The sequence below is a fragment of the Pseudocitrobacter sp. RIT415 genome, assembly GCF_003057695.2.
In the GTDB taxonomy this organism is placed as follows: domain Bacteria; phylum Pseudomonadota; class Gammaproteobacteria; order Enterobacterales; family Enterobacteriaceae; genus Pseudocitrobacter; species Pseudocitrobacter faecalis.
In genome coordinates this window covers 1-57671 of sequence record NZ_QBJC02000018.1, presented here as the reverse complement: position 1 = coordinate 57671, position 57671 = coordinate 1, and the positions used below count along the sequence as shown (strand labels likewise).

The following is a 57671-nucleotide window of genomic DNA, read 5'->3' as shown; positions in this document are numbered from 1 at the left end:
ATTAGTATACTCTGTAAATTCTGTTTATCGGAGTAATGCTAAATGGCCCAAATCATATTAAACCGGGCGAACTTCATTCATGAAATGACCGCCGGGAAGTTCGATCAGTACGTTATCAGTGTTAATGGAAAAGAGCATTGCATCATCGCCCGCTGCGTCGATGGTACAGAGCTGATCCTGGGAACAATCGGCAGCAAGCCCCGGATCTGGTCCAACATCGTTCCTCCTGTTGAGTTTCTGAAGGAATTCGGAGTGCCCAGCTTTACCGTTGAATACAGTAAGGCGTCCTCATAATGTTCAAAGAATTCCGTAATTTCGCCGTCTATCGTCTATCTCGTGATATGGACATCGATGCTGAGACCCTTGCGCCAGCTCTGCCCGAATTCAAGTTCTCTCCATGTGGCAGCCAGGATATGGCGGGAACCGGTTTTGTCAGCCCTCTCGGTACCGACATGCTGTATTTCGAGGCTAGCGGGTTCATATCCCTCACTTTCCAGCGCGAGAAGAAGCTGCTTCCCGGACACGTTCTGAAGAAAGCTTTAAACGAAAAAATCTCGAAACTGGAATCGGACCAGGGGCGCAAGCTCAAAAAAACCGAGAAGGATGCCCTCAGAGATGAAGTGTTGCATGCCCTTCTCCCGCGCGCATTCACAGCAACTGAAAAAACCCAGATTATCTACTCCACAAAATCCCAGCTGCTGTTCATCAATACCGGTGCTCGTAAATCAGAAGATGCGCTGGCCCTGCTGCGTAAGGCACTCGGATCGCTGCCAGTTGTCCCGCTAACCATAGAATCACCTATCGAGCTAACACTCACTGAATGGGTTCGTAACGATGCTCCACCAGCAGGTTACACGCTTGGCGAGAAGGCTGATTTGAAAGCAATCCTGGAAGATGGCGGTTGCGCAAAGCTGAGTAAGCAGGACCTTTCCAGCGATGAGGTTAAGACAATGATCGCCGCCGGTAAGCTGATAACAAAGCTCGCGCTTTGTACGGACCGGGTGAATTTCTCAATCGACGATTCCGCCATGTTCAGCGGTGTTAAATTCGCTGATGAGCTGGTGGACCAAAATTCCGATATCGAGTCAGAAGATGTGCTTCAGCGGCAGTCTGCCGACATTATCCTTTTGGCCGGTGAACTTGATAGCATCGTTTCTAACATTGTCGATGCCCTCGGAGGCGAGGCTAAACGATGAGTAGTCGTGAGGACCTTAAAAGCCGCCCTCCAGGACCAAATCGAATAATTAATTCCGTTTTGAAATGGGCTGGTGGTAAGCAGCGTCAGCTGCAACAAATTTTGCCCCTTATTCCGGAGGGCCTGCGCCTAATTGAGCCGTTTGTGGGCGGTGGTTCGGTCTTTACCAACTCAGATAAACACGGTTCGTTCCTACTGGCTGACGTCAATCCGGACCTCATCGCGATGTATCAAATGCTGTCCGTTGTTCCGGATATCGTTATCAGGAGGGCGCGCAGATATTTTGAAAATAACAACACCCCAAGCGGTTATTCAAATGTCCGTAAGGAGTTCAATCTCCAAATGCTTAACGGGCCTGAGCGCGCTGCAGCGTTTCTATTTCTGAACCGGCATAGTTACAACGGCCTGATGCGATACAACCTTTCTGGTGGATTCAACACCAGCTTTGGACACTACAAAGCGCCCTACTTCCCGGAAGATGAAATCATAGCTTTCGCGCAGAACGCCCACAATTTCGTGTTCATGCATAGCGATTTCCGCAAGACCATCAGCCTCGCCGGTGAGGGCGACGTGGTTTACTGCGATCCCCCTTATGAACCACTGCCCGGACAACCAATGTTCGGAGAGTACACTCCCGGCGGATTCAACTGGCAGGATCAGACAGACCTCGTAAACGCATGCACCACCGCCCACCGGCGTGGAGCGAAAATTGTCATATCCAATTCCTGCGCCCCCGCCATCGATGAGCTTTATCGCCACGCAGGCTTCACTATTCATCACATACCGCGCCGCCAGTCGATTTCGTGTAACGGCGGCTCACGCGAAACCACAACTGATATTTTGGGGGTACTTCAATAATGGGCAGAACGACCCCGCCTAATTTAGAGCGGGCTCTTAGCCGGGTGAAAGCATACGTATTACGCTATCCCAACGGTGTGGAAGAGTCCGATCTGTATAAGGTGGATGCATACACGGTTTTAAGCAAAAAAGAGCGTAAGCAGCTGGTAGAGATTATCGAATCTACCAACGCGCTGAAGGTCAAGCGAACTGGCAAGCCGGGAAAAGAAAAAATCTGGTTTCAGCACATGAAGTTTGTCGATTCCGTTGAAGTTGAATTGGATGAGGTTGTGCGTTCGTGGAGTAAAGCCGCCCCTACAGAGCACCAATGCATGTCATGCGGCATAAGCAAACCTCTTTCTGAATTTCCTGATAACTACGGCAAGCCGCTGGAAACTTGCCGCAAATGCCTTAATCGTCTTAGAGAAGAAACCATGATTTCAAAACAACTTAATCAATCACATTCATCCGATCCACTGGCCGGATTCAGCCCAGAGCAGCTGATGAAAATTTCCGAGATGGCCAGCACTCGCGCCAAAGAAGTAAAAGAATCGCTGACAGCTCGTGACGCTATCACTAAGCAGCTGGAACCTATACGCCGCGAAGTGCTTCAGGCGTATCAGAAAGTGACAAAAGCTTTCGACTCGATGGTTGATGGGATGTCAGATCTGGATAAGGCCATGGCGAAACTCCGCGAGTTTAAAGCGGAAGTATGAGGCCTTTAAAAAGGGTTGAGTTTAATTCTGAATCAAATAAAGCCCGTAAGGGCTTTATTTCAATGTGGTTTGTTCTACGTTAGCTTGATGCTCCTTCGAAGAATGCTTTTTAGCCATAATGTCACGGTATTTATCTATAACAGGAAGGTTACCATTGACCATATCTTTTGCTTCTTCAGCACCAGCTTCAAGTATAGCGTCTCGCTTTTCTTTTCCCGCGAACAATGATGCCAGCCCGACACATAAGACAATGACGACTACCGAAGCAGCAACGCCAGCTACTGCATCCCAGAGTTTAGTTTTTGCCCATTGCCAAGTTGATTCCTTGGAAACCTGATTAACTTGTATCTTTTCTACAAATTCGCTTATAGCTTTGGCTCTCACACTTTGGGTATATTCAGCATGAAGCTTCTTTGCACTTTCATGAAATAAAAGTTGGACGTCAGAGTCCTGTGCAATGGTCTGATGGTAAGCCTTTAAATTGGCATCAATTTCCAGCTGAGTTCTACCTTCCTTGTGCCATTTGTGCGCCATGCCATTTTTGGCTGCACAGTAAAGCGCATAGGAGAGTAACTGGAGAGCGTCGTTTTTGTTCCTAACCAGTTTGTCGAACACATACTTAGGTTCTGTATCGGTACTTGCCATAAACAATCCAAAGAAAAAATGGCATCCAAGCCACTTAATTATTTAAACAGCCCACTTTTTTTAAGAGCGACATTAACCGAGTCCATGGAGTTGGCCAGTGCTGCGTTAAGTGATTTATGGTAATAATCATTGTTATCTTTTTTAGGTGAGAACCAATTTATAATGGTCTCCCAAACCGACTTAGCCGGAGTTACGTACTCATTGATATGAGCTCGTAGTAATTCCGTTTCATAGCGGGTTTCCTGAAGCAAGACTTCGATATTGTTTCTTGCATTTAGCAAAGAGCGAGCGTTGTCCATATCGGCTTTAGACAACGGTCCTACCGCTAAATCTTCGACCTTAGAGTGCGCCATTAAATTCGATATAACTATGTTTATGGCGTTAACGTCCGGCAGAGGGCCAGTTGATGACAATCCGCTCGCAGCCTTCGCTGCAGCCATAATCTGCTGTATAGAGGGATGTTTTGTCATTTTCACAACGTTCATCTCTTGGGCAGCTTTGATCGCCTCAATGGCCTTAATTGATTCACAGGGAAGGTTAGCTAGCTTAGCTGCAGCAATGGCCTGGGTGTACACCGACTGCGGTACACGTGGCATATTGAATTTTTGAATAGACTCAATTTTCATTTCTTGAGACATAATCCCCCCTCTCTTAATAATGTAATAATATCATGTATTAACCAAAACACATGTTTAATTTTTCATCTGACTTTCTCTACTACATCTAGTGTTTTAGTGCATAACACAAGCACTTTATATTGATACACACCCATTTTTTACCTACTAACCTCAATTGTTACTTCGAAGCATCCCCTTTAAATGTAACTATCCATACACTGCCCACAGTCTCAACAACTGTGGGCTTTTTTATGTCGAACATCGCTGTAAAAACCTCAATTTGTTCCGGGCACGGAGGTTTCCCCTCCAGGCCGCCAGCTGAGGCCGTTGAATTCGTAAAGGTAAACGGTATTGGCGTGCTGGTGGAGGGCAACGCCTACCCCGAACACTCTGACGGCAACTCTTCTCATCCGGGTAACGCCTTATCAACCCGCCCCTGGTTCACTATCGGCGGGAAAGCCGTGGTGTGCGAAGGCGACCCGGTATCTTGCGGCTCGACCGTTACCAGCGGCGATCCCCTCGTTAAGGTTGGATAATCATGCTCTCAACAACAAATCAGCTAAACGCGTACAAAGAGCTCGTATCCGCCGGTGGCATGATTACACCGCCAGCCGTAAACATCTGTACGGAAGCAGCCACCAGCTCGGCGGCAACCAGCACGCTGCTGAAAGGGCTTATCCTTTCAACGGTCCAATACCCGGCGACGATCAGCGCCAACACCACGCAGATAACAACTTGGTCTGCCAGTCTGTCCGACTTGTCCAAGTCTGCAGACAACCACGCGCAACTGCTTCGTGGTTACACATCACCGTCAGCATTGATCCAGCTTTCCATCGGTTGGGATGTCTACTGTCGAGCGAACGAGCAGGAAGCAACCGAGTTGCCGGTGTCAAAAGCAATCACTGACGATACACATCCTGGGGCGCTGCGAGATGCGCTGGCCACCCTCGATGCATCAGCCCTTAAAGCTGCAATGGACGCCATAAACACATCTCTGGCCGTCGGTGCTGGCGTATCACTCACAGACGCGCAGATAAAAGCGCTGGCAGATGCCGTAGCCGGATTCAAAACTGCAATGACTGCTGTCACCGCTGCCGGTGACTCACTGAATACCATCTATCAAGATGCGGTCACCAGCTGCAACTCTGCTCAAACCGCCTATAGCAACGCGATATCAGTGGCATTGGTTAACTCGTCAGTGAATGACAGCACGGTAGGCAGTGCCATTACCGCCATTACACCTGCAGCGGTACTTAGCGCCCTGAAGGGGGACGAATAATGTTTGATCTGATTAAAGGATGGTTATCGCTACCGAACCTGAAAACCATCTCGCTGGTGGCGCTTATCACGATAGTTGGCATTGCTGGCTACCTGGGGTGGTGCTGGCTGGATGGCGTGCTTACGACGGTAGATACGCAGGCTACGGCAATCAATACGCTCAACAAAACTATTGGCAGTAAAGACCAGCAGATCACCACGCTGGATATCGCCAAGCGGGTAGCAGAAGAAAAATCCGGGTTCTATGCGGCAAAAGCAGAGCAGCTAAACAAAGAGAGTCAGACCAATGAAAAACACGCTCAAGAATATCAGAAAAAAAGTAACGAGCTGCAGAGCAAGCTCCGAACTCTACAGGGTGAGAAAGGGTGCGCTGTTGCTCCTGTTGCCGATAGTGTTATCAGCATGCAGCGGGAGTCAATTGACTCCTTCAACGCCAAGTATTCGCGTTGAGGCTGCACCGGCTGGCGTTAGTGCCTGGATGTGTCCGATGCCCGCTTATGATGTAAAAGTTTACGGCGATTATCCCGCGTACATAGAGGCTACACGTGTCGGGCTGGCGGTGGTTAACGATCACAACATCACAGTGAACCGCATAAATGGAGCCGTAGGGATAGACAAACAGTAAATACTAATTTATGTTAGTTAAGCATGAGTTTTTCATGTCGTTTACTTTTAGAAAGTTATTTCAAGGCGTCTTTTTGACGCCTTTATCTTGACAGTCCTTTTGCAAATCGGTACATGGAAATCCCAAAGGCGCGCAAGCGCCTTTTTCTTACCTAAAGTACTAATCAAAAATAAATCGAGATGTAACTTTCAGCATAATCAAGCCGTCTGAAAACCAAAAAGGCTTGATTATGTCCGACAACAACAAAGAGTTTCGTAAACGCATTGCCGAAATTTCGAACAGTGCGCGTCTCGTGACCCGCTACTGCTCCGATGCGCAGTTCGATCAGAATGGCTTCATCCAGGACCCTGAGCTGCGCGTTGCATCGATGATGGAAGCGGCGAAGCAAGATCCTATCTTCGAAGGCGTTTCCCCCGACGTTCAGCGTTCGGTTCTGTCTGCCTGGGGTGCTGCAATCGCGGATTACTCCAACACGCATAAACGCGCTCCGCGTCCGGAAGTACTGGCAGCAGCCCACCAAACCCTCGAAAACTGTCTCATTCTGGAAAATAACCAGGCTGGCGGCAAAAAATCGACCACCGATTTCATGCTGGAATCCATCAACACTGAAGTGATGTCCAGCCAGGACGGTATCATCCGTCAGCCGATCTTCCTGGCGATGATCCTGCCGGTTGCGCTGGGTGCGCAAACTGGTGATGCGTGTACCTTCATCCCGGTACCGCGTGACAAGTCCAAAATCTACGAAATCATCAACGTAGCCGGTACCACCTTCGGCGATTTTACCCAGGGCGATCAGCTGGACATGCAGTCCGTTGGCCAATACGCTCAAATGCGCCGCAACTACGTGCTGGCGGCTAAAGGCGATGGCGCGACCACCTCTTTCAGCTTCAAAACCTCCGACTTTGAACACGGTAAAGAAATTCCGATCCGTAAAGGCCGCTCGGTCCTTTACATCAACAATGAAGCGACAGATGTTGATACGTCCACCAGCGGTAATACCGGCAAAATCATTTATGACTTTGCTAATGCCGATGGGCAGCAGAACGTTCTTACCGGTGTCATTGACTATGCGAAAGGTCAGATCGACCTCACCTTCTCGCAGCCGCTGGACTCTGGCGTTGAGCTGGAAGCTGAAGTTGAGATCAACATCGAGCAGGCTCCTGAATACATCCCGGTTATTAACCAGGAAATGCGTGAATGGACTGTGTACCCATCACAGTATGCTCTGGCCGCAGAACATAGCGTAATGGCAGCCTACGATGCGCAGCGCGAATTCGGTATCGATCTGGATTCCCTGCAGTACCGTACCCTGAAAGATTACCTGTCTCATGAGCAGGACATGCTGCGTCTGCGCACCATGATCCGCCGCTGTAAATACACCGATACCTACGATGTGGCTATCCCGCAGGATACCAATCTGGATGTCTGGACCATGATGTTCAAAGGTAAGGTGCAGCAGGTATTCCGCGACATCGCAGAGCGTACCCGTACCACCGGCTCTGTCGGTATGTTCGCGGGCGCTGACGCGGCTGGTTTCATCAAGATGTTGCCGCCGAACCTGTTCACCGCAGCAGAGAACTACACTCAGGTTCCATACGTTCACTTCATCGGTACGCTGTTCAACGGCATCAAAGTGTTCGAGATCCCTTCTGGCGTTTGCACTGCATTCACCAATAGCGGCATCGAGTTCCACTCCTACGACATCCTGTGCTATTGCCGCGATGAAAACCCTGGCAAAGCAGGCTTCATCACCGGTGATGCTGTTCCGGTTATTCCGTTCAAACACCCGACCACTCCGGCGCTGGTGGACCGCACCACTCTGTGGGGTTCCTCCATTAACCGTATTCACCCACGAAACGGCCAGGACTACTTCACGCTGTTCACCCTCACCAACCTCAAAGTTGGCGGCCTGAACTTCCGCACCGGCGGCGTGATCGAGAGCTCCTCCAGCAACTAATCAAACGATTTCAACCAAACGCGCCCCGCTGGGGCGCTAAACAGGACAGTTCTGAATGAGTTCTAATTTCAGTATCCCTTTTACGTTGACTAACGTTTCCGCAGTTGCGGTTGCCGCCATTGATGCAAGCAAAACAGCGACCGTGGGTTCTAACCTTAATCAGTCCCTGTGGGCTGGCGTAGGTGTGTTCGCACGTGGGAAACCGTTTAAGGCGTTAAAGATCACCAAATCCAATTATATGGATGTCCTCGGCGACCCAATTCGCCCGCAGGAAGGTAGTCATTTTGAACCAATGCGCCACGTCTTCGAAGCCGTTCAACAGACCGACGGTTATGTAGTGCGTGTTGTTCCGGAAGATGCAAAGTTCCCGACTATCAGCTTCAGCAAAGAATCCGCGTCTACCGGCGACGTTAACGCGGTAACTGCGACCGATGCGCTGGCATATGGGCAGAGTGTAGAGCTGAAGGACAAGCAGTTCCTGACTATCTACCCTATCGATGGTGACCCGTCGACTAACCGTAGCATCTCTTTCACCCCGGACAAGCTCAACGCCAATCGCTTTACCCTGACGCTGAAGGAAACCAGCAAACTCGGTACCGTCACCGTTCTGGAAAGCACCGTTGTATCTCTTGATTCCGAAGAGACCGATGCGATGGGCCGCCCTTGCTTCATTACTACGGCGCTTGAATCTCGTTCTGCTTATCTGGGCGCGACCTGCGACCTTACCGCAGCTGCCGGTGTAAACCTTGGCAACATTACCGATGTCACGTTTGTTGGCGGCACCAACGGCGATCAGTCCAATATCTCCGATGAGCAGTATAAAAAGGCTATTGAGATCCTCAGTAACGCCAATGTGAATTACACCGCTGTTCTGGGGCTTGGCTGCTACAGCACGCCGTCCTATACCCTGTTGGGTGATATCTGCCAGGACCGTCGTATCGATGGCTACTTTGACCTCAAACCGACGCTGACCTATGCAGAGGCGATAACGGAACAGGAATCTACCGGGCTGGTGGGCGTCGATTACGTTTCCTGCTCGATGTATCACTTCCCGTTCACCTGCAAAGACAAATGGACGCAGGCCCGCGTGGCATTTGGTCTGTCCGGTGCTGCCTACGCGGCGAAAGCTCGTGGTATTGCTCTTAACACCGATGTTGGTGGCTGGCACTACTCACCGGCGGGCGAAACTCGTGCACTCATCAACCGCGCTCAGCTCGAACCGATCGACGGTATTGGTACGCCAGATTTCGACGAAATGTACACGGCGCGCATCAACAAAGTGGCCACCAGCTCTTCTGGCCAGATGATTATTGATGATGCGCTAACTACCTACAGCGAAGAGAACTACCTGCGCTTCCAGCACGTGTCCTCCACTTTTGACGCAATCAGCCGCTTCTTCTTCCAGCTGGGCCGCACGCTGAAACACCAGCCGGACGGCGTGACTGAAGAAAGCCTGACGCGCGAAATGACGAAAGTATTAGAGCGCTTCCACGCAGCTGGTGCTTTGGTCACTCCGCGTGATCCTGATTCCGACGGCACTGAACCTTTCATCCTCGTAGTTAAGCAGGTTGAGATCGATTACTGGGCTGTCACCTGGTGGGCCTGCCCTACCGGCTCGGCTCGTCGTCTGCTCGGCAAACCTGTTGTTATTCGATAAGGCAAATTATGGCTAAATTCTTTCAAAACGGCGGTAGCCAGACTGATGAGCTGGCAACCATCGCGATGGGTGGCAAAACCCATACTTCTTTCATGATGGAGAGTCGCGGTAATAAAGACCCTGGCGATCCTGACAAGGACGGTAAAAAGCCTGACGTCGAAATCACTCCGGATAAAGCTCACCAGATGATTCTGGAAGCCGTATCCGCACAGATGGCCAGCGCAAGCCTCGGCGATTCTGCTGATGCGGTCTTTGACTGGGCCAGCAGCGACGACACGTCTTACGACAGCCTGGACGCGTATGCTCAGTCCCTCGCGGGCATCGATGGCGACACCGACGAACCAACCGATGATGAACTGGACGACTACTACAACGTCCTGGCTGAGATGGCGAACTTCATGATCAGTGTTGGCATCGATGATGATGCCGTTACATCTTTCTTCGACGACGCAGATGATGAGATGGGCGCAAGCATTGCATCTCAGCTCAATGACATCGACGACGATGAAAAAGATGAGCTGGTGGCCACCTACTCTGTCAGCGGTGACGACACCATGACCGAAGCGCTGAAAAAAGTTGTGCGCAACGGCAAAGTGAAGTTAATCCGCAAGCCTTTCAAAAAGCATCGTCGCACCGCAGCTCAACGCATGGCGCTGAAAAAAGCACAGCGTAAAGCCGGTTCGGCTCAGGGCAAGTTGCACCGTAAAAAATCCATGAAACTGCGCGCTAAGCGTATCGGCTAACGGATATGGCCACCAGCGATGGTGGCCTGTTTGAGGTATCAATGGAGTATTACGGTGCGATCGGTGCTGATGGTGTTAGCCCTTATCTGAAGGCCTACATTACGTCGGCTGAATACTGCGTGATCGGCTATATCGGCCAGGGCGCATCTATGCAAATAGCGTCAGCCTGGACAAGCCCGTTTGAGGGGGATAACGCCGGTTCTATCGCTGGTATTGAGACGCTCTCTAACATGGCGCAGTCCGTGACGACGACAACCTCTGTATCGCGCTGGAACAGCCTGATGGTGTGGCAAGGTTCACAGCCACCAGCCCTTACTCTGCCGCTTGAATTGCTCGCTATCAGTAACGCAGCAGTTGAAGTTGACGGTGCCATCACTCGTTTATGCCAGATGATCTCCCCGGAGCTCAATGACACAACGCCTGGTGGCCGTCGCCCAAACTCTGTCACCGTGAACATTGGTCGGCGTTTCATTCTGGCCGACGTCGTGATTCAGGACGTGTCGTATAACCTCGATGCGCCGAAAACATCAGACGGTTATTTCATCTCCAATGTAGTGAACCTTCAACTCTCTGGTATGGCGGTCCAGAACCGTTCAGAGATCGAAAAATTATTTATCTAATGAGGAAAATACCTTATGCCCGGACATTCTAATGCCGTTGGCAACGTTGCATTCCTGAAGGAGCAATATGTTGCCAACCGCTCAATGGGTGAAAAACTCAATGGCGCTGAGTTTAAACTCACCGTTATCGGCCAGGAGCATCTTTCTGTATTGTTCCGTACTGCTCAGTTCCCTGAGCGTACCCGTGAAGATGTGGAGGACTTCGGACCTAACGGCATGAAGTTCAACCAACACGGTCCAGTTCGTAACTCTGGTGAGATGCCTGCGCAGGTTGTCGAAACCATTCAGGGCCCAATGCTGAAGTTCATCAAAGATGCGGTGAACAACAAGAGCTATTTCGATGTTCGCATCGAGGCAACTCCGGAATCCTTTGGGGGCAAATCCCCGGACTCGCTCAAAACCAATCTGTACGACTGTAAGATCTACATGGACGGCACAGACCTCTCTACTGAAGATGTGACCGCCCTGGTGCGCCCTAACCTGCGTATCGTCTATAACTTTATTGAGTAATAACCTCGATAACGCTATCGACGATGTACAGATAAACCCGCTTCGGCGGGTTTTTTTATTCCTGCCAAATTCGACAGTTTCCATATTGTAAACTCTTCACGTCTGCCCTATAATGTTTCCAACAAGGAAACTCCAAGGGATACAGGATGCACGTTATATCAAGAGCGCCGTTCGATACTGCCTCAATGCAGTTTCCTAACCAAGCGGCGGCGCTTAAAGATTTATACCGGGTACTGAAGCGTGAAAACTTCAACTCCCCGGAAGATATGAAGAAGAGGCTTCCAAGCCTCGACAGAATGAAGTACAGGGAGAAATGGTGGGTTGTAGATGTTGGCGGTGGAAATCTTAGAGTGATGCTTTTTGCTGATTTCGTAACAAAAAAAATCTTCATCAAGCACATATCCACCCACGCTGAGTACGACAAGCTGACCGATTTTTACCGGAGAAACAAAGAATGATGTACCAAGACGCGATTAACGCAGCAAACAGCCTGGCAACAATGCTCCCCATTCTGGGGGGCAGTTCCTCACGCCAAGATTATGAAGAGGCGCTCAAGCTGGTGGAATATCTCATCGAGCGCGAACCAGATAGCCCCCTGGTCGATATGCTGTGCGCAAAAATAACTAAATATGAAGATGAGGCACCGGAATTCGCTGAGTTCAACGAAGAAGTAGACGCTATTCCTACAGGCATAGCGCTACTGCGTACACTGATGGACCAATACCAGCTCAATCAAAGTGATTTCGAGAATGAGATTGGCAAAAAAGCACTCGTTAGCCGCATTCTGAACGGTCAACGCTCTCTGACTCTGGATCATATGCGCGCTTTGGCTAAACGCTTTGATCTGCCGGTTAGTTCATTTGTGGATTGATGTCGTATTAGAAGAGTCTCGATATTGAGACTCTTAACATATTAAGGGATTTTACGTGAGCGCAGAACAAGATAAAAATGAAGAAATTACATGGGCAAGCAGGCTTTCCAATCTAATTTCTGAAAAAATGAAAGATGGGTTCTTTGGATACCTAATTGTATCTTTTATTATTCATAACTGGCAGCAGATAATCATTGTCATAAAATCCAAAAAACCTATAGAGCTGGTATTACATTCTCTTGTATCACAACCACACTTTAAGCTGTACGCGTTCTGGCTTCCGATGTTATATGGCACCATTGCTGCTTTTGTCGTACCGTGGGTTCTGGCTTATTATGTGGAAAAACTAGCAATAGCAAGGAGCCGCATGTCAGCAGCACAACATGCAGCAGATAAAAAAAGGGCAGCACAGATCGAAGCGGAAATCAAAAAAATTGAATTGGAAACACTTGAAAAAAATAATGAGATAAAAAGAATACAAGAAGAGATAGCAAAAGAATCAAAAAAACTAAAACAACTGGCTCAAAATATTAGCATAAGTGAAACACGTCGTGCCTCGTTTAGTGAGTTCTTTGAAAGATTAAATGAGGTTTATAGACATTCCCCTGAAATTAAAAATATTAATGACTTTAAGGTCTTTTTCGAAAAGGCCTATGAGGATGGCATTTTCGACGACTACCCCAGATTTCTGTTATCGAAAGATTCAGATTGGATAAAACAAGCATTGGATAAATCGAAACAAAACCAAGCCAACACGAACTGATTACATCCCTCCCCAAATGTAACTTTGCATACCATGGTGCCTTTAAACAGGAGGCACTATGGCCACACCTCGCGAACTACTGGAGGAAGTGAAAAAACGCTTCCTCACCCTGCTGGTTGAGAACCAGAAAGACATGCTTGATGCCCTCCTCAGGAAGGCATTAACCGAATATCAGGACCGCGCCGGTTGCATTCAAAGCATCCGTGTTAAAGAAGGTTCATCTATCCCCTGCCCTGATGATTACCTTGAGCTGGTGGCCGTTACCGATGCCACTGGCAATTACGTGTCCTGCGATATCTTTGGTGGCAACATCGAGATCAGTTCTGACCAGCGAGTATCGTACCCGCTGCGCATGGACTATCTCGTACATCTCTCCCAATTGGACCTCGACAAAGGGACCGTTCCGCCGGTTGCCGTTGGCATAATCAAAGACTACCTCGAAATCCTGATCGCTATCCCTAACTCTGAACTGGATCGCCGCGTGTCCATCGCCGGTAAGCTTGACGCATCCAACATCCCAGATGAAGCCGCTTTAGTTCAGCGTAGAACCGACCTTGAAGCAGAGATGTCTACGCGGGGCGCGATACCGCAAGCGATGTCTGTTTTCTCAAGCTGGGGGTAACCGATGGCCGTTACTGATTTACTCACGAGCGCGGCTAAAGGTCTGGTTGGCGCACTGCCGTCCTTTATGTTTGCGGCTGGTCTCGGCGAGCAACAGATAAACAAACTAACGGCAATGGCCCTTAACAAAATACTCTTTGCACAGGGCTGGATGTTTGCCGTGGAGGTGGAGGGTATTGGTGGCATGGGTATCGATTTCTTTATGAAGGATATAACCTGGGGAACTTACACCATAGAAACCGAGCCCAAACGGATCGGTGCGAATGAGTACAACCAGCCTGTTTCCCGAACCGCGCAACCCATATCGATGGTCGTCAGAGATACCAATGCCGGTCTTATCTATAACGCATTTAAGGTCTGCCTTGGCAGAGTTATAAACGACGACGGGACGATTAACCTTCAGAATGAATACCTGATGAATATTCGCATTTATCGGCTGCAGGCAACCGGCGTTCCAACGCTCATGGAAACATTGAGCGTAATTCCGACCCAATGCGGCGAAATGACCTTTTCAAAGGATCAGATAAGTGAATTTATTTCGTTTCCTCTCTCATTTGTTCAACGGAAAACCTTCGGCGACTTTGCCGCTACGTTCCTTCCAGCTGTGTAGGAGTAAGTTTTGTTAATCCCTGTATTCCCCCTGCCCTCCCGACCCAAACAGCGCATTTTGTTCCGGATGCCGACGGTCGATGATGCAATTTATTTCTGCAAATCGACAGAGGCAACTGAAGAACGCGACACAACTGAGTATCTGAACCAGCTTCAGGAGAAGGATAAGCTTTCCGATTCGCGCAGCTGGACCGCCAGCGATCGCAGAACGGCGCTGTGGTGGATTTTCATAAACTCACGCGCCGATACCATTATCGACTTCAGCTACACATGCCAGCATTGCGGTGAAGAGCACTGGTACAATTGTGACGTGTACCACCTGTCACGTGAGCTGAACGTACTGACGACACAACCGTTTGTTGAAGCCACTATTCCAGTGGATGGCCAGCCTTATGACTGGTCACTGTCTCCACTTGACGGTTACGCGATGGAACGCCTCGAAATCATGCGCGCCGCCCTTCCCCCCACCAGCAAGCAAGATGATTACAAAGAGGCGCTCACGCTGTTGCGTAAATGGGAGCTGGTATATCAGGCAAAACTGGTTTATGACCTGGAGCCTGATTACGACAAGTCTGCCCAAAACCGTTTTGAGCTCATCGGTAAAATGGCCGTCGGCACCGAATTGCTGGCGCTGGCCAAAGAGGTTAAGAGCATGCAGTACGAGCTCCAGCACGGCCTCAATATTCGCTTCGATAAGGGCGAATCGGATTTGGTGCTACCACCTCATGAATGCTACTCGGATAAATATAAGGAGGCAGCAGAGCGCCCTACTACGCGCCTGCTGACCCGATTTCGGAATTCACTGTTCATTCCAAACATTGGCACTGGACTCCTTGCAGACGTTAGTCTCCAACCTGGCGTTATATGGCCCGCAACCGCGCCGAGACATACTGCAAATGTCGGTTGATGATGCGCTAAGATTTGTCGATGCGGTGTATCAGAAGAACAACCCGAACCGGAGATAGTTTGTAATCATGTGAAAATGGCAAAATGGTAAAATCATAATTTATGAAAATATCATTTTGCCAATTTGTGATTTTAGTATTGTACCTCCATTTAAGTGCCGCCACCCAGCAATCCTATGCCCCTCAGTAGGAACCACGTAAGGTACACCTCAACACCTCTACACTTGTGTTAAAGTGACAATATCGCCAAATGCGAAAACATGATTTTCATACTTTCTTAATTTGCGATTTTCACAATTTATGAGTTTACGAGTATAAAAAAGCCGCTAAAGAGCGGCTTCTGAAGGCGGGTGATTGTGATTATCACAATTTGTGAAAATCACAATTTAATAGTTAACTATTTTGCTAACAGTTCTGAAAGGACCTTCACTCGCTCGGCTTGGCTCATACGTTCCCAGACGAGGAAAGCCGCCTTTGCGATATCAGAGCGTTTAACCCCAGAAATCCCATTCATCAGGCCTTCGGCTATGGATCTATCCAGCAATGATAAATGGTGGTCGGTAACACTGATGGAAAGCGCGCGACTACCTTGAGGTTTACTTTTAGCCTCTAATGGAGCCTTATTTTCTTCGGTCCCTGATGATGAAACCTCTGCTGGTTTAGATGCTGCTGGTGAATCAGGGTTAGCACCATTAATGAACTCTTCCTCAGTTCTCGGACGTACAACTCGTGGTTTAATGCTCACAGTAGTATCTCCTTCACAACAGCCTCGATTTCGCCTTTGGCTTTATCGTTTGATGCTTCATGAATTGTTATCGAGTCACCCCATGCATCACGGTAAACCTTTCGGTCACACACGCGGCTCTCCATGAGCTTAAATTCTGGGTAATCAGCAAGTGCGTTTGCTGTTTCGTTTGCTTCATTGATAAACATATTCGTTGGGCACATGTTTAACATCACGTAGCCACGAACATTTTCATTCCAATCTTTGGCTTCAGTAAAAACTTCGGCCAGATGGGCGATGGTATCAAGATCCATCTGAGAGGGGCGCATGGGGGTAATGAAGATATCTGCCGCAGTGAGGCCTGTACGCAACTCTTTGCTATCACGTCCGGCGCTGTCACAAATTACGTAATCATAATTTTTGTTTTGCTCAATCAAAGTCTGTTTGACGTTCCCGGCAGCGGATATAACAGGAATGAATACATGTGATTCATCGCGACTGTTGTACCACGTCATCACAGACTGCTGGTCGTCAGCATCAATGACGATTGCCCGCTTACCCAGAGAGATGAGATAGCCTGCAATATTAACTGCCAGCGTGGATTTACCAACGCCACCTTTCTGTGAGCCTATAAGGATAATCATAACGCCCCTCTTTTACGATTTTGTGAAAATCGCAAATTCGCAATCTCACAAACCATCGAATTAACAATGTAAATCAACCCGTTTTCACCAATGATAGCGGCGTTCAATGGCAATAACAACATCATAAATTATCATTTAAACAATTTATGATTTTACGATTTTGTGAAAATAATAATTTAACAAGGCGTTTTTTTCATCTAACACGGGAAAGAGAACATTCCTTAAGATTCTGGTACGAAAAACACCACCAGGAGACACCATGAACGGTGATAAGCCAGAGAAGCCCGGCTTTAAAGAGGTGATTGATTCCGTCGACGTAGCAAGCAATAAAGAGCTCGCAGTACTGTCACGAATCGAAAAAGGCCTCACTGAAGGGTTACCGTCTGCCGGTTCAGCAATCAATGTGCAGCCGTCAGACGACAACACTTCCCGCAGCGTAGCTCTGAATAAGCAGAGAAAAGCCCAACAGGACAAGAAACGCCGGAAAAACGCCGCTAAACAATCAAACAACAAACATATAGCAACCAAAGAGCAATCAACATCAACGGAGGGCACTAAACCCGATAACATCAACGATAAAACAACCATAAGCGAATCAAGCGACAATCAGAAACCTGATGATTCGCAGAATTTCACCAAAGTAATTCAACACCAACCAAAGGACAACCATAAAACAGATTTAAAACAAGATAGTGAAAATGCGTTGAAAATTTTGCGTACACCGAACCGCCCGGAGGCAACACGCGATAAGAATGGACGATTCACATCAAAAGATAAGGTTAATGACGATAAAGAGTCTCGCAACCGGAGCCGCCACGATAAAGAGCAGGAGGAAAACTCTCGCAAGGAGAACGCTCTTTTAACCCGCGTTGGGAAGATGATGTCCGAGCTGGGCGATCCTATGGAAGCGGATTCTACTAATGCAGCTGGTACCGCTGCTGGTGGCTCGTTCTGGAAGGCTGGCCATGAGGTCTACTCAATGTCAAAAGGCATGGGTAGTGGCGCGCTCGATGCCAAAAATAAAATGAAGGACTTTCTCGGAGGAGAGGAGGGCGAAGACGGCACCAAAAAACCAGGTATGCTTCGCCGCGCCTTTTCCCGTAAACCTAAAGACGGTAGTAAGAACGTCATTGAGCGCCAGGTCCAAAAACAGCAGGTCAATGCAACTGAGCACCAGACCGAGCAGATTAAAGAGGGGAATAAGGAGATTACCGATCGCCTCGATGAGTTGCTTAATAAGCAAGGTGGGGGAGGGGGCGGTAAAGGCTTCTGGGGTTCTATTGGCTCAATGTTCGGCAAAGCCCTCAGAAAACCTATTCAAGCTGTAGGGAAACTTTTAGGGAAGGTTCTTCTACTGCCATTAACGATCGCCAGTGCCCTCATGACGACGGCATTTAAACTCGGGAAGGCTATTCTCCTTAAAGCGATTGCAACAGCTGGTGGATCGAGGGCGAAAGATGCTCTAGATGGTATGGGTGATGATAGCCTGCCAGACAGCGGCAAGGGGAAAAATAAGAAGAAAAAACCCAAGAAACCAAAAGGGCCGAAAAAACCCACTAAGGGAAACTTTCTCAAACGCCTTTTTAAATCGAAAGGGGCGAAGATCACTGCTGGCGTCGCTGCTGCTGGATATGGCGCGTATCAGGCATCTGATCTCCTCGATGGAGAAGAAAGCGATGCTGCTAAAGAGAACAAACCGAGCGAACAAGAAAAGAGAGTAGCTCCTGAGGAAAAGCCAGCCGCTAAGCCTACGGAAGAAACGCCAAAGGCCAAACCTGCTAACAAACCAACGGCAGCAGCAAAAACAGAGAAAGTAGCAGGTAAAGAAGCCTCAACCGTTGCGAAGAAAGAAGCAACAACGGCTGTAGAGAAAGGTGCTTTAAAAGTAGCTGAGGAGGGAGGCGAAAAAATTGCTCTGGAAGGCGGCGCAAAACTCACAGCTAAAACACTAGGTAAAACAGCCCTTCGTTCAATTCCGGTAATTGGTCAGATAGCCGGTGCTGGCATCGATGCGGTTACTGGGTACATGGATACCGAAGGGCAGCAGCAGGCGTTCGGTCTAAAATCCACAGACAAAGTGTCAGCTCGCCAAAAGGCAGAATATACCACGGCGAACGTACTCGATATGGGGGGCTTGGTATCAGGCGCAGCCGGTCTGTTATCTTCCGGCGCAAATGCGCTTGGCATGGATGGCGTAGCCAAAGCGCTGGACTTCAATACGGCGGACATCGCAAAGCTGATCGACAAAGGGGTAGGGGATTCAATCTCTTCCGTAAAATCAGTTACCGACGCGATCGGCATAACAGGGAACGATAAGAAGGCTGACGAACGAAATCAAACCCTCATTGAGGCAGTGAAAAAAGGAGCCTCAGATACCATTGAGGCTATCAATAATCTCGTGGCAGGAGGTGTATCTGCCGCAGCAACAGCAATTACGGGTAAGCCGAATAATGGGCCCGTAAAAGTCGGTGATTTCAAAACTCCGGTTCCTACTGAAACAGGAAGAATGCAACTCGACTCGATGGCGGGTAAGTTTGCGTCTCTGGAACAGCAATATGGGCTTCCACCTGGACTACTGAGAGGTGTAGCGACAACAGAATCAGGAGGCAATAATGGGGCCGTATCTGGTGCTGGAGCAAAAGGCATGTTTCAGTTTATGCCTAAAACAGCTACTGAATATGGATTGATCGGAAACGATGTTTACGATCCGGATAAATCGGCGGCAGCGGCGGCCAAGAAATTAGGCGGATTAGTAAAACGCTATAACGGCGATGTAGGCCTGGCGCTTTCTGCATACAACTGGGGAGAGGGCAACATCCAGAAAAAAGGGATGGGAGCCGCCCCGAAAGAAACCCGCGAATACGCACCTAAAGTAATTGCTGCCATGCAGGCGGCAGGTGCAGCAGCACCGACAACCGCCATAAACTACACCAATGCGAAGGGAGCAAGTAACGATGCTTTGCCAGCAACACAAACGCCAACAGCCGGGACGCCAGCTGCAACCTCGCAGGCACAGACACCAACGGCTCAACAGCAACAACAAACAGCTCAAGCCAGTAATGACGCGCGATTTACATCAGCAAAACTGCCGACCGATAGCCAGGCATTTAAAGATATCCCAGGTGGAGAATATCTAAGCAAGGTAATCAATGACAACGGCGGCGATAAACTTGCTAATGCCGAAGGAGAACGTCACCAGGTATCCACAGCCGAGTTGGATGCTTTACAACGAGGAAAATCACCACAGAGCCAACAAAAAGTTCAGGAAGCTAAAGAGTCCGCAGCTCAGGCGCACGTTGCAGCGTCAGGTTCAATGTACTCCCGCGCTCAGCTTCCAACAGATAACAGCTGGCTCAAAGATGTGCCTGGCGGTGAGCTTATAAGCCAGAAAATCAATGAGTGGGGCGGGGATAAGATCGCCAATGCCGAGGGGCTACGCCATCAAGCCTCAGCAGCTGAAATAGATGCCATGCAAACTGGCGCGCCGCCGGTCGCTACAACATCAGTCAAACCGGCTAAGCAAAAAGTACAGCCTGCAAACATGGCCATTCCGGCAAAAATACTGGCAGTTAAGGATATGAGCGCCAGCCAAATGAAATCAACGGTTAACGTTGCTAACGAAATGACGCTGCCAAAAAGCCTGACCAAAACCTGGGAGTCGATCCTCAAACGACTTGATGAAATCGCTGGCCATACCAAAGACACCGCAGAAAAAACTGGGGATAACACACCGAAGGCAAATACCCCGCAACCGGCGCCGCGAACCAGTGTGCCGCTAACCATTGACGATGCCTCTATGAGTGAGGTAGCTCGAAACTAACAAGACAACAATCAAAAAGACCCTACGGAGTCTTTTTGATTGTTCATGCTGAGTTTGAAATATTCAATTACACACTTCTTGCAGGCCTTGCGCCTTGCAGTTTTGCACAGTAATGAAGATTAGAATAGATCTTAATTTATTGATTAATATGCATTTTATATTAATAAAAACATTATTGACAATAAGGTTATCTCAGTCGTAGTATTAATTTACTGTATATGCATACAGTTGTTGGTGTAACGGAACACCTCTTATAACCATCGAACAGATGTTCATGAAGCGATGAACCGCACACCAGTTTTCTCATGAGAATTTGTAATAGAGAACAAAAATAAGGAGAAAAAAATGCCTGGTTTTAACTATGGTGGTAGCTCCGGAGACGGGACTAGTTGGAGTTCAGAAAGAGGCTCTGAACCAGCTCCTGGTGGCGGTATGCAAGGCAACGGGGGTGGCGCAAGTTCTGGCGGTAGTAGCACCGGTTCAACGGCAGCTCTCACGCCTGTACAGGAGCAACTTAATAAAATTAATAGTGATAAGAATGTTCGCCAAAAACTCAATAACCTGATACTGGCTGCAATCGCCATCAATCCTGCGGCCAAATTACAGATTAATAGTGTTTCAGCTTCCGGTACGCTAAGCATTTCCATTAGTGGATTGAATGCCGATCAGGCTAAACGGGTAGGACTTGGCGGGCTGGTTTTGGGGGTAAATACAGCAGTTGGTCCAGTTGCTGTCGGCGATATTGAAACAGGTATTAAACGTACCGATAAAAATATCCCAAATGTTGGCAATTCTGCGACCCTCGGACAGAATGCTACTTACTTAAGTACAACTTCTCTTGGCCTGGTGCTGAGCACTCTTCAGGGCAGTATGCCCGAAGGGTACTGGTTGAGTGGCGGGAAGGTCATGAAAAATTATACCTGGTACGACACCACAACGGATGGAACCTACGGTCACGGTACCCGTACAGTTAAATATTCCCAAGATCGGGAAGTGCCAGAGTTGACACAAGCCTGGAACCAAGGAGTTAAACAACGCCAAGATGCTGCTGCGAAAGCTAAAGCGGAAGCGGCCGCACGGGCACTGAAAGAGGAAGAAGCGAAAGCACTGGCTTCTGGTATGACTAAGGCAGAATTTGATGCAAAGAAAAGCATTGAGACTGCACAAGCGGCAGTTGTGGCTGCTCAGGGAAATGTGAATACCCTGACCGCCAAAGTTAACACAGCAAATCAGTCCTTAAAGACAAAACAGTCAGAACTGGCAGCACTGAACATCCAGTTGAAGAAAGCAGAAGATCAGGTTAAAGCAACTCTTCAGTATGCAAATGTGCCAGGTCAGGATCGCCTGTTTTTTAACGCACAAGGTTTTCTGACAACTACCAAGAACAGTATTAAGACCAAGCAGACAGAAATCAGCACAGCGACCACAAGTCGTGACAGTCTGAATAAGCAACTCGTTCAGGCAAATACTGCGCTGCAAAATGCTAAAAAACAGAAAACAGCAGCCGATGCGGCTCTAGCTGCTGCGACGAAAAAACGACAGGAAGCAGAAGCTGCCGCTGCGGCAGCGAAAAAAGCAGCAGATGATGCGCGTGCTGCTGCTGCAAAAGCTAAAGCTCTTCAGGACCGTCAGGCAGTTGCTGACAGGCTGAAAACATCAGGCATTCAGTCCGTTCGAGGCGTGGCAACAGGTACCCCTGTAGGAAGTGCACCACTCAACTGGTCTGTAGCTTCTGTTGGTGGGATTGCACTTGATAGTAAGCTGGCGGCATCAGTCTGGTCTGCTATGAGTGCGGCGCTGGCTGAACTGCGTGGTATCGCAACAGCAAGCCTTGCCGGACCTGTCGCTGCCACAATTGGTGGCCTTCTATATTCTCCTGATGTTGGTAAAGGTAGTGACCAAGTGCCCGGCCGCGATATTAGTGCGTTGATACCAACGGACGCACTTTCTCTTCCGGCGATTTCACAACTGAATAAAGCTGCTGACACTCATGCAACCGTGGATATGCCTATCCGTGGCCAGTTGGTATTGCAAGATAACGGTACACTTGAAGCACAGCTAGTCCGTACACCGGTGCCAGGTAAGGTTCCTGTCGTGCGGGCTGTTGTAGACAAATCAACCGGATACTATAGCTACGCTCTGCCAGCAATGCCAGGAGCCCCAGCTCAGACCATTTTAATCAGTCCAGCAAATGCTCCGGGTGTTAACGGTCAGCTTGTTCTAGAAGGTCCGGTACCCCTTCCAGAAGTTATTCTCCACACCGGCGATCAATCTTCGGCACCTGAGACGTTAAAAACAACAGTATCCCCGGCGGCAGATGATCCAGATTTCCGGGATATCATTCTGGTGTTCCCGGATGGATCGGGATTAAAACCCCTGTATATTATGTTTCGTAGTCCACGTAATTTACCGGGACAAGCAACGGGGAAAGGTCAACAGGTAGGGGATAACTGGCTAGGTAGCGCTGGTGTTAATAACGGTGCCCCTATCCCAAGTCAGATCGCTGACAAGCTACGAGGTAAATCATTCAGTAGCTTTGATTCCTTCCGTCGGGCGTTATGGAAAGCAGTGGCTGATGATCCTACTTTGAGTAAGCAGTTTAGTGCCGATGATTTAGTTCGCATGAAATTAGGTCGTGCACCGACAGTTAAATTTAGGGATTCTGTTGGTAAACGTGTAAAAGTAGAGCTACATCATAATAAGGCCATTTCGGAAGGTGGAGATGTATATAATATGGATAATCTCAATGCATTGACTCCAAAACGTCACATCGAAATTCATAAGGGAAAATAAAATGGACCAGAAAAAATTCGAAGACTTTACAGAAGCCGAATTCATCGCTTTCGTCGATAAGATTAAGAAAGCTGATTTTCCAACAGAAGAAGAGCATGATAATGCAATTTATGAATTCGGAAGGTTAACTGAACACCCAGATGGATGGGATCTAATCTATCACCCAGAACCTGGTGCTGATAACTCTCCCATTGGTGTTACTAAAACGGTAAAAGCGTGGCGAACTGCAAATGGTAAACCTGGTTTTAAGACTAACTAGTTAAGCGCTAATTTCTATCCTCTAACGAGGAATTTAATTAGTGGAAAATATAAGTTTAGTCGGGTTATAACCCTTAAGCTCCCCACCCTTTAGGATGGGGAGTAAGTCATTTTAATTCTTAGCTAAATTGACGAGTGGTGCTTTCAACGCTGATGATGCTGGATTTGCCGATTTGTTCAGCATTGTTAGTCGGTTTGGCAGTGCGAGTATTGGGCAGAGTGCACCTATCCCAAGCAAGATCGCTGACAAGCTACGTGGTATATCATTCAGTAGGTTTGATTCGTTCCGCCGGGCGTTATGGAAAGCAGTGGCTGCAAACCCAACTTTGAGCAAGCAGTTTCATCCAGATGAAATTAACTAATGAAGAAAGGATATTTACCGACTGTAAGTATTCAAGTATCAGTCGGAAAAAGAGTAAAAGTTGAGTTACATCATAAACAACCTATTTCAGAAAATAGCGAGATTTATGACCAAGATAATCTGAATGCTGTTACTTCGAAACGACATATTGAAATTCATAAAGGTAAGTAATATGGCTGATAAAAAGCTAGAATATTATACTGAAAGTGAGTTCATAGACTTTATCAATAGGATAAGGAATGTTGACTTTCCATCGGAGGCAGATCATAGCTCTGCTATGTATGAATTTGGTCAGCTGATTGAGCACCCAGATAAATGGGACCTAATTTATCGTCCAAAACCTGGAGCAGATAATTCTACAAAAGGGATTATCGAAACAATCAAGGTCTGGCGCGCTGCTAACGGCAAGCCGGGATTCAAAACTGGGTAATAGTCATATGGGCTTCTTTGAGGCCCTTTTTTACCTATGCAGTTATTCAAAAATGTTTAGCCCGACAGCAGACGAAAGGGAAGTGATTTCCACCCACTCTGGCGGATCGAGGGCGAAGTAACCAAGCAATGCAACTTCCTCAACTTCTTTACCGTTTCCGCTGCAACCATTCATTTAATTTCCACGCTCAAAAGTAACTATCCATACAATCACTCAAGAACTTAGCTGGCCCGCGCCAGAACTGGCGCTTCACATTACCGTTCAGGGTAAACAATGAATAACGAAATCGACTACTTAATGTCGCTCACGTCAACCGGATTGCGCACATACAACACCGAGCTCGAAGCAAAGGCAGCAGCTTTAAAAGAGTGGATAGATACGCCGGTGGGCTCGGTCTATGGACTTCCTGCATGGGGAAATATTCTTTCCGAGTTTAAACACGATCCCATCGGTTCTGATCGCGTTCAGGTGGCTATAGAAAGTCGGCTATTGCAGAAGCTCTCTGAAGATGTTCCCTCACTCAAAATCAAAGGGGTATCTTTCGCCGGTCAAGAGTTTGACCTCGGAGTTATCACCATCCGCATTCCCGAAGGCACGATAACATCAGGAGTATCAAATTAATGGCAGTACTCGACCTTACCGCAATCAAAGATAAGCTGACCAAGCTCATCGAGGGCAACAGCTGGTGGTCCCAGTTTGCTGGTTCACAGTTCGTCACGATGCTGGCCACGTTTATCTCTCAAATGGTTTACCGCTGTCAGCAATTCGCATCTGCTGCACTCATGGAAGGGTTTATCTCTACCGCGACCAAACGAGGCAGCATCCTGGCCGCATCAGAGGACCGAAGTTATGTTGGTTCTCGCGTAACACCCAGCAAGGGAAGGGCGATCCTTACCAATACGTCAACTCAAACGATGTCCTTGCCACAGTACACGACATTCTTATCAGACGACCAGTATCCATACCTTACCGATGATGTTGTGACGGTACCGGTAGAGGGAACTGCGACGGTTGGACTAACTCAAATGGAGATTGTCGAAATCACTACGACCGTCACCGGCGAGCAGCCGTTCTATTCCGTGCTCCTCAGCCGTGCGCTGACAGAGGTCTGCTACAAGGTTGATGTTCTGATGACCATCAATGACATTGAAACTCAGTGGACCAAAAGCACTCAGTTCCGCATGGCCACCTCGACCAGCAAAGTCTACGTGGAGTTCTATAAGCCAACTGACCAATTAGGCATACGATTTGGCGACGGGACTATCGGGATGATCCCTCCGTCTGGTGCAACGATAAAACTACGTGTCTGGTGCAGTAATGGCGATACGACGCTGCTGGCGAACCAGGACTTAACGCCATCCAATGATTATGCGTATTTAGCTGATTACATCACTGCGAAGACAGACACCTCGATCACCGGCGGGACCGATATCGAATCGATCGAAGCAACCCGAAACCGCGCCATGTACTACCTGTCTTACGATAACCAGGTGTGCTGGTCAGAAGACTATACGTATTATCTGAAGCGTAACCTTCCAGCGACAACCTGGCTGGCCGCATGGGGTGAAGAGCAACAGGAAAAGCTCGCCGGTCATTCAGACGTAAGTTTCATTAATCGGATCTTTATCTCCGGCTGGTTCCCTGGGAAAACACAGGCCGAGCTCAAAGAGCTGATAATGACGACGCTGCAAAACGTTCCTAACCCTCTAAATAAGCGCTATGTCTACGTCGATGCCGCCGAGAAACCATTTACCATCACGCTTACCGGTACGATACCCAAAAGCCTGACGCTTTCCGTCGTTCTCTGCGAGCTAAAAACTGCTCTGGAGGAGCGTTTTGGCAAGGATTCAAAATACTTCGACCCTGACGATCTCGGCAGCTACGAGCTCATTAAGGTTAAGGATCTTTGGTCCTTCATCGACCAGCAGGGCTACTTCACTAAATTCGAGATCGAGGTAAACGATATGCAGGACTCCAACGGGTTCAATGATTTCGTTTACCTGGATGTCGAAGGCTCGACTTTCCCGGCTCCGGAGGATAACTAATGCAAAGCGGTTGGTTCAGAAACCAGCTCACGCCCTCTAAGCGTTTGTCGGAAATGTACAGTAGCCTCGCCGACATCATTCAAGATATTTTTGAGGTGGCAGTAGAGCCCATTCTCTCGCGTATTTCAGCCAGAAAATCATTTTTCACCATGGCTGATGAGGATCTTGATACCCGCATAGCGGAGATGGGGAAATTCTTCACCATCCGTGTATCGGATGCCTCCAGCAAACCTATGTTGCTGCAGCAGCGTCTGGACGAAATTCACTTTAAAGGCACGTCGCAGCCTATAACCCAGACGTTCTATCGCGAGTTTAACGGCATCCCTATTACCTGGCAGCCGTTATATGCGCCGGTGGACCTCGAAAAATATCCCTATTGCACGCAGCTAATTGCTGAGAATAACCTGGAATCGATTGGGGCGGCCTTTGGCGAGCTCTTTCTCACCAGTAGAGGCGTGATAAGCGTCTCGATCATTGACCTCCAGAAGTTGATCCTGATTTACGGCGAGGCAAAGACCACTGAAGAGCTAACCGAGATAGCTCTGGCAAAATTCAAGCAGGTTGTTCAGCCGCTGCTGCCGTTACACATTGTTTTTGATGACATGCAGCTGATGCTTAAGCTTCAGGTCGATGAAGCAAGAGAGATCGCATGGCACGCTTACGCAACTTCAGAAGCAACTTACGCTGGTAGTGAACATGTCGACGTGCCGGTGCTGACCAGCATAGGTTCAGAAATGACACCGCTGCTGGCCGAATCAACATCTTCGGTTCCTGGTGGCATTAGACGCTTTGATCGCACCGGGCATGATGGCGCCATCCTCGATGAGCATTATGGTCTCGACTTTGAAGTTCCAGATACCAATGTTCGAAGCAAAATCCGCGATATTGAGGATTCTGGCCATCACGTCAGCATCGATGTCGTTCCGGAGAAATGGACTGCCGAAGAGGGTGGGGATGGCGTAGCCATTGAGCAACAAATTCAACTGAGTGGTGTTGCTGAAGGCAAGGCGATAGACCCGGACTGGGCAGATATCACGCCGGTATATGACCGAACCACTCACGATGGCCACGTGCTCGATACGACTCCTGACGAATTAACCGAGGAGGATTAAAAACCGCACCCAGGCCAAATGTAACTTTCAGTAGACTCATGGCAGGAATCAAAATCCCCCGGCGTTGGCCCAACCTAACGCCGGGGCTATCTATGAGGAAGCTGCTCTGAATGAATGTTTCTGACCAATTATCCAAGGTCAAACTGCTGGATTATTACTACCAACGCCGTGCGGAATCGTCCATAGGCATTGGAGAACGTTTCGAGCTGACATCTGCCGTCTTTGGCACGTCAAATCTCGTCACGAATAATCCGACAGGGATATATGACATCGCCGATATCCCGGCAGACTTTGAGCTGTCCGATCTCACTTCTCAGGTAGCAACATCGACCAGTGAAGACGATCCAAGCGGCAACTCGAACAAAAAATTCACCCCGTCTTACGATTCGGGAATAATCACGCTGCGTGCCGAACTGGACTCCTCAAAGCTGGAAGAGAACGTCAGCTATCCTTTTAACACTCTGGTGGTCTGCGACAACCTGGGTAAAGCATGTCTTGTTATGTGTTGCCAACAGGACAGCCTTTACCTCGGTAAATCCTATGTCACTGTCACCGATATCAACACGATGGTGGGCTAATGGTTGCTGACGTTGTAGTTTCTGCTGCTAAATCGTTCCCTGATCCAACAACTTTGGCTCTGGTGAGCGATGTACAGTTCCGTGAGCCATACAGCTCCGGGGCGCTTAACAGGAAATTCAGAGGGATCGTCAACCCTGGCATTTACGGTGGCTTCACACCATCGCCAGCTGGTGGGCTTACTCTGCAAATCACGTCGGATTCAGAGGGCGGTACCGCGTCGATTAATATCGATAAATATTACCAACTCACTGTCCGCCAACAAGCCGGTGTATCACTGTCACTGACCGCCGGGAAAACCTCTATTGTCGTTCTGGAAGCAACTTATGTTGTAGGCCAGGAGACGTATCAAGTTAACGCTAATTCCGCGATCCAAGCTGCTGAAATCAAACTCCTGGAGGAGGGCGCTTTACTCAACGAGAACCAGCTGGAACTTTGCACCGTCAAAATACCTGCGGGGGCGACCGAGATCACTGACGATATGATCGATGTGACCAATCGAAAATTGGTCACGTTGGGCATCAATTTGTCGAACGATTACGAGAGTGATGCAGAGGACGTTGCCATCACACCAAAAGGCGTAAAAGAAGGGTTGGCGAAGAAACAACCACTTGATACAACTCTCTCTGAACTCTCTGGAAAGACTGTTGCAGAGCTTCTCGAATACCTTCGTTTGGGAGAAGCCGCCAAAAGGAATGTCGGGACTGGCACAAACCAGATTCCAGATATGGGCTCCTTCTATTCGATTAAAACTGGCTCATATCTTGTTCAAAAAAATCCTTCAGGGTTAATTGAACAGTGGTTCAACTCGGCTGAGGCTGACGCTACAGGGGTGGCTGTCGCTAACTATCCATTGGCATTTCCCAACAAGGTTATTGGTGTATTTTGTGGAGAGCTGACAGCTTCAACAATAGGAGGAAGTTCAGGGGTGACATGGTGGGGCGAGTGCTACGATGTTCGAACGCTAACTTCAACAAAGATTAGAAATGGCACACCAACAAGAGAATCTTGCATTGTTTATGTAGTGGGGTATTAATATGTATTTTTATAGTCCTAGCAATAATGGATTTTATATTTCTGGCTTCAATGATTCTGGCATGCCGTCTGATGTTGTCGAAATTGAACAGGCTATTTTTAACGAATATTCTGAGACCCCGCCCCCTGGTAAGTGCCGTGTGGCTGGTGATGATGGTTTTCCTTTATGGATAGACATACCAGCCCCAACTCAAGATGAAATTATTGCTGCAAACGAAGATAAAAGATCAGCACTACGCGCTATTGCAGATTCAGAAATAGCATGGCGACAAGATTCAGTTGATGCAGGTATTTCGACGGAAGAAGAAACCGCCGCGCTTACTGAATGGAAAAAATACCGGGTTCTGCTGATGCGCGTTGATACAACAGACCCGGAGTGGCCCTCAACGCCATCGATATAAGCTAATTATAGCGATGCGTTCAACCCAGAAAATATTATGACGAGTAAATAATTTCCGTCCAGGTGGGTAATCCATCTTTACCCGCCACTCTCATCATCCCTTCAGGCGGATCTCCCGCGTATTTATTAAACATTTCATCAGGAATATCTATTGAGTCACTAGGTAATGTGCCAGCTTGTTTATAACGACGCATAAAACAAGCTAGAAAAAATTATTTAACGATGGGCTATATTTGTTTTGCATGAAATTAACTCCCAATTGCGATATAACGAACGTAACACGGTGAAGCTTCGGTTCTTAAGGTGACTGCACCTGTGGAGGTATTAAAATTAAGCTTCTGTACAACCACCTGAAACGTTGAAACAGTTTTCGGAGTGGCAGATCCAAAAGCAATTGCACCTGTAGTTGAAGCATCGTCGTGGGTTATCAAAACCTGAGAAAACCTTACAGGGAATGAGAATGGCAAAGTTACGACTCCAACTTCATTATTTCTGACTGTTGTAGCACTTCCATATTGTACGATAGTGCCATCAGGTAAAGAAAAGTATCCATTACCTCCTCTTGATGAGGCAAAAAAAGACATATCAGGGATTTGATTAGTGCCAGAACCGACATTCCTTTTCGCGGCTTCTCCTAAACGAACATTTTTAATAATTCGATCAAAACTACGCGTTACAATTTGCCTACTTTTCAGAGACCAAAAATAGGTTGAAATTTATGCGAATTGGCTATGTCAGGGTGTCAACAATTGAGCAAAACCCGGAGTTAAAACGTGAAGCAATTGAACGAGCAAATTGTGAGCTAATTTTTGAAGATAAAATGACCGGAACTAAGGCGAAAAGGCCTGGCCTAAATAAACTACTTAAAAAAATACGACACGGAGATACCGTCGTTGTCTGGAAATTGGACAGGTTAGGGCGCTCGCTAATAAATCTCGCTGACCTGCTGCAAAGATTCAAGAGAGACAATATCCAGTTTTTGTCACTGACTGAAGGCATTAATACATCCACATCAATGGGCCGTTTTACTTTCCACATAATGTCAGCCCTTGCTGAAATGGAACGTGATTTGATCGTTGAGAGGACAAGAGCAGGCTTGGCGATTGCACGTAAGCAGGGACGGATTGGAGGGCGTCGCCCCAAATACTCTGAGGCGCAATGGGCTCAAATGGGCAGACTCATCCTCGACGGTATGTCCCGCAACCAGGTGGCCATCATTTTTGATGTCGGCATATCAACCCTATATAGAAAATTTCCGGCCGCACGAATGGAAGAATTCAGTGAGCAACTCACTGAATTGGCGGATGAGCATTATCACAACGAAAAGACCTTCTGGGAGAAGGCTCTGGAGTAAGAAGGCACCCAAGTGAAGATTCCCCCCTCCCTCCAAATGTAACTTTCAATACACTCGGACCCCGTAAAAACTTGAAACGAGGTCCGAGGTGCTGATCAGCAACAACATCTTGCCGATAGCCATCGCCGTCGGCCTTTCCATCCTCAGCGGGACAGGAGTTTTCCTGATGGAACTGAGAGAGGGGAAGGTTAAGGGAACAGTCTTAGATTTTCTGACGACGATCTCATATGCGGTAACAGCAGGGCTAATGGCCTATTACGTTGGGCGGCACCAGAAATTCGATGAGCCAATTATCTACTTTTCCGTTCTGCTCTCCAGCAACAATGGTTATGAGGTCGTCCACATGGCCAGAAAGATAAACACCGAATCTGTTGCAAGAATAATCACTCAAATCTTCACCAAGGGAGGCAAATAATGTTTGCTTGGATTTTGGTCGCGGGAGCCAGCATCACGATGGCTGCCGACCGCTGGGCATTACAACGCGCGACGGTAAAAAACCTCTGCGTCGGCGATCACAAAGTAGAGCAAGGGCATCTGCGCGTTCCTGTTTACTTTAACGTTAAATCATCTCGACTGGTTGGTGCGACTATCGAGTTTACCCTCAGAGATAAGCGATGCCCGACAACTGTTGTCGCCTTCAACCGGCGTACTCTTGAACACGCCTCTAAGGGAGAGAACTGCGAGTATCTCGATATCCCTCTCGATCGTCTTATCCTTCCGTCGGGGCAGTGGATAATCAATGTGAAAATTCTACATGGTGATTCATTCTACAACCCACTTTACCGAATATTTCCCCTGCAACTTGATGCTCAGAAAGTGTTTGAAATTAACCTTGGGAGTGCGAACTAATGCCAGCCTCTAACAGTTTGAGTTCCAAGAATGGCAAAAATTATGCTCAGGTTAATTTTGACCAGGTAACTGAGAAAGGCCTGAAGCCATTTATCGACGCCCTTAAAAAATCAGGTCTTACCGTTGAGAACGTTACGGCCAGTAACAGAGCATCCAAAAAAAATGGCCTCAGTGTGAAAACCGCATCACTACGTTTCGTTGACGGGCAAGAGCTGCAGGCCGAGATCAACGACTCCGGGGACTTTTCTGGCTTTAAATTAAACGGCAAACCAATTCCTGCTGTGCATGCAGATACGTTCTCTAAAATTGCCGATAGCCTCGCTACAACGGTTAAGCAGAACGCGAAAAAATTTAGTGACAGCCTCGCAAAAAAAGCAAAGCGCGTCATTGATACATCCAGCACTCGGCCAGCAGTAAAGTCCAATGTTCAGCGGCTCAAAGAAGCAAAAGACCGCCGGGATGAACTCACTAAGAACGTAAACAGCCTTCAGCAAACAGTAGATACCGTTACGAAGCAAAAATCAGACCTCTCCCGGCGCGTCGAGGACGCACAGACACGCCTGGCGACGGCTAAGGCAGTTACCGTCCAACTTCAGGATCAGCTCAATAAACTGGGAGCCCCAGATGCTTAAGACCATAAACCGCAACTCAGGATTTATTCTTTCCAGCCGCCAGGACTTGCCCGCCATTCAAATCACGGACCAGATATTCCAGGACTTGCATTCCGATGAAGGCGAACACTTTATGCTGGAATCGCTATCGCTCGAAGAATTTACCAGCACCTATTTTTACGATGTTCCGGCGCTTCCGGAAGAAGATTTGATGCTCGAAGCCATAACGTCCACGCGTTCGCGCCTGGCAGCCACAATGCGAGCATTCGTAAGAGCTTTAAATCAGTCTCTTAACGGTACCGGGATTACCGCTGGTAATGACACGGCAGGAGAAGTGGAGGACGGCACCAAGTCGATTGGTGGCGCTAATATCGGTCGCGCTCGTAAGGTTCAGGGAGTTGCTGTTATGCCAGCTCAAATCCCTTTATCCGACGGCCAGAGCATCACACTAATTTTCCACAGCCCAAGCGGGAACGTTGGAACGATAACCGCCACTGATACGCTTGTAGCATTTCGTTTTCTGCTTAATAAGCGTGATGTAACCAATGTTGTGTCACCGGCGAACGGTCGTGATATTTCGCTGAAACAGGTAACGATGGCGCTGTCCAACCTGATTGAGCGAAATACCGCAAAATTTCAGAAGGCGCAGGCGCGCCAGGCCGCTGTCAAAAATGAGATCGCAGTGCTTCAGGAGCAGGGCGATAAGCTGGAGCAGCAGCTCGCGCTGGTCGATAGTGGTGATGAGCTCAAAGCAAGCGTCACTAGTCTGTCCCAACAGCTCAATACGTTGAATTCCCAAGCCACTAAGCAGGAGGATTTGAACGAGGATCTGCAGAAACAGATCGAGATAGCGAAAAGTGAAGCTGAAGCAAGAAAGCAGAAGCCAGTTCCTCCTGTTGAGAATGAACCTTCGCCGTTCATGATTGCAGCTGCCGCAGTAGCGGCCCGTACCGGCCATACAGAAGATCAGGTAGCTCATTGGGCAGATACAAAGAATATTAGCTCTGACGAGCTTTCAGAGCTCTCTGAGAAGCTTTCTGCTCATCCGACGGAGCGCAACGTCGAACGCCTGAAGACAGCTATCGATTTCGGTGAAGGGATACCGGCTTTAACCGAAACTGAGCCAGAACCAGATAAAACCCCTCCAGAAGCTGATGCACAAGCGCAAAAGGCCATTGACTATCTGAAGGGCATCACGGAACTGGATAGCGTGGATCTGGTGGAGATCCGTAATGCTCGCGGTGCTGTTCGTGAAGCTATTGCCGCGCTCACTGCTGCGGGTATTTACGACGAAAACGAAGAGCTGGTTAACACGGCTGTCCAACACCTATCTGATCTGCTGGCTCGTGTGGCTCAGGGAGGGGCGGCAGCATGAAACTGAGTGCTCTCGAACGTTTAGATCTTTCAGACCAGTTAGATGAGTTGTTGGGAAAAGCTAAATCGGCAACCGGCATTGCTTTGCTGGACCTCAGTGATCAGATTGACGATGTGTTAGTCAAACTGGGGTATGGCACTTCGGGCAAGCCAGAAGAGGAGCCCGGAGTTCCAAAAATCGTTACTGATTTTCTCGCCGGTGAATACAACAAACAAAGCGCTACGGACTTTGTTGCCACTCTGAGAGCGCTGGAGCCCTTCCAGAGCGTTTATCTGACTTTCGATGATATCAAGGCAGGCGCACTTACTTGGATTAACGAGAGCGCTTTACAGGCCGCCTGACGACAACACCCGCCCGGAAGATCCAACGATCCGGGCGGCTGGATCTGGATCTATGTTAAAAACCACGCTTAAAGCCCCGAAAACAGACAAGAAAACCAAAGCCATCATTGGCACATGCAGCAACGTCGATGACCTGTCAGAAGCGATCCTCAGCTTTTGGGATCGTGAAGCCGTAAGTGGCAGCGACTTCCGCTTCATCGTTAACCGTTTCTCTGACCTGTGTACCAAAACCAACGCAAGCGATAGCGACATTAACACGTTCACAACGCTCGCCAGCGCCGTATTGGGTAAAACGTATGCCGCCGCTAAAAAGGTGCTCGGCATTGATAAGTACGATTTCCTGAAGGCAATAGGGGAAGCGGCAAAAGTGCATCCACTGGCGATCGAGAATCAGAAAATATGGCGATTTATTTTCGTATCAGGGGATTTCTTCCGCCTTCGAAGTGCAGTCTTGGGCTGGAAACATGCCAGTGATTCCGGCGAAAAAGATGCTGCAGCACAGATACTGAGGGACATTCTGTACCCAATCATGATCGACAACGTTAAATTTAAGTTCCCAGCGATCTCTGCGGTTAATTCCCGCGTCGAAGATTTGTTGGACGGCAGCATGATGAATATCTTCAGAATGATGGCCGTTAGCACCGAGGAACCTAATAAGCTCACGCTTACCTCAGATGAGGCTCCTGAAGCGTACCAACGGACTAAAGTTGCAGGGACTGAACTGTTGCAATCTATGTCGTTGCCTGATCGAATTGAGGAGGCGAAGGCCGATGTAGCAAGCATGCTTGATAGCAAAAACGGGGCATCGCTGGAATGGGTTAATGTTCGTAACCTCTACGGTGAACGAGCTGATGCAGTTCGTACCGCGTTACTGAATGGCAAGTTCGGTTTCGGGAGCCCTGGTGCGAAAGATGGTTGTGCCAATTTCATAAACACTGGGCCAAGCCATAGTGCCGAATGGCTTAAAGATGTGATCCAGTCGTCGATCAAGAAAGTAATCCCGCAAGTTGAACTCCTCGGTCAAGAGCTCTTGGATGCCTCTGAGGTGGATGATGCACAGTCAGAGGAATGGTTCGCCGGTATCAAAATCAGCAGCGCATTAATCAACGAATATGATGTGTATAGCGGTGCTGAAGGTAGTTTCAAACGAGATCTCAAAGAGGTCTTTAAGCTCGCACGTGGTCGCATTCGCACACTGAAAACCATCAACATTCTGCGTGGCCGCTCTTTTGCCAACAGAGGTGATAAATCCATTTCGCTTAACCCTCGTGGCGGGAAGAAAACGCTTTGGCATGAAGTGGGGCATCATTTTGAGTATTCGAATCCTGACTATCTGATGATGGCTCGCGTCTACCTTGCCGAACGCACCCAGGGTAACAACAACGCAATAGCTAAACTGAATGGATTCTATGAAAACAGTGTTTACGGTGACCAAGAGATCGCTATAGCCGATAATTTATCCTCTCCCTACATCGGGAAAATTTACGGGGGCACGACGATCAATTCAGCCACCTTCACCGAAGTTTTTTCCTCAGGCTTTGAGTATCTCGCTCAACCGCATTCAGGGGCTATATCTCTGGTCAATAACGACGGTCTGATCGAGTTTGTGGCCGGTGTGCTGAAGGAGGCTCACTGATGATTACTATTCAGATTTCCGATGGCAGCCGCAGCGGGGTTGTCACGTTCTTAGGTGACGAAGCGCTTGAACCTTGTAACTTCGAGGTTTCCGGGGATTTTAATGTTCGAAGCATTATCAACCTGTTTTGGATCATCACAGCTACTGCAGAGGGAAGCGCTCAGGGGATTTACCCGATCGATGGTGCGTTATGCGCCCCTTACGAGATGCTACGCGTTTTCGCACTGACAGCTGTAACAGCCACTGGCGTGCCAGATACTTGGTATGAAGAAATGGAAGCGGAGCTTCAACAGAGCCGTGAAGAATTTCAGAGCGACGCTGTATCTTGATGATTGATGGCAGGCGGCGTTTGATCGCCTGTTTTTTTCTCCCCGCCAGGATGTAACTTTCTGTAGCATCCATCAAAAGAAAAAGGACACCTCTCGGCGTCCTTGTGAGATTACTACTGACTTGTCTGCTTCCATTTTTCCATAAGTTACATCTGGAGTAGACATGAATCCGAACATCCAAGCTTTTATGAAAACAATCCGTTTCTCTGAAGGTACGCTGGAGCATCCACTTACAACGAACGAAGGCTATGACGTGATTGTTACCGGCAGCGATGGCAAACCTGAGGTCTTTACTGACTATAGCGATCATCCATTTGCCAACGGGCGTCCGGGCAAGGTGTTTAACAAGGCAGGGCAGAGATCGACTGCTTCCGGCGGTTATCAGGTGCTCTATAAATTCTGGCCGACTTACAAAGAACAATTGGGCCTGAAAGATTTCAGTCCGGAGAGCCAGGACAAGCTTTGTATGCAACTGCTGAAGGAGCGTCGCGCCGTACAGGACATCGAGGACGGTTACATTAGCCGTGCCATTGAGAAATGTTCTAACATCTGGGCAAGCTTCCCAGGCGCGGGTTACGGGCAGTGTGAGCATAAGATTGAGGTTTTACTTTCGGCTTTTGAACGCTTTGGCGGTAAGCTGGCTCAGGTAGCCTAAAACATACGGCACTCTTCGGGGTGCCCTTTTATTATTATCCACACCGTAGATCATAGTCTTTTAGATCAATATATAGATCAATATACAGATCAATAAAGATCACCGCGCCTGTAAACCCATGATTTAAAAAACGAAAACAGCACTTCGGGTGACTACTTTCATAAAAAAAGTGGGTACTTTCATAAAAATAGTGGACAGTTTCATAATTTTGGTGGACACTTTCATAACTCAAGGGTGGACACTTTCATAATTTTTTGTGATTTTATCCACAGACTTGTGAGTAACTTAGAATACTCATTAAAAATCAAAAACATCCTTTGCTTTTGTTTGCGAATGATGAAAATTTTAATCACCGTTTATGCACATTGTTATCAACAGGTGTGTAAGCGGGAAAATCTGAGTGTAGACGATGGAACCGACTGAAAATCAGACAGATGATAGCTTAAACCCTGAACATCCGTTCGTGGTTCACCGTGAAACTGGTAAAGACTACATGCTGGTGCCAAGCGATGATAAAAGCGTTCAACCAAGGGCATTATTGCGCCTGAGCGTGTTCACGCCGGTCGCGCCCAAGGAACGCGGTAAGCGGGACTTCATGATTGATGCTTCAGAAGAGCTATCGACGCTGGAAATCGCCCGCCGCGAGGGCTACACGAAGATCCGCATACAGGGCGCGAAGCTCAATATGTCCACTGATTTTAAAGCCTGGATAGGCATAGTATCAGCTTTCTCTAAATACGGCTTCGAAAGCGAGAAGATTACCCTTTCATTTTCAGAGTTCGGTCGCATGTGCGGCCTGCGTCCGACCGACCTTAATGGGCGCGCCCGCACCAGGCTGAAGGAATCACTTTTTAATATCGCGAGCGTCACACTTGGCTTTACCAGTAAAGATGGCACAAAAAATATGGTTAGCCACTTGGTCCAGAAGGCAAAGCTTGATGAAAATGAGGATGTTGTAGAGCTGGTGGGTGATAAGGATCTCTGGGAGCTATATCGCTGGGACCATAAAATTCTGCTTAGCCTTAAACCCCTGTCTAACCTCTCCCGTAAAGAAGCCGCCCAGGCGCTGTACATCTATCTGGAAAGTCTGCCATCGAATACCGGCCCTTTGTTTATGACGATGAAACGCTTCCGTGAGCGCTTATTGTTGGATTCTCCGGTGAAGACACAGAACCAGACCATCAGAAAGGCCTTGGCCGATTTGGAGAAGATCGGATATCTGGAGTACAAGGAAGTGAAAAAGGGGCGCGAAATTCAGTTCACTATACTTGCCCGTAAGCCGAACCTAAAATTGGATTCACCGAAAGGAAAAGGCGAGTAAAAAGAAAGGGATAGCTGATTCATTCTTTGGGCTGAAAAGGTAGTCACATTCATAAAAAAGGTGGGCACTTTCATAACGGGTGCTCACCTTTTTTGTTTAGGGTGTGCAGAATCATAAAAAGGTGACCAGTTTCATAAAAATATGGGGGGGTTTTCTGGTGGCTGGTGGGTACTTTCATAAAAAACACGACAAAGGTGACCACTTTCATAACTGTGTTTATATCCACTTATGAAACCACGCACCTTTTTGGTTGTTACGTGGTCACCTTGGTTGAAAACAGCTCAATATATGTAAGTTACAAGGTCACTTCTTTATGAAAGTGGTCACCTTTTCTCAGAGGTATGGCTCTGTTTATGAAGATACCCACCTTTTCACGAAAAGGATTTGAAGATTTATGAAACTGTACACCTTTTATGAAACTGCCCACCTTAAATTTCTGGTGTGTTCACCTGAAACCTTGTGATAGCAGGCGTTAAAGAAGCAGAGTGCATCTTTGCACTCTGCTAAATTTCTTACCCAAAGAGTTGTTCCAGATCTACCCCATACATCGCCATCCACGCGCCGCGCGGCCATGCGTTCACACACTGAAATTTAGGCAGCACCAGAGGCTCTACGTTATTCCTGAGGCACCAGTTGCGCAGCCGGTGCCATCCGAATTCACGCTCTAACCGGCGCTCAACAGCCTCGATAGTAGCGTAGTTACGGCTTTGGCCCAGACGTTCGGCCAGCTCATCACGTTCGCGCAGCAGTTCATGATCTGACAAGGAATAATTAGTCGACTGCTGATATGTGGGGTGAGTTTGTTCAGCACGTAAGCGGCGATTCTCCCGAACTTCATTGAGCAGCTCCTGAGAAAGATCGAGAACGCGCATAGCCAGTAAGTCCTGTGTGGTTGAATCGGCACGTTCGGCAGCCGGTCGCATCAGCTTGCCGGTGCGGTAGTCCAGGAACGTCTGATTCACCTGCAGCCGGAAAGCCGGTGAGATCCAACCGGCGTACTCGATGGCGAGGAGTTCATGGGCGAAGGTGCCTGGCGCAGTGCCTCCATTAATAATCATGATTGTTTTTTGAGCAGGGCGGGAATTCCCGCTCTGGCTATTTTTTGATAAATTAGATTCAAGTTCCTTGACCAATTCTCTTGCTTGTTTTGAACGCAACCACTCACTGGGCTTTTTGTGATTACCTAAGCCGCTAGCTTTGTGCAAAGCATTAAGGTTAAAACGTCCCTCACTATCCGTAGTGATCTCTACCTCGCAAATTACCGGTGCTGCAATTTCTGTTGTCATGCGTACCATCTCTTTCCCCTGATTTTTCTTGTGCTCTTCATATGCCATAAATGCAACGATCTCGTTTTCCAGTTGGCGATGTAAGGCCTGTTTGTTAGGACGTGCATAAAGGCTTTTCGTTATCATGAAGTGGTTGGCCAGAACTGTGGTGCCACCAGGTTCGCTGATGTGGAGCTTTGCAACTGCTGACCGGATTTCCGAGTTTGTTAATAGAGACTGGTTCATGAGCGCGCCCTCCAGTAGGAGATAGTGGCGCAGTCAGAAGGGAACCGGGCAACAAACACACACGGAGCGTCAGGAAGCTTGGAACGAGCTTCAGGTTCGTTAGGTGCAATGACGATGTAGCAGTAGCGTTTCTGGCAGGAATAGAATCGCCAGATGAACTGAGGGTGAGACGGGGTAGGGATCGTAGCCATAGTGGCAACCTCTCTAGTGATGAAAGTAATCACCACTGGGTTTTCCACAACCGCTGGTGGTGAGACGTACAGGGGTGGAAAACCGGTCACTAGAGAACCCGGCCCGACCGAAGTCGGCCCTATACGCCCCACCATAATATTGATGCGGTTAGGCATAGGCACAAAAAAACACGCAGGCGCGTGTTGTGCCCTCTAGTAAACGATTCGGGTTTCCACACCCGGTCACAGATTTTGCTGCAACAACGAAACCTTACTCTGAACCACCAGCAGGCGTCAACACATCAGCCTAAAAACAGTACATTAAATGCGGGGATAAACAAAGAAATTATTTAGTATTATCTGTTTTTAGTGGTATTTTGGTGAATATATAGGCTGTTTTCTAAAAATGGTAATGTAATTTCAGTGAGTTAGATCAAAATTTCGCTATCTTGTGTCTGATACCTTCATATTACGAAAATTTACAAAACAGGATTTCAATTTGAAAACTCCTCTCATTGCTGGGGTGTTAGGGATTTGTTTGTCCGCCGCTGCGCAAGCTGAGTGTATGTCTCCAGGTGATTATTTGGCAATTCACGGAGTCTTAAGGCAAGTGACGTATACGGGAGCCGCGCCAGGTCCAAAGTGGGTTCTCTTTACTGAAGCCAAAAACGAAGAAGTCTGCGCAAAGAACGCCCCAGATGGTGATAAAACCAAGATTCAGTTAGCGGTTGAAAATGACCAAGCCAAAGCATTCGAAGGCAAAGAGGTGTTTGCAATAGGGCATCTGTTTTACTCCACAAAGGCAGAAGAACATACGCCACTTCTACTCGACGTAAAAAATATAACCACAGAAGATCCTAATGCTCCTCCACCAGCTGCACCTCCAGAAAAGGAAACTAAACCAGCACATCGTAAGCCAGCTAAAGGAAAAATGTCGGTCCAAACGGCATGCGAGCAGTACATGGGCGTTACTGGAGATACATATGGATACCTTTCAACTAAAGATGAAAAATACCTTGTATCTGCTCTCCAGCATGCCAAAAACATAGGTCTTTCGACTGACTATGTTGAATACATATTAAAGGCGGTTTCGACTAATAGAAAAGACGCCGCAAATGCCTCTTCAATCTTTAGTGGGCAAAAATATTCAAAAATGAGTTCATTGGACTCGACTCAGCAATACTACAAAGATCAATATGACATGATGGTTTTAGCCTGCGTCATGCAACCAGCAAACTCTATACCGTCTTGGGAAGGGCTTGTTCAATACGATTTGATTGATTTTAATGCTTATTAACGAGGGATGTATGTCATCAGATGATGTAAGAAAGGGCATGACAAATGCCAAATTTAACGAAGAACATTCAGGAATATTGATTGCTGAGATTTTCATCATTGCCATTGCAGCCGGTTTTATGAAGCAATCTTGGTGGGTAGGTGGTGGCACGTTTGCAGCACTGATGATCGGCCTACAGTTTAAGGTGATTGCCGTGCCATTGCTGTTCTTGCTGAGCCTTGTTTGGGGGGCTATCGGCTATGGCATTGGGACATTGTTCGAATCATCAGGCGCGAGCTGGGTAATAGGTATTTTTGCATTCCTTTGCGGGGTTGGAGTTCATATGGCTGGACTTCAGTGGATGAAGGATATCGGCAGTGATTAAAAAATAAGCCCCAACCGGGGCTTTTTAATTAACGACGCAAGCAATCCATAGCATCTTGAGAGGAATAAAGTTGTTTAAAACCTTTCAAGGTGACACTTGCTGTTTCCTTCGAGTCGACAAATATAGTCATTACTTTTTCATCAGATTCAGCTGCGTCTTTCCAAAGGTTGAACCACCATGAATCCCCGTAGTTTGTCCCTAATGCTTCGATGGGATAGGAGTCTTCACCTAAATGAAGTTGGATTTTATTTTTATCAGGGGTTACCCATTCATGCTTGCCTGGAATAGTAATGAATAAATCTCTGTTGCCTGATGAATCACAATTAACGCTTAATTCAACGCCATTTTTTGCATTGACATTGAACGCCTGAACTCCTTTTGATTCGCCTGATGTCCAATGGCTTGTGATCGCTGCGTGCGCACCTGTTGATGTTAGTGCAGAAGTTAATACTCCAATCAATATTATTTTTGTCATGTTTATCCGTTAAAAAGGTATCAAAAACGTGTAGATACAATACTCTTTATGTTGCTCATGACCAATTTTTTTGCGTAATTCTTGATAGATTTGCTTCTTTTCAGTCAGGTATCCATCCCGCATCATCCCCACAAATTTTTGAGTTTCTTTGTGATAAATCACTACTTTTAATAATTAGTATGTTTTGTTGTCTTGACCGAGTGGTTTTTCAGGAGTAATTCATAAGGCTTATGCATTTATTCACAAACAAGGAGATAGTCATGAGTGGCGGTGATGGTAATGGTCCGGGCAATACAGGTTTAGGGCATAGTGGTGGTCAGCCCAGTGGCAATATTAATGGAACATCTGGAAGTGGTGGCGGTACAGGAGGCAATGGCGCAGATGGCATGACCGCTACGGGTTTTCATGATCCTATATCTGGGGGGATGGGGATAACTTTTAGTGGTTCAGGCAGCTCTGTAACTTCGTCAGGGACCACTGGCGGTGTGAATAATGGTAACGGTCGCTCTCCCAAATTCACTGCTAACATCGCTGGTTGGACTTCGGCAAGTGGAACTAAAGGTTCACTAAGTAAACCTGTTGTAGGTGAATCGTGGTCTAAAGATTCGAATGAGATTGGCTACTTTGTCGGGTTTGGCAAAGAACAATATCGCGTTATTTACAATATCAAATCTGGCACATATAAGTCCGTATACGTTGATGGTGGCGCGAGTCGTCCTGATCAGATGATGAATGATCAAGCATTGGCTATTGTAAAACGTTATCAAATGAGTAAGGATGAAAAAAGCCTTTTGCTTGGGGCGAGTGCAATTATCGCTGATGTAGGCGGGCAAGTTACAACCAAACTTTCTGCACAGTATAAAAATATTGCAGCAATAGTCGCTAATGATATAAAAAACTTCCAAGGCAAGAAGGTCAGAAGCTTTGATGATGCGATGAAGACATTAAACAGTCTCATGGCGAATCCAAATCTCAAACTTAGCGCTGCTGATAAAACAGCAGTTGCGAACGCTTTGCGGAACTTAAATCTGACAGATATTTCTAATAAGCTGAAAAATCTATCCAAAGGATTTGCTGTTGCAGACCGTGCTTTGAAAATAGAATCTGTGCGTGAAGCCGCTATAGTGGGAGTGCAAACCGGTAACTGGAAACCACTTGGTTTAGAAGTTGAATCAATGGTATTAAGTGGGATTGCAGGTAGCATCTCCATTGCAATAGTTACTGCGATTCTTGGGTTGCTAACAGCCGCACTACCTGCGACTCTGACAGTTGTTGTCTCCTATTTTGCTATAGTATTTATAGCGTACGCTACTTCATTCATAGATGCAGCAGCGGCTGATCGTTTGAACAAAGAGGTTATAAATCTCTTCAAACATTAATTGAAAGCGGGCTTAGCCCGCTTTATTATTTGATGCTGCCAGTTTTATTCTTAAACTCTGCGTACACTTGAATATAGAACGCCATAAGCCAAGTGAAGAAGTAATTAACACCAAACATACCAATGTAATATACGAATAGGAAAGTTTGGTTTCCTGATGCTAGTCGAATTATTTTTTTACTGGTTGTTGTCATGTTCTGCTCGCCAATATATGTTAAGGCAAAAATAGCAATAATCAGCAGTATGAGTAAAGGCAGTAGTTTCCACCATTTAGCAACGTCTAAATCGACAGGCGATAAACGTATCTTTCGCCAGCATAGAACATACAATATGAACACAAAAAGCGGCGCTGTTTTGGTATAGGCCGAGGCGATAGAACTTACTTGAAGAAATTGTTCTGAGTAAGACCGTACATGTCCTATCGAGATAGAATAAAGAGATTGAATTAAGGCTGAGTTGGGAAGTGTAGCGTTAATCAAAAAAATTAATGCTATTGGTACTATGCCTGCTAAGTAAAAGAGGGCAGGGTACTTAAGCACTCCTTTGTTTTTTTCCATTATCAATAACCCTAAATTTTCTGTTAATTCATTTTATGCCTATGTTTTATCGTTGTCGATAAGTGCTCTGCATATGTATCGAGCAATTTTTAAGGGGGGGTAACAGATCTGACTACAATCTTAAGCTTTGCAGTCAGATCTGTTGATTGCGGCTGTCGCAGCCGATATGCCAAATTGCTATCTTAAGGTCCTGTTACCATCTTTCGTTTTTCGTGGGTCTTTCTTGCCTTTCAATGGGTACGGCAAGGGTTTCAACCCGTTCTCTTTTCGGTACTTGCAGATCCGGTTCCATGCATGCTTCTTGTCTTCTCGGCTGATCAGCTCAACCGGTTTTCCATCGATGTCGCGCCGGGTGCGGGCGTTAACTATCCGCATCTGATAAACCTGCGAGCAGCAGCATGCGCGCAACGACTGCTGTAATTTTTCCTCAGAAATATCCAGGCCACGTCTGACGATTTGCGTGAGCATATCGTCTTTGATGCCGTTCTTCATCGGCAGCGGGTGGTTACCCTGAAAAAGAGCAGGGAAGAGTTCTTTAATCAGTAGGCGTTGCGCCCGGTTTTTTCGTATTGTCGCCTTACTGGCGTGTTTTATCGTAGAGCTTTGGGTATTCACGTTTTCCCCTTGTATTTGGCTTTACAGAAAATACTAATTTATTGTTGCGGTTGTGTCGCTATCAAACGTCATAAAAAAAGCCCCTGGCGGGGCTTTAGCTCTCTGTTAGCCTAACTTAGCTCGGACCAGGGCATCCTTTGCTTCGAGCAGCTTACGCAGCCCTGCGGATTTTTCAGGGCTATCCGGGAGCGTGCTATCCATAAGCTGGGCCAATTCGCCTATGGGTTTACTTACCTCCTGCAAGATGGGCGGTAAGTGCTCATACGTAAAATACTTCATGATCGGGTTCTTCATGGTTATCCCTTAGCCAAAGTGGCGCGTGGTGCTTTCAAAGTTGATGATGCTGGATTTATCGACTGGCTCAGCATTGCGAGGTTTAGGCTGTTGCGCGCTGGTGGTGATCTGTTCCACCGGCAGCGTGCGCATGGCGGGGCTGGCCAGCGATTCGAAAAGCTTATCGACGATGGCGAAGTCTTCTTCCGTATTCATGTTTGCGATGGCATCCCGCTGGCGCTGATTGGTGAATATCGGCAGCTTATCGAGAACCCGCTCAAACATGGCCATACGCTCGCGGGTTTTCGTTGCCTGTTCGGATTCGATATTTTTCAACGATTCGAGCATGGTTTTCTGCTCTTCTAACTGACGATCCTTATCAAGCAATTCGCCAGCGGCCACCAGCTGAGCAGTTTCGAGTTCTTCGATGCGCTGGATGCTCTCGAACATAACTTCTCGATGGCTGAGGTCAGCGTAATGCTTAACGATGTTGGTCGCGTCGTCCTCAGTGAATTTTTGCTTGATAAGGGCCTCAGTAATGGCCGTATCACGGTCGTCTGCGCTCTCGCGCATAGCCGCTGGATGATCCATGCTGATGAAGTTCGGCATTGTCACGTAATCAAAGCCGAAAAAGCCGGTAGGGATTGATGCAGCCGGAGAGTCGCGGCCAGTGGTAACCCACGACCAGCCACCGGCGCGCGATTCGAGCATACTGGCGATAATGCGCCCGGTTGGAGTATCAAGGATCTCCTCGGTATGAGTCACCACGCCATCATCATCGACTGAGATTGAGATAGTGCGGCTGCCGGGAACGTTATCCAATACGACCGGCTTACCCTCTACCATCACGACAGCGGTTTCCGGAAGTTCCACGTTTTTAGCCAGCTCGCGGCGGCTATGGCCATAGTAACCATAGAGCTCACCCAGGCGCAGGCCTTCTCTGGTTTCCGGGCTGTTAATCATTCGCTTAACAGCTTCCAGGATGTAGTTACGGTTGTTCTGCTTACCTATACGCACTTTATTGAACAGCGAGAAGCGGTCCGTGTGGGTTAACAGGGTTTTAAATTCAGGTGCCATATTGGTCCTCATTCTTTAAACGCTTCGATAATGATGTTTTGCAGGTCGCGCTGGTCCATCGATCTGATGAACTCGCACATTTCGGCATCTGGCCGGTGGGTGACACTTTCAAACATGCCTTTCTTACCGCCGTTGCCGAAGTTGCCTTCCTCCTCATCCTGCGAGGTCTTAAGTTCTGTCAGCAGAGCCTCAAGCTTCGTGGATGGGATTTTCAGGACGTCGCCAAGGACGATCTGTTTGAAGGTATTGGATTTCGCCAGGGACGGGTTTTGGCATATAGCGTCGGCGATGGTGACGAACACGCTCGCATAGTTCGCATGGCTGTCCATGGCGGCGCTTTCCTCCAGCTCGATGCTGGTGGCCATAGAGTTGAAAACGATTTTGTATGGTCGATCTCCGGATGGGTAAACCTTTCCGTATTTACTCGCCAGGTGGATATCGCAAAGCCGATAGATAGTCTCAGCGGCCCCGCCGCGCAGCCAGCCCGCGACCATCCCGGCCTGTATGCTGGTGCGGAGGAAGCCGCCCTCGCCAAGGCCTCCGGCCATCTGGTCGGCAAAGCCGAGCATTGTGTAATCGAGGTTAAGTGCAGACGCCAGCTGCTTGATGTGAAACATGATGTCTTCAATGCCAGAGATATCGGCGGGCATCGACTGGGTATCGATGGTCATTTGCCCTTTACCGTTCGCCAGTATTGGCAATACGGTGTTGGTAACCACCGGCGCGGTATTGTTACCGCGAGCGCGTTTCTCCATCTGAATGGAGGATTTTTTCAACTGCTCGGATACCGTGCGACCATAGAGTGCTGCGCGCGCCGGATCGAGATTATCCATGTTCAGGCCAATCAGCCTGTCTATTTTGCTGGCGTTGTAGCGTGACGCTTTCAGGGCCCGGATAGCGCCGCGCAGATTCAGGTACGGCTCGTATGCATTCTGGAGAAGACTGGTCCCGTAGTTCTGTGTCTCCACCGGCATACGTTTAGACGGCTCAGAAAGCAGACTGAACTGCTCCGAACCGGTATAGATCGGCATGTTCTGGCGGCTTGGATGCCAAAGCGGGATTTTCATCGAAACCATATCCCACGGTTTAGCGAATGTGAGCGCGCCGGTCTCATCTTTCAGGTAATCACCGGTGAAGCCTGCCAGGTCCCCGCCCACGTAATACTCCTTAATGAAGTAGGGGAGGGTGTAGTAGTTGCACTCCATCGATGTGATGCCGACTTTCTGCTCGATATGCGGGCGGATGTAGCAGACACCGAAGATGGCCATGATTAGCCCCCAGCTGGGGAGCTCAGCATTAACCTTCAGACCGATATCACTCGTTAACTCCTGGCATATCTCTTGAGCTGCCTTATTCCCTGCGTCGTCTTCATCCGTTACCGGCTGAAATTCGAAGGAAAGATTGGTGCGCTTATTGATTGAGAACGCATAGGACACGTGGATATAGAGCGCCTGGCTGATCGTCGGATAGGCGGCCATTTCTTCCAGAAACGGATACTTTTGCAGGCGCTCGAATGGAAGTGTCGCGTCATTTAGCAGATCACGGCCAGAGCTCACCATCGAACCATCAGCAGAATTTTCGGTTTCATCCTTGCCCAACAGGCAGGAGCGCGAAAACACGCTCATGAAGCCGCCGCCGCCGCTGCTGGTGGCTCCCAGCGACATGACATTGCCGTGGTTCGACTTCACGCCGGGTAGTAGCTGACCTAACGCTTTCAAAATGTTGTCTTGCCGGAACTTGGGCATTCGAAAAGTGACCTTTGATAAACTAAGTAATCAATTAGTATGTTTCGTTAATTTATCAAAAGTTCACTCTCGGAGGTGACGATGCCGGATGGCAAATATGGGGAAATTCTCGACTCGTTTCGGACAGTTGGGGAAATCATAAGGCTGATCAAATCGCTGGGGCTTACCCGCGAGCCGGTTGTCTACGGGATCACTAAGAAGGACGGGGTATCTGTCGATCGTGAACGTAAAGAGGCGAACCGCAAAGCCATTGAGCTTCTCGACTCCCTTCCGGACGGCGCGGAGCTAACGCCGGAGCAGCGGCAGATTCTGGCTCGCTATACCGGCGAGGGCGGTATTGGCGGTTCGACAGATGAATATTACACGCCTCAATTTGTCGCAGAGGGCATTTGGGAAATTATGAAGCTCTACGGCGCTGATGCGGGTAATACACTGGAACCGTCTTCTGGCGCTGGTGTTTTTAACGAAACGAAACCGCGCGGTACCGTCATGACAGCTTCGGAGATAAGCCCTGTCTCCGGACGCATTAACCAGCTCCTGCACCCGGAAGATGCTGTTCACGTTATGCCGTTTGAGAAGTTGGCCAGCAGCACGGATGATGCCATTTTTGACCACTGCGTTGGCAACGTGCCGTTTGGCTCCTCGCGCGGCGATACCGTCAATTTGGATAAGGCTTACGCCAAAGAGAAGGATATTGGTCGCTACTTCATTTTGCGGCTGCTCGACAAAATAAAACCTGGTGGCCTGGCCTGCATCATCGTTCCCTATGGCATGACCAGCGGGACACGGATGAAAAAACTGCGTGAACAGGTCTCGCGTAAAGCTGAGTTCCTCGGTGCCCACCGTTTGCCATCGGGCACGTTCAAAGAAAACGGTACGCCGACAGCGGTCGATGTATGGGTGCTGCGCAAACATCCGGAATCTCTTTCCAACATGATCCTCCAGGCCAAAGAAGAACTGCTGACTGAGGCAAATGTGCTTTGGCCGGTGTTCATTACCGGCAAATGGTTTGAGCATGATGGAAAGCGTTTCGTTTATGGCGAGGTCAGCGCCGGTTTCCAGGGGCGTATCGTCATTAAGAATGACCAGATCACCCCTGGCGCGCTGAAAGAGAAGTTGGCCCGTAAATTCGATAGCCGTATCAACTGGGATTTACTCAATGTTGCGGAGCCGGTGAGCCTGATTGCCAAAGAAGGTGATAAGCGCCTGATGAACGGCCAGTGGTATGAGTTCGTTGATGGCCAGTGGATTATCAGCACACCATCGAGCACTCTGACGGTGGACCCGGCGATTTACGGCGTTTCCTCGCTCGATGAAATCAAGGTGGTCCTCGATAACCCCAGCGCCCTGCTGGCGCGTGACTGGAAACAGGTACAAGCGCTTGCCGGTAATTATTGGGAGAGCATGAGTGAATCAACTCGTAAAGCCTACTCCTATGCGTTGACACAGCGTGGCGATTTGCAGGAGCGCTTATTCCGTGGGGCTCTTATCGGCGCACAAATCGGTGTGCTGCAGGACGCTATCGCGAACAAGATGCCTGGCGACTACATAGACAGCCTGCGCACCAGCGCCGCGCAGCTGGTGGATAAGGAGTATCAGCGCTTCGCTGATCCCAATACCGGCAAAATCAGCAAAATTTCAGGTAATAACAGCGGTGACTGGCTTAAATACCGCGCGGCTATCACCAGCAATGGTGAACTTTCTGATCTGTTGCAGGGCGGGATCGATGCGCAGATCTCCGGGGAATATGACACTACCAATCATGAGCAGGTAGTTCGAAGCCTGTTTAACCAGATTGACCTGATCCCGATCACCCTGGAAGAGTTCCGCTCGACGTCCACCGCCGAACTACCAGAAAGCGACGAGGAATTGCTTAACCTGCTGGCGAACACTGACGGCATTGCGTTAACGCCGACCGGTGACCTGATGCCAATGGACCGCGCTACCAGCGGCGATGTCGGTTTAATCACCGGGCAGATTCAGGGGGTGCTGGCAGTTATCCAGGAAGGGCCGCAGAAAAATAACTACCTGCGCCAGCTGGAACAGATAAAAGCAAAACGTAAGTGGACCGGTGTTGATGATATCGCGTTTACCCTCGATGCTCGTTGGTTCGACCGTAGCCTGGTGCTGGAATTCTTGCGCGAGAATGGTTACGACGAACTGACCTATGTTGAGTCAATCAAAGTCGAGAACGGCGCATTAACTTCTGATCTGGGTTATCGCGGCAGTAATGGCGTGTTCGCCGGTTATCGTTACGGCACGGTGCTGAAGAAAGACAAAGAGACCAATGAAATGGTCCCGACTTATGCGCGTCGGACCGGCAGTGATCCTTTTGCCTCTCAGCTGGAGAAATACCTCAACGGTGGGCGCGCCACCGGCGTTAACTCAGAAGCTTATCGCTCGCGCATCGAGGACCTCGAAAGTCGCTTCAATGACTGGATTCGCCAGCATGATGAAATCGACAAGCTGGTCGATCAGTACAATGCCGCGTTTAACTCCTTCATACCATTTGAGCAGTCTGATGCTCCGCTGGGCCTGAATGGCATTAGCGGTCGTCGCGCGCCGTTTGGATACCAGAATCAGGAAATACGCCGTCTGTCTGAAGATGGGCGCGGCATTATGGGCTTTGGTACCGGTCTTGGTAAGACGACAACAGCGCTGGCGCTGGGCCTGTATAACATCGAGAACGGGCGCAGCACGCGTATGGCGTATGTGGTGCCGAAAGCCGTTTATGAGAACTGGTATTACGAGTCCAAATCGTTTTACAGCGAGGAGATGTTCAATAAGATCTTGTTCGTTGGGCTTGAGCCTATTCTTGATGAGTCAGGCGGCATTCGCCAGGTTCAGGAACGCGGCGAAAACGGTGAGCCTAAATTTGATGAGAGTGGCAACCCGCTGATGCGCGATGCGCTGAAAATTTCAGACAGCGCCACCATTAAAGCCCGTATGAACATGATCCCTCAATCGAACTACCCGATTGTGGTCATGACGAAAGAGCAATACGCGGCCATCCCTATGCGCGAAGAAACCATTCGCGATCATGCGCACGATGTCCTGTTTGCTCAGGCTGAAGCGGGCCGCGTTAAGGTTGCCGCTGAAACCTACAAAGAGCAGCAGAAAAAGAACCGCGTTCTGTCCGAACACTCCGACACCGGCACCGAAAAACAGCAGGATTTCCCTTACTTCGAAGATATGCAGTTTGATAGCGTCGTAGTCGATGAGGGGCATAACTACCGTAACAGCTACAGCGCCGGTCGTGAGGCCTCTCAGTTGGCATATCTCCCGGTCCCTTCTGTTTCCCAGTCTGCGCGCGATATGGCTGTTAAAAACGCCTATCTGATGGCTAAGAACAATGGCCGTGGGCCGGTGCTACTTACCGCTACGCCGGTGGTCAACTCCCCGATCGACGCTTTCAATATGCTCTCTCACTGCCTGAGCATGTCCGACTGGCAGCGCATGGGGATCTTCACGCCGGATGATTTCGTTAAAGTATTCGGTAAGAAAGAGATGTGCCTGGTCCAGAAACTGTCTGGCGAAGTGGAAAGCAAACTTGGCCTGGTCGGTTTCCGTAACCTCCCTGGTCTGCGCGGTATCTTCCATCGCTGGGTATCTCTGAAGACGGCGCAGGATGTCTCTGAACAGGTAAAAATTCCGGAGCTCGATGAGCGCACCGTTGAAGCGCCAATGTCCGAAGAGCAGGAAGCTGAATACGAGAACCTGCGCCAGCGCGCAGAGAAGCTGTCGCAGAACGACAAAATGGGGGATTTTGACTCTGAGCCGGAAGACGTAGAGGAAGAGAAGGACACCATTTTCGGCATTATCCGCGACATGGATCGTGTTTGTACCGACATGGACCTGTACCGGCACCAAATCACCTTTATCCTGCCAGCGTCGTATGCTGATAAGGTACAGCAGCTGGTGGCCGACCTGCCAGATTCCCTGGGCACTAAAGACGAAAACGACGAGGATTATGACGCTGAAGGGCGTTTCACCGTCGATGTTGATGGCAACGCCTGCACGCTGATCGTCCCGGAAATGTACGAGCAAGAGGTGCTGAAGCGTCTCTCTACGTTCGATATCGATCCTAAGGACGTTACTCACCCTCTGACGCCGAAATACAGCGCGCTGATTGAGGGACTGAAAGAAGGCCTGAAGCACGGCAAACAAATCATCTTTACTGATGAGAAAAGCCAGCACGGTAAGCTTAAGCGCATCATCTGTTCACATCTGGGACTGGATGATAGTGCCGTTGGCATCCTGAATGCCACAACGGTTGCCGAAGCCGGTAAAAAAGGTCGGAAACCGAAAAAAGTTAAGCCACCTAAAGAGCTCCCGGACGAACCGACTAAAGAGCAGGTGAAGGCCTATTATCAGCAGAAAGCCGCATACGATGAGTATATCGCTGCCGTTAATGAGGTCAGTCTTGGCGGGCTTGAACAGATCGCCGCAGATTACAATGAAGGCCGCTCACGCATCCTCATCTGTAACAAAAAGGCCGAGGTCGGGATAAACCTGCACATTGGCACGACCGATATTCACCACTTAACGTTGCCGTGGACTCCGGCCTCAATCGACCAGCGCAACGGTCGCGGCGCGCGCGTGGGCTCAACTCAAGATTCCGTGAAGGTTCATTACTATTGCGGTCGAGGATCGTTTGATGAGTTCCGCCTGCAGACGCTGAAGCGTAAGAAAGACTGGATACGCGAAATCCTCACCTCTGATAAAGCTGAGATGGAGAACGCCGACGCCGGGAACATGGTCGAAATGCAGTTGCTGCTGGCGGCCAACCCGGAAGAACGTGAGCGCCGTGTTGCCGAGCAAATGGCCAAAGCGAAAGCCGCTGTTAAAGCCAAAGCAACCAAGCGCGCCAACCTTGATCTGCAGAACTACCTGAAGGCGCAGCACGCCAGCGGCAGCGACTTAGACAAGGAGCAGAAAAAAGTTGCCTACCTGCAAGGTGAGGTTGAACGGACAACAAAAACCCTCGAGGCAGTTCGCTCTGAAATGGACGAACTGCTGGCCGAACGTGAAGCAATCAAAGCGCGTGCAACTGCTGGTAAGTCTGAAAGGAGTGATAGCTGGCGCCCACGTGCCATAGAGAGCGAACTGCGCTCCAAGCGCGAGGAATTGAATGTTGCCAGCAAAGGCGATGTGGCATCACGTTCCGCGTTGATGAAGCAGCAGCGCAAGATTGCCCGCCTCGCGAAAGCTGAAAAGAACATCAAACAGTTGCGCCCGGTTGTCCTGAAGGCCATCAAAGAAGGTCTGTTAGACGTCGATCCTGACGTGATCGACCATGGTAAAGATATCCTGTTGGTGGAGGGTAAAACCTATAAGGTTGGCCAGTATTTCCATTACAACGTAGCCGGTCGTGGCGGGAAGTTCGATTCCATCTCGTATGCCAAAATCACGGCTCTCGACTTTGACGCTCATACTGCAACTTTGCGGGGCATATTCGCGGCGAACGGAGATAAAAACCCAGGCCACGTTAAAGATGTGCCGGTGCAGTTACTGGGTGACCCATGCGACGTGACTGAAAGTGAGCTGGAATTACTGTCGAAAATGCAGGGTGGGCTAAACATCAAAGATGCGGCGGCCCTGCTGAGTAAGGACCAGTTCTATTCCTTCCTGAAAACCGGTCAGTTAATGCTGAACGATAACTATGCCGTAGTGTATGAGAATGGTAAGTATGCCAAACAGACGCTGAACATCCGCAGCGCCGGTTACGGCTACGGATCGTCTGATATTAAATCTGTCTCGTGGTATCAGGATAACGGCCATAAGCTTGTATATCCGGACCGAAGTGATGAGCAGTTGAAGCGCGCGATAGCCATCCAGGAGCGTCAGAGCGAGCTTATTACCTACGCCTGCCCAACGTTTTTGGCCGCGCTTTTCGGCCAGGACTATAAAACTGTCATGGAAGGTCTTGGCGAAGTGGCCAGCGCCGATGAGATCGCGTCTCTGGTTGCTAAGAAAATCGAGAATTACCCTCTCTGGAGTAGCACGCGGGACTTCAATATCTCGGTTAATGAGTATATCCGCAACGGCCTGGTTCGTTCCGTAGAGCTCGACCGCCTGGCGTGGATCGTTGGGGAAATCCCACCGGATTACACCAACGTGCAGGACTTCATCGATGCATTGAATGCAGAGAAGCCACAGCTGAGGAAACGTGCGCAGCAGGCATTGCAGGCTGGCGTTGCCGGTGTAGCTCAGGAACGTTACGAGGAATTCAGTAACGCTATTAAAAGCGGGTATGCCCCTGGCGACCGTGAGATACAGCGCGTGCTGGATGGCTCCTCCGGTACATTCTTAAACATCTACGGCGGGACCGGGCAGGATTATTTCCGTGTTGTCGAAGCCTGCGCTGCCGTAGTTATTCTGGGCCTCCTCGATGCTTCATTGGTAACGCCTGAACTGCTGGTGAATGAAGACGATGCGCGCCAGCTGATCCGTGACGCCGATAAACTTTATTTCTACATGCCGGAGGGCGATAAAAAGCGGGTAAAAGATACCTATGAGGCCAAGCGTCTCGGCGTTTCTACTGAGGAATACCAGAAGCGCGAAGATGCGCGCAAAGCCGCGAAAGAAGTGGTTGAGAACGAGGCTGATGATCTTGGTTTGCGTATCCGGGTGAACAGTACACATCTACGTGGGAAGTATGGTCTCAACTTCGCTCCGGGCGGTTGTTATGGCCTGCAAGATCCGAAAGGTAAAGCGGGCGCGCTTTTCCGCGCGAAGGAAACCCTGAAGTCTGTTTATGGTGCCCGTTATTACAACGGACGTGACGCCGGTGAAGAGTTTGCCGGTAGCTGGTGGCTGATCCCCAGCAAATATGACCAGGCCGAAATTCTCAAAGTTGTGGCAAAATACTAATCTAACAGGAGATTGCCGGGTAACACCGGCAATAAAATTATGGCTTCATTAGAGCAAACCCAAAAACCAACCGCTGATTATCTTGCCGCTATTCGAGATAGTGCCCTGGCGGGTAGAACAGAGTCGCAATTTGTGAGCGACTATTTGGATGGGATCGGTAAGTTCATCGGGGCGCGCCCCGGTTATTATCGCAGCTACGGCCCTTACTGGCCTGCAATCAAGTCGCTGCTGGTCGAGAATAATCTGTACAACGCAACCGGCGAAATCGATGAGGATGTGCTCAGCATCTACAGTTATGACGATGATTCGCTAACCGTTGTGGCCGCATCTCTTTATCAGAACATGCGTCTGGAAGATGGCTTGTTTTATTCTGCATACCACCAGCTGCCGGTAACCGATGATGATGAGCCATATGAATATTACTCATATGACCTGGAGCAGGAATCAGACAGGCCATAGTCAGTAAGGAGGATGCATGAGTTACACCCCGCTTTATATGAACCTGCGACGTCTGCAAGACGAGGCCGCCTCACACGGATGCGAATTTGTTGAGCACCATCCGGTGTGGCGCATATACACCCTGAAGAAGGGTGACCGCTGGACATATCTCCGAAACCCGGCAACAAACGAGCCAATTGAGCGCATTCGCGAGATTGGGATTACTGAGTGGAAGGGGGCGATAGCTAAGGGAGCTGAATACCTTATGTCGAACGAGTATGAAGAGTTTCAGAGTAAAGAAGAGTGATCTTCAAACAGAATAGCGCTCAACGAGCGCTTTTTGTGGCACCCGCAGAGTCCAGAATAGAATGTAAATTATACAAAGCACACCTGTTTTACATAAAATACTAATTATTTATTTAAGAAAACCCTCGTTTTTAGTACGGTAGCACAGATGATGTGTTGACGTTCGTTGGTGGTTCAGAGTAAGGTTTCGTTGTTGCAGCAAAATCTGTAACCGGGATTGGAACCCCGAACCAACTTTGAAGCGCACAGCACGCGCCAGCGTGTTTTTTTGTGCCTATGCTTTGTCATATCTGAATTATGGTGGGCTGGGCGGGGGAGCCGAAAGGCTCGCCGGGTTATGCTCAAAGTTGACCGGTAGTTCCAACCCTGTCCAGCTCACCACCAGCGAGATTGGAACCTCAAGGTGGTGATTTTCAAAATCAACTTTGAGGATGCCACTATGGCTACTACCCCTACCCTGCATCACCCTCAGTTCATCTGGCGTTTTTACTCTTGTCAGAAACGTCGCTACCACATCGTTATCGCCTGTACTGAATCTGATGCCCGTTCTCAGCTTCCCGATGCCCCTTGCCTGTTTGCCGCCCGTTTTCCTTCGAATTGCCTGTCGCTTTCCTACTGGAGGGCTCATCCATGATTTTTCTTGAAGAGGCGGAGATCGCCGCTGCCGTTCAAAAACTTCATATCGATATTACTGATATCAAGGCAGTAGAGACGCTGGCCTTTCATTTTATGATCGTAGATGGATTGTATCTACTCAGTAACAAGGCGTCGTTGAAACACCGGTTGGCAGGTGAGATTGAACAATTTTTGGGGCAAGCACAGAACATGCAGGTAGCGAAATGAACACAATAAAAAATGAAATGACCGCACCAGTGATCGCAGGCGTTGAGATCACAACAGATGCCGAGGGGCGTTTTAATCTGAACGCACTACATAGGGCAAGTGGTAAAGGAAAAGAAAAAGCTCCCAACAAGTGGCTGGGAAATAAACAAGTCAAAGAATTGATAACCGAACTTGAGGGTAACCTATTGAAAAATATCCAAGCCCCAAATTCGGGGCTTACTCAAAAGGTGGTCAATTCTATACATGGCGGTACATCACCAGGAACCTTCGCCCACGAACTTCTCGCCATCGAGTACGCTGGCTGGATTTCACCAGCTTTCCGCCTACAGGTGAATCAGACCTTCTTGGACTATCGTACCGGCAAGCTTGTTCCACCAGCAGCCTTTGATTCACGAGATGCGTCCACAACCGAAGTCCAGTTTCTACGGCGAGAACTCGAACTGACGCGAGAATTGTATGCCCAACAGCGTGAAATAAACGCTCTTAGAACGGAGCTGGCGCAACTAAAAGTCAAACCGACGGATACCGTTCTCCATTCACTCCCCCAGTCTCAACCCACCAGCACCGCCGGTGAATTGGCGTTGGAACGCGAACGTGATCAACTTGCGGCCATGCTGGGGCGTAGTAAGGATTACGCGACAATTAGTGCTGTTGAGCGAGTGATCGAGCGGGAATTTAGCTGGCATCCGTTGCGTAAATGGTGCCTGGTTCATCATGAGGAACCCGTCTACCTCAAAAAATACGGCTGTGCCTGGCCGCGCGGAGCATGGTTAAAGGTATACGGCGTAAATCTGGAAGAGTTGTTCGGATAATCATACATGAGCCCTGTAGTAAAGATACGGGGCTCGTATTGCAATTAAATCTTTCTTTAACCTTTTAATGGCTTGGTATAAGTACGAGTAATCCAGCCAGTGACAAGCTCATCTCCAGATTGAACTTGTACATACAACCACTGTCGCTCTTTTTTTTCTAATATAGCAACAATTGTATTTTTCCCTATCGTCTCAATGATATCGCTATTTAAGGATGGCTTTGTTCGCAGACGCACGTTTTCACCCGTTATAACTCTAAATTGATTAAGAGAATCCCAAGCGATATTTTTATTGTGTTTAACAATGTTAGACTTGGTAACAGGTTTACTCTCAAATAGAGAGACGATATAGGATTCTGCTTTGTTTATTTCTACTAACACTTTCCCTTTTCCGTAATCAGCTACAGCCCCGATTAAAACTTGGTATAATAAAAAAAGAATTAAAGCTTGTATAGATGGTGGGAGTCCTTGCAATAGATCTATTAAGGATCTTGGGGCGTTAGTAGCTGGAGAATAATTTATATCTGTAGAAGTGGCTTGTCCAGATTGGACATTCGTTTGATTAGTGCTTTGCGCGACACCATCAGTATATGCCTTAGCAACAGATGCTAAGCCTGTTTCGATAGCTTCAGAAACTGATGGCAAATTTTCTTCAGCGAAGTGTAGAAAAGTATTATCAAATGTGTTTAGTATGTCCTTATTACTTCGCGTCAACGAATGATTTTGTAAATCTTGAAGCATTGACTGAATACTATTTATACCAGCCAAGTTATGCATTAAATCGAATTCTTTTTGCAATGTTCTGCCAATGCCAAGTTTTCTTTGGAATTCTTCCGCTTGTTTCAGTAACTGACTGCCAATGCCATATTTTCTCTGCAAATCCATCGATTGCTTAAGCAGCTGACTGCCGATGCCATACTTTTTCTGCAAATTTTCAGATTGTTTAAGTAGCTGACTGCCGATGCCATACTTTTTCTGCAAATCTTCAGATTGTTTAAGTAGCTGATTGCCGATGCCATATTTTCTCTGCAAATCTTCAGATTGTTTAAGTAGCTGACTGCCGATGCCATACTTTTTCTGCAAATCTTCGGATTGTTTAA

The 57671-nt window shown here is 48.4% G+C and carries 60 protein-coding genes and 2 pseudogenes; 48 read left to right on the top strand and 14 right to left on the bottom strand.

Going from position 1 to position 57671, the window contains the following annotated elements:
• The first annotated feature begins 42 nt into the window (after positions 1–42).
• The 4 genes from DBY68_RS16925 to DBY68_RS16910 are packed head-to-tail and all read left to right on the top strand — an operon-like array spanning position 43 to position 2748.
• On the top strand, positions 43–294 hold the full coding sequence (locus DBY68_RS16925) for a hypothetical protein (protein ID WP_108476702.1): 252 nt from the start codon (positions 43–45) through the stop codon (positions 292–294).
• A complete protein-coding gene (locus DBY68_RS16920) occupies positions 294–1196 on the top strand; it encodes a recombination-associated protein RdgC (protein ID WP_108476701.1) in 903 nt (300 codons plus the stop codon). Before DBY68_RS16925 ends, DBY68_RS16920 begins: the two co-directional genes overlap by 1 nt.
• A complete protein-coding gene (locus DBY68_RS16915) occupies positions 1193–2053 on the top strand; it encodes a Dam family site-specific DNA-(adenine-N6)-methyltransferase (RefSeq protein ID WP_108476700.1) in 861 nt (286 codons plus the stop codon). The genes DBY68_RS16920 and DBY68_RS16915 overlap by 4 nt, the downstream gene beginning before the upstream one ends.
• On the top strand, positions 2053–2748 hold the full coding sequence (locus DBY68_RS16910; RefSeq protein ID WP_146745474.1) for a hypothetical protein: 696 nt from the start codon (positions 2053–2055) through the stop codon (positions 2746–2748). Before DBY68_RS16915 ends, DBY68_RS16910 begins: the two co-directional genes overlap by 1 nt.
• A 54-nt stretch (positions 2749–2802) precedes the next feature.
• On the opposite strand, the gene DBY68_RS16905 is transcribed toward DBY68_RS16910, so the two are convergent.
• Both DBY68_RS16905 and DBY68_RS16900 read right to left on the bottom strand, forming a co-directional pair.
• The gene (locus DBY68_RS16905) at positions 2803–3393 is read right to left on the bottom strand and encodes a hypothetical protein (RefSeq protein WP_108476698.1); all 591 of its coding nucleotides are present in this window, start codon (positions 3391–3393) and stop codon (positions 2803–2805) included.
• A 38-nt stretch (positions 3394–3431) separates the two neighbouring features.
• The gene (locus DBY68_RS16900) at positions 3432–4031 is read right to left on the bottom strand and encodes a hypothetical protein (RefSeq protein ID WP_108476697.1); all 600 of its coding nucleotides are present in this window, start codon (positions 4029–4031) and stop codon (positions 3432–3434) included.
• Positions 4032–4261: 230 nt separating this feature from the next.
• Between DBY68_RS16900 and DBY68_RS16895 the strand changes: the two genes are divergently transcribed.
• The 14 genes from DBY68_RS16895 to DBY68_RS16830 all read left to right on the top strand — a co-directional run bounded on the left by DBY68_RS16895 (position 4262) and on the right by DBY68_RS16830 (position 15171).
• On the top strand, positions 4262–4546 hold the full coding sequence (locus tag DBY68_RS16895; protein WP_108476696.1) for a PAAR domain-containing protein: 285 nt from the start codon (positions 4262–4264) through the stop codon (positions 4544–4546).
• Positions 4547–4548: 2 nt separating this feature from the next.
• Positions 4549–5289 carry a hypothetical protein gene (locus DBY68_RS16890; RefSeq protein WP_108476695.1) on the top strand — a complete coding sequence of 247 codons (741 nt, stop codon included), beginning with the start codon at positions 4549–4551 and terminating at the stop codon, positions 5287–5289.
• Positions 5289–5738, top strand: a complete 450-nt coding sequence (locus DBY68_RS16885; RefSeq protein ID WP_108476694.1) for a hypothetical protein — start codon at positions 5289–5291, stop codon at positions 5736–5738. The genes DBY68_RS16890 and DBY68_RS16885 overlap by 1 nt, the downstream gene beginning before the upstream one ends.
• A 404-nt stretch (positions 5739–6142) precedes the next feature.
• Positions 6143–7870, top strand: a complete 1728-nt coding sequence (locus tag DBY68_RS16880) for a hypothetical protein (RefSeq protein WP_108476693.1) — start codon at positions 6143–6145, stop codon at positions 7868–7870.
• Between the two features lie 55 nt (positions 7871–7925).
• Complete coding sequence (locus tag DBY68_RS16875) at positions 7926–9527, top strand: hypothetical protein (RefSeq protein WP_108476692.1); 1602 nt, start codon at positions 7926–7928, stop codon at positions 9525–9527.
• A gap of 8 nt (positions 9528–9535) precedes the next feature.
• Positions 9536–10270, top strand: a complete 735-nt coding sequence (locus DBY68_RS16870; RefSeq protein WP_108476691.1) for a hypothetical protein — start codon at positions 9536–9538, stop codon at positions 10268–10270.
• Between the two features lie 5 nt (positions 10271–10275).
• Positions 10276–10890, top strand: a complete 615-nt coding sequence (locus DBY68_RS16865; RefSeq protein WP_233503901.1) for a hypothetical protein — start codon at positions 10276–10278, stop codon at positions 10888–10890.
• A gap of 15 nt (positions 10891–10905) precedes the next feature.
• A complete protein-coding gene (locus DBY68_RS16860) occupies positions 10906–11400 on the top strand; it encodes a baseplate protein (protein ID WP_108476690.1) in 495 nt (164 codons plus the stop codon).
• A 146-nt stretch (positions 11401–11546) separates the two neighbouring features.
• Positions 11547–11858, top strand: a complete 312-nt coding sequence (locus DBY68_RS16855) for a type II toxin-antitoxin system HigB family toxin (RefSeq protein ID WP_108476689.1) — start codon at positions 11547–11549, stop codon at positions 11856–11858.
• Positions 11855–12271: a helix-turn-helix domain-containing protein gene (locus tag DBY68_RS16850; RefSeq protein WP_108476688.1), complete on the top strand. Its 417-nt coding sequence runs from the start codon at positions 11855–11857 to the stop codon at positions 12269–12271. Before DBY68_RS16855 ends, DBY68_RS16850 begins: the two co-directional genes overlap by 4 nt.
• Before the next feature lie 55 nt (positions 12272–12326).
• Positions 12327–13034 (top strand): hypothetical protein, encoded by a 708-nt coding sequence (locus DBY68_RS16845; RefSeq protein ID WP_108476687.1) that lies wholly within the window; start codon positions 12327–12329, stop codon positions 13032–13034.
• A gap of 58 nt (positions 13035–13092) precedes the next feature.
• On the top strand, positions 13093–13656 hold the full coding sequence (locus DBY68_RS16840; RefSeq protein WP_108476686.1) for a hypothetical protein: 564 nt from the start codon (positions 13093–13095) through the stop codon (positions 13654–13656).
• A gap of 3 nt (positions 13657–13659) precedes the next feature.
• A complete protein-coding gene (locus DBY68_RS16835) occupies positions 13660–14265 on the top strand; it encodes a phage tail protein (protein WP_108476685.1) in 606 nt (201 codons plus the stop codon).
• A gap of 9 nt (positions 14266–14274) precedes the next feature.
• Positions 14275–15171: a morphogenetic protein gene (locus DBY68_RS16830; RefSeq protein ID WP_146745473.1), complete on the top strand. Its 897-nt coding sequence runs from the start codon at positions 14275–14277 to the stop codon at positions 15169–15171.
• Between the two features lie 395 nt (positions 15172–15566).
• Here the strand turns inward: DBY68_RS16830 and DBY68_RS16825 are convergent, their stop codons facing one another.
• Together DBY68_RS16825 and DBY68_RS16820 are read right to left on the bottom strand one after the other, a co-directional pair.
• Positions 15567–15914 (bottom strand): hypothetical protein, encoded by a 348-nt coding sequence (locus tag DBY68_RS16825; RefSeq protein ID WP_108476683.1) that lies wholly within the window; start codon positions 15912–15914, stop codon positions 15567–15569.
• Positions 15911–16537 carry an AAA family ATPase gene (locus tag DBY68_RS16820; RefSeq protein ID WP_108476682.1) on the bottom strand — a complete coding sequence of 209 codons (627 nt, stop codon included), beginning with the start codon at positions 16535–16537 and terminating at the stop codon, positions 15911–15913. The genes DBY68_RS16825 and DBY68_RS16820 overlap by 4 nt, the downstream gene beginning before the upstream one ends.
• A 2542-nt stretch (positions 16538–19079) precedes the next feature.
• On the opposite strand from DBY68_RS16820, the pseudogene DBY68_RS23135 reads away from it, so the two are divergent.
• From DBY68_RS23135 to DBY68_RS16790, 5 genes and pseudogenes are all read left to right on the top strand, one after another.
• Positions 19080–19439 (top strand): annotated as a pseudogene (locus tag DBY68_RS23135) (lytic transglycosylase domain-containing protein); the annotation flags it as partial.
• 1350 nt (positions 19440–20789) lie between these two features.
• Entirely contained in the window at positions 20790–23150 is a 2361-nt protein-coding gene (locus DBY68_RS23230) for an S-type pyocin domain-containing protein (RefSeq protein WP_304598580.1), read from the top strand.
• A 1-nt stretch (position 23151) separates the two neighbouring features.
• Positions 23152–23409: a bacteriocin immunity protein gene (locus DBY68_RS16800; protein WP_108476681.1), complete on the top strand. Its 258-nt coding sequence runs from the start codon at positions 23152–23154 to the stop codon at positions 23407–23409.
• Between the two features lie 360 nt (positions 23410–23769).
• Positions 23770–23940, top strand: coding sequence for an HNH endonuclease (locus DBY68_RS23265; protein ID WP_108476680.1), 171 nt, complete (start codon positions 23770–23772; stop codon positions 23938–23940).
• Between the two features lies 1 nt (position 23941).
• Positions 23942–24199 carry a bacteriocin immunity protein gene (locus DBY68_RS16790; protein WP_108476679.1) on the top strand — a complete coding sequence of 86 codons (258 nt, stop codon included), beginning with the start codon at positions 23942–23944 and terminating at the stop codon, positions 24197–24199.
• 42 nt (positions 24200–24241) lie between these two features.
• Here the strand turns inward: DBY68_RS16790 and DBY68_RS23190 are convergent, their stop codons facing one another.
• The gene (locus DBY68_RS23190) at positions 24242–24373 is read right to left on the bottom strand and encodes a hypothetical protein (RefSeq protein WP_255415259.1); all 132 of its coding nucleotides are present in this window, start codon (positions 24371–24373) and stop codon (positions 24242–24244) included.
• Positions 24374–24472: 99 nt separating this feature from the next.
• Here DBY68_RS23190 and DBY68_RS16785 point away from each other — a divergent pair, with 99 nt between their 5' ends.
• The 16 genes and pseudogenes from DBY68_RS16785 (at position 24473) to DBY68_RS16710 (ending at position 37838) form a co-directional block, all read left to right on the top strand.
• On the top strand, positions 24473–24820 hold the full coding sequence (locus DBY68_RS16785) for a hypothetical protein (RefSeq protein WP_108476678.1): 348 nt from the start codon (positions 24473–24475) through the stop codon (positions 24818–24820).
• On the top strand, positions 24820–26244 hold the full coding sequence (locus tag DBY68_RS16780; protein ID WP_108476677.1) for a bleomycin hydrolase: 1425 nt from the start codon (positions 24820–24822) through the stop codon (positions 26242–26244). Before DBY68_RS16785 ends, DBY68_RS16780 begins: the two co-directional genes overlap by 1 nt.
• The gene (locus tag DBY68_RS16775; protein ID WP_108476676.1) at positions 26244–27356 is read left to right on the top strand and encodes a phage tail protein; all 1113 of its coding nucleotides are present in this window, start codon (positions 26244–26246) and stop codon (positions 27354–27356) included. Before DBY68_RS16780 ends, DBY68_RS16775 begins: the two co-directional genes overlap by 1 nt.
• 110 nt (positions 27357–27466) lie before the next feature.
• Positions 27467–27934 (top strand): phage tail protein, encoded by a 468-nt coding sequence (locus tag DBY68_RS16770; RefSeq protein WP_108476675.1) that lies wholly within the window; start codon positions 27467–27469, stop codon positions 27932–27934.
• A 590-nt stretch (positions 27935–28524) separates the two neighbouring features.
• A pseudogene (locus tag DBY68_RS23260) lies at positions 28525–28734 on the top strand (phage tail protein); the annotation flags it as partial.
• Positions 28735–28969: 235 nt separating this feature from the next.
• Complete coding sequence (locus tag DBY68_RS16760; RefSeq protein ID WP_108476674.1) at positions 28970–29368, top strand: tail fiber assembly protein; 399 nt, start codon at positions 28970–28972, stop codon at positions 29366–29368.
• A gap of 717 nt (positions 29369–30085) precedes the next feature.
• Positions 30086–30721, top strand: a complete 636-nt coding sequence (locus DBY68_RS16755; RefSeq protein ID WP_108476673.1) for a recombinase family protein — start codon at positions 30086–30088, stop codon at positions 30719–30721.
• Between the two features lie 88 nt (positions 30722–30809).
• The gene (locus tag DBY68_RS16750; protein ID WP_108476672.1) at positions 30810–31136 is read left to right on the top strand and encodes a holin; all 327 of its coding nucleotides are present in this window, start codon (positions 30810–30812) and stop codon (positions 31134–31136) included.
• Complete coding sequence (locus tag DBY68_RS16745; RefSeq protein WP_108476671.1) at positions 31136–31570, top strand: lysis protein; 435 nt, start codon at positions 31136–31138, stop codon at positions 31568–31570. Before DBY68_RS16750 ends, DBY68_RS16745 begins: the two co-directional genes overlap by 1 nt.
• On the top strand, positions 31570–32202 hold the full coding sequence (locus DBY68_RS16740) for an odaE (protein ID WP_108476670.1): 633 nt from the start codon (positions 31570–31572) through the stop codon (positions 32200–32202). Before DBY68_RS16745 ends, DBY68_RS16740 begins: the two co-directional genes overlap by 1 nt.
• The gene (locus tag DBY68_RS16735; RefSeq protein ID WP_108476669.1) at positions 32195–33556 is read left to right on the top strand and encodes a hypothetical protein; all 1362 of its coding nucleotides are present in this window, start codon (positions 32195–32197) and stop codon (positions 33554–33556) included. The genes DBY68_RS16740 and DBY68_RS16735 overlap by 8 nt, the downstream gene beginning before the upstream one ends.
• Positions 33553–33897, top strand: a complete 345-nt coding sequence (locus DBY68_RS16730) for a ddrA (RefSeq protein WP_108476668.1) — start codon at positions 33553–33555, stop codon at positions 33895–33897. Before DBY68_RS16735 ends, DBY68_RS16730 begins: the two co-directional genes overlap by 4 nt.
• 52 nt (positions 33898–33949) lie before the next feature.
• A complete protein-coding gene (locus DBY68_RS16725; RefSeq protein ID WP_108476667.1) occupies positions 33950–35533 on the top strand; it encodes a hypothetical protein in 1584 nt (527 codons plus the stop codon).
• Positions 35533–35862: a hypothetical protein gene (locus DBY68_RS16720; RefSeq protein ID WP_108476666.1), complete on the top strand. Its 330-nt coding sequence runs from the start codon at positions 35533–35535 to the stop codon at positions 35860–35862. Before DBY68_RS16725 ends, DBY68_RS16720 begins: the two co-directional genes overlap by 1 nt.
• A gap of 163 nt (positions 35863–36025) precedes the next feature.
• The gene (locus DBY68_RS16715; protein ID WP_108476665.1) at positions 36026–36517 is read left to right on the top strand and encodes a glycoside hydrolase family 104 protein; all 492 of its coding nucleotides are present in this window, start codon (positions 36026–36028) and stop codon (positions 36515–36517) included.
• Between the two features lie 409 nt (positions 36518–36926).
• Positions 36927–37838, top strand: a complete 912-nt coding sequence (locus DBY68_RS16710) for a RepB family plasmid replication initiator protein (protein ID WP_108476664.1) — start codon at positions 36927–36929, stop codon at positions 37836–37838.
• A 512-nt stretch (positions 37839–38350) separates the two neighbouring features.
• On the opposite strand, the gene DBY68_RS16705 is transcribed toward DBY68_RS16710, so the two are convergent.
• On the bottom strand, positions 38351–39349 hold the full coding sequence (locus tag DBY68_RS16705) for a KilA-N domain-containing protein (protein ID WP_233503899.1): 999 nt from the start codon (positions 39347–39349) through the stop codon (positions 38351–38353).
• Positions 39346–39540, bottom strand: a complete 195-nt coding sequence (locus DBY68_RS16700; protein WP_108476734.1) for a host cell division inhibitor Icd-like protein — start codon at positions 39538–39540, stop codon at positions 39346–39348. The genes DBY68_RS16705 and DBY68_RS16700 overlap by 4 nt, the downstream gene beginning before the upstream one ends.
• 478 nt (positions 39541–40018) lie before the next feature.
• Here DBY68_RS16700 and DBY68_RS16695 point away from each other — a divergent pair, with 478 nt between their 5' ends.
• Together DBY68_RS16695 and DBY68_RS16690 are read left to right on the top strand one after the other, a co-directional pair.
• On the top strand, positions 40019–40816 hold the full coding sequence (locus DBY68_RS16695) for a DUF4431 domain-containing protein (protein WP_108476663.1): 798 nt from the start codon (positions 40019–40021) through the stop codon (positions 40814–40816).
• Positions 40817–40826: 10 nt separating this feature from the next.
• Positions 40827–41180, top strand: a complete 354-nt coding sequence (locus tag DBY68_RS16690; RefSeq protein WP_108476662.1) for a hypothetical protein — start codon at positions 40827–40829, stop codon at positions 41178–41180.
• Between the two features lie 28 nt (positions 41181–41208).
• Here DBY68_RS16690 and DBY68_RS16685 read toward each other — a convergent pair whose 3' ends face one another.
• Positions 41209–41655, bottom strand: coding sequence for a hypothetical protein (locus DBY68_RS16685; protein ID WP_108476661.1), 447 nt, complete (start codon positions 41653–41655; stop codon positions 41209–41211).
• 260 nt (positions 41656–41915) lie between these two features.
• On the opposite strand from DBY68_RS16685, the gene DBY68_RS16680 reads away from it, so the two are divergent.
• Entirely contained in the window at positions 41916–43034 is a 1119-nt protein-coding gene (locus DBY68_RS16680; protein ID WP_108476660.1) for a colicin-like pore-forming protein, read from the top strand.
• A 25-nt stretch (positions 43035–43059) separates the two neighbouring features.
• On the opposite strand, the gene cui is transcribed toward DBY68_RS16680, so the two are convergent.
• From cui to DBY68_RS16655, 5 genes are all read right to left on the bottom strand, one after another.
• Positions 43060–43590: a colicin immunity protein Cui gene (gene cui / locus DBY68_RS16675; protein ID WP_108476659.1), complete on the bottom strand. Its 531-nt coding sequence runs from the start codon at positions 43588–43590 to the stop codon at positions 43060–43062.
• Between the two features lie 177 nt (positions 43591–43767).
• Positions 43768–44205: a ProQ/FINO family protein gene (locus DBY68_RS16670; RefSeq protein WP_108476658.1), complete on the bottom strand. Its 438-nt coding sequence runs from the start codon at positions 44203–44205 to the stop codon at positions 43768–43770.
• 105 nt (positions 44206–44310) lie between these two features.
• Positions 44311–44499 (bottom strand): hypothetical protein, encoded by a 189-nt coding sequence (locus DBY68_RS16665; protein WP_108476657.1) that lies wholly within the window; start codon positions 44497–44499, stop codon positions 44311–44313.
• 9 nt (positions 44500–44508) lie between these two features.
• A complete protein-coding gene (locus DBY68_RS16660) occupies positions 44509–45555 on the bottom strand; it encodes a head processing protein (RefSeq protein ID WP_108476656.1) in 1047 nt (348 codons plus the stop codon).
• Between the two features lie 8 nt (positions 45556–45563).
• Positions 45564–47300 carry a phage portal protein gene (locus DBY68_RS16655; RefSeq protein WP_146745472.1) on the bottom strand — a complete coding sequence of 579 codons (1737 nt, stop codon included), beginning with the start codon at positions 47298–47300 and terminating at the stop codon, positions 45564–45566.
• Between the two features lie 81 nt (positions 47301–47381).
• Here DBY68_RS16655 and DBY68_RS16650 point away from each other — a divergent pair, with 81 nt between their 5' ends.
• The 6 genes from DBY68_RS16650 (at position 47382) to DBY68_RS16625 (ending at position 56572) form a co-directional block, all read left to right on the top strand.
• The gene (locus DBY68_RS16650; protein ID WP_108476654.1) at positions 47382–54173 is read left to right on the top strand and encodes a helicase-related protein; all 6792 of its coding nucleotides are present in this window, start codon (positions 47382–47384) and stop codon (positions 54171–54173) included.
• A gap of 39 nt (positions 54174–54212) precedes the next feature.
• Positions 54213–54632 (top strand): peptide-binding protein, encoded by a 420-nt coding sequence (locus DBY68_RS16645; RefSeq protein ID WP_146745471.1) that lies wholly within the window; start codon positions 54213–54215, stop codon positions 54630–54632.
• A gap of 16 nt (positions 54633–54648) precedes the next feature.
• Complete coding sequence (locus DBY68_RS16640; RefSeq protein ID WP_108476652.1) at positions 54649–54918, top strand: hypothetical protein; 270 nt, start codon at positions 54649–54651, stop codon at positions 54916–54918.
• Positions 54919–55356: 438 nt separating this feature from the next.
• On the top strand, positions 55357–55551 hold the full coding sequence (locus DBY68_RS16635) for a host cell division inhibitor Icd-like protein (RefSeq protein WP_108476651.1): 195 nt from the start codon (positions 55357–55359) through the stop codon (positions 55549–55551).
• On the top strand, positions 55548–55760 hold the full coding sequence (locus DBY68_RS16630) for a hypothetical protein (RefSeq protein WP_108476650.1): 213 nt from the start codon (positions 55548–55550) through the stop codon (positions 55758–55760). Before DBY68_RS16635 ends, DBY68_RS16630 begins: the two co-directional genes overlap by 4 nt.
• Positions 55757–56572, top strand: a complete 816-nt coding sequence (locus tag DBY68_RS16625; RefSeq protein ID WP_233503898.1) for a KilA-N domain-containing protein — start codon at positions 55757–55759, stop codon at positions 56570–56572. The genes DBY68_RS16630 and DBY68_RS16625 overlap by 4 nt, the downstream gene beginning before the upstream one ends.
• Before the next feature lie 56 nt (positions 56573–56628).
• On the opposite strand, the gene DBY68_RS16620 is transcribed toward DBY68_RS16625, so the two are convergent.
• Positions 56629–57671, bottom strand: a 1043-nt coding sequence (locus DBY68_RS16620) for an SH3 domain-containing protein (protein WP_112296202.1), incomplete at its 5' end; no start/stop codon positions are given.

Coding starts and splice junctions, on each gene's coding strand:
- DBY68_RS16855 (WP_108476689.1), top strand. CDS start 11,547: ATGCACGTTATATCAAGAGCGCCGTTCGATACTGCCTCAATGCAGTTT.
- DBY68_RS16800 (WP_108476681.1), top strand. CDS start 23,152: ATGGACCAGAAAAAATTCGAAGACTTTACAGAAGCCGAATTCATCGCT.
- DBY68_RS23230 (WP_304598580.1), top strand. CDS start 20,790: ATGCAAGGCAACGGGGGTGGCGCAAGTTCTGGCGGTAGTAGCACCGGT.
- DBY68_RS16690 (WP_108476662.1), top strand. CDS start 40,827: ATGTCATCAGATGATGTAAGAAAGGGCATGACAAATGCCAAATTTAAC.
- DBY68_RS16840 (WP_108476686.1), top strand. CDS start 13,093: ATGGCCACACCTCGCGAACTACTGGAGGAAGTGAAAAAACGCTTCCTC.
- DBY68_RS16680 (WP_108476660.1), top strand. CDS start 41,916: ATGAGTGGCGGTGATGGTAATGGTCCGGGCAATACAGGTTTAGGGCAT.
- DBY68_RS16630 (WP_108476650.1), top strand. CDS start 55,548: ATGATTTTTCTTGAAGAGGCGGAGATCGCCGCTGCCGTTCAAAAACTT.
- DBY68_RS16905 (WP_108476698.1), bottom strand. CDS start 3,393: ATGGCAAGTACCGATACAGAACCTAAGTATGTGTTCGACAAACTGGTT.
- DBY68_RS16900 (WP_108476697.1), bottom strand. CDS start 4,031: ATGTCTCAAGAAATGAAAATTGAGTCTATTCAAAAATTCAATATGCCA.
- DBY68_RS16925 (WP_108476702.1), top strand. CDS start 43: ATGGCCCAAATCATATTAAACCGGGCGAACTTCATTCATGAAATGACC.
- DBY68_RS23265 (WP_108476680.1), top strand. CDS start 23,770: ATGAAGAAAGGATATTTACCGACTGTAAGTATTCAAGTATCAGTCGGA.
- DBY68_RS16760 (WP_108476674.1), top strand. CDS start 28,970: ATGTATTTTTATAGTCCTAGCAATAATGGATTTTATATTTCTGGCTTC.
- DBY68_RS16880 (WP_108476693.1), top strand. CDS start 6,143: ATGTCCGACAACAACAAAGAGTTTCGTAAACGCATTGCCGAAATTTCG.
- DBY68_RS16820 (WP_108476682.1), bottom strand. CDS start 16,537: ATGATTATCCTTATAGGCTCACAGAAAGGTGGCGTTGGTAAATCCACG.
- DBY68_RS16645 (WP_146745471.1), top strand. CDS start 54,213: ATGGCTTCATTAGAGCAAACCCAAAAACCAACCGCTGATTATCTTGCC.
- DBY68_RS23190 (WP_255415259.1), bottom strand. CDS start 24,373: ATGAATGGTTGCAGCGGAAACGGTAAAGAAGTTGAGGAAGTTGCATTG.
- DBY68_RS16685 (WP_108476661.1), bottom strand. CDS start 41,655: ATGACAAAAATAATATTGATTGGAGTATTAACTTCTGCACTAACATCA.
- DBY68_RS16655 (WP_146745472.1), bottom strand. CDS start 47,300: ATGCCCAAGTTCCGGCAAGACAACATTTTGAAAGCGTTAGGTCAGCTA.
- DBY68_RS16650 (WP_108476654.1), top strand. CDS start 47,382: ATGCCGGATGGCAAATATGGGGAAATTCTCGACTCGTTTCGGACAGTT.
- DBY68_RS16860 (WP_108476690.1), top strand. CDS start 10,906: ATGCCCGGACATTCTAATGCCGTTGGCAACGTTGCATTCCTGAAGGAG.
- DBY68_RS16780 (WP_108476677.1), top strand. CDS start 24,820: ATGGCAGTACTCGACCTTACCGCAATCAAAGATAAGCTGACCAAGCTC.
- DBY68_RS16870 (WP_108476691.1), top strand. CDS start 9,536: ATGGCTAAATTCTTTCAAAACGGCGGTAGCCAGACTGATGAGCTGGCA.
- DBY68_RS16740 (WP_108476670.1), top strand. CDS start 31,570: ATGCCAGCCTCTAACAGTTTGAGTTCCAAGAATGGCAAAAATTATGCT.
- cui (WP_108476659.1), bottom strand. CDS start 43,590: ATGGAAAAAAACAAAGGAGTGCTTAAGTACCCTGCCCTCTTTTACTTA.
- DBY68_RS16745 (WP_108476671.1), top strand. CDS start 31,136: ATGTTTGCTTGGATTTTGGTCGCGGGAGCCAGCATCACGATGGCTGCC.
- DBY68_RS16635 (WP_108476651.1), top strand. CDS start 55,357: ATGGCTACTACCCCTACCCTGCATCACCCTCAGTTCATCTGGCGTTTT.
- DBY68_RS16730 (WP_108476668.1), top strand. CDS start 33,553: ATGAAACTGAGTGCTCTCGAACGTTTAGATCTTTCAGACCAGTTAGAT.
- DBY68_RS16660 (WP_108476656.1), bottom strand. CDS start 45,555: ATGGCACCTGAATTTAAAACCCTGTTAACCCACACGGACCGCTTCTCG.
- DBY68_RS16755 (WP_108476673.1), top strand. CDS start 30,086: ATGCGAATTGGCTATGTCAGGGTGTCAACAATTGAGCAAAACCCGGAG.
- DBY68_RS16875 (WP_108476692.1), top strand. CDS start 7,926: ATGAGTTCTAATTTCAGTATCCCTTTTACGTTGACTAACGTTTCCGCA.
- DBY68_RS16715 (WP_108476665.1), top strand. CDS start 36,026: ATGAATCCGAACATCCAAGCTTTTATGAAAACAATCCGTTTCTCTGAA.
- DBY68_RS16720 (WP_108476666.1), top strand. CDS start 35,533: ATGATTACTATTCAGATTTCCGATGGCAGCCGCAGCGGGGTTGTCACG.
- DBY68_RS16910 (WP_146745474.1), top strand. CDS start 2,053: ATGGGCAGAACGACCCCGCCTAATTTAGAGCGGGCTCTTAGCCGGGTG.
- DBY68_RS16710 (WP_108476664.1), top strand. CDS start 36,927: ATGGAACCGACTGAAAATCAGACAGATGATAGCTTAAACCCTGAACAT.
- DBY68_RS16625 (WP_233503898.1), top strand. CDS start 55,757: ATGAACACAATAAAAAATGAAATGACCGCACCAGTGATCGCAGGCGTT.
- DBY68_RS16640 (WP_108476652.1), top strand. CDS start 54,649: ATGAGTTACACCCCGCTTTATATGAACCTGCGACGTCTGCAAGACGAG.
- DBY68_RS16735 (WP_108476669.1), top strand. CDS start 32,195: ATGCTTAAGACCATAAACCGCAACTCAGGATTTATTCTTTCCAGCCGC.
- DBY68_RS16850 (WP_108476688.1), top strand. CDS start 11,855: ATGATGTACCAAGACGCGATTAACGCAGCAAACAGCCTGGCAACAATG.
- DBY68_RS16890 (WP_108476695.1), top strand. CDS start 4,549: ATGCTCTCAACAACAAATCAGCTAAACGCGTACAAAGAGCTCGTATCC.
- DBY68_RS16705 (WP_233503899.1), bottom strand. CDS start 39,349: ATGAACCAGTCTCTATTAACAAACTCGGAAATCCGGTCAGCAGTTGCA.
- DBY68_RS16775 (WP_108476676.1), top strand. CDS start 26,244: ATGCAAAGCGGTTGGTTCAGAAACCAGCTCACGCCCTCTAAGCGTTTG.
- DBY68_RS16700 (WP_108476734.1), bottom strand. CDS start 39,540: ATGGCTACGATCCCTACCCCGTCTCACCCTCAGTTCATCTGGCGATTC.
- DBY68_RS16895 (WP_108476696.1), top strand. CDS start 4,262: ATGTCGAACATCGCTGTAAAAACCTCAATTTGTTCCGGGCACGGAGGT.
- DBY68_RS16885 (WP_108476694.1), top strand. CDS start 5,289: ATGTTTGATCTGATTAAAGGATGGTTATCGCTACCGAACCTGAAAACC.
- DBY68_RS16835 (WP_108476685.1), top strand. CDS start 13,660: ATGGCCGTTACTGATTTACTCACGAGCGCGGCTAAAGGTCTGGTTGGC.
- DBY68_RS16865 (WP_233503901.1), top strand. CDS start 10,276: ATGGCCACCAGCGATGGTGGCCTGTTTGAGGTATCAATGGAGTATTAC.
- DBY68_RS16915 (WP_108476700.1), top strand. CDS start 1,193: ATGAGTAGTCGTGAGGACCTTAAAAGCCGCCCTCCAGGACCAAATCGA.
- DBY68_RS16790 (WP_108476679.1), top strand. CDS start 23,942: ATGGCTGATAAAAAGCTAGAATATTATACTGAAAGTGAGTTCATAGAC.
- DBY68_RS16725 (WP_108476667.1), top strand. CDS start 33,950: ATGTTAAAAACCACGCTTAAAGCCCCGAAAACAGACAAGAAAACCAAA.
- DBY68_RS16785 (WP_108476678.1), top strand. CDS start 24,473: ATGAATAACGAAATCGACTACTTAATGTCGCTCACGTCAACCGGATTG.
- DBY68_RS16770 (WP_108476675.1), top strand. CDS start 27,467: ATGAATGTTTCTGACCAATTATCCAAGGTCAAACTGCTGGATTATTAC.
- DBY68_RS16920 (WP_108476701.1), top strand. CDS start 294: ATGTTCAAAGAATTCCGTAATTTCGCCGTCTATCGTCTATCTCGTGAT.
- DBY68_RS16665 (WP_108476657.1), bottom strand. CDS start 44,499: ATGAAGAACCCGATCATGAAGTATTTTACGTATGAGCACTTACCGCCC.